General features: G+C 45.4%; 46 protein-coding genes and 1 tRNA gene. 15 read left to right on the forward strand and 32 right to left on the reverse strand.

Annotation, left to right across the window (positions count from 1 at the left end):
• Positions 1-198, forward strand: a 198-nt coding sequence (locus JJU34_RS05710; protein ID WP_228691370.1) for a hypothetical protein, incomplete at its 5' end; no start/stop codon positions are given.
• Here JJU34_RS05710 and JJU34_RS05715 read toward each other — a convergent pair.
• The 3 genes from JJU34_RS05715 to JJU34_RS05725 all read right to left on the reverse strand — a co-directional run bounded on the left by JJU34_RS05715 (position 186) and on the right by JJU34_RS05725 (position 1,514).
• A tRNA-Ala gene (locus tag JJU34_RS05715) sits at positions 186-262 on the reverse strand. The genes JJU34_RS05710 and JJU34_RS05715 overlap by 13 nt on opposite strands.
• Before the next feature lie 332 nt (positions 263-594).
• Positions 595-1,215: a recombination mediator RecR gene (gene recR, locus JJU34_RS05720; RefSeq protein WP_228691371.1), complete on the reverse strand. Its 621-nt coding sequence runs from the start codon at positions 1,213-1,215 to the stop codon at positions 595-597.
• 11 nt (positions 1,216-1,226) lie between these two features.
• Positions 1,227-1,514, reverse strand: a complete 288-nt coding sequence (locus JJU34_RS05725) for an ATP-dependent Clp protease adaptor ClpS (protein ID WP_228691372.1) — start codon at positions 1,512-1,514, stop codon at positions 1,227-1,229.
• Positions 1,515-1,567: 53 nt separating this feature from the next.
• Between JJU34_RS05725 and JJU34_RS05730 the strand changes: the two genes are divergently transcribed.
• Positions 1,568-3,022: a sodium:solute symporter gene (locus JJU34_RS05730; protein WP_228691373.1), complete on the forward strand. Its 1,455-nt coding sequence runs from the start codon at positions 1,568-1,570 to the stop codon at positions 3,020-3,022.
• Here the strand turns inward: JJU34_RS05730 and JJU34_RS05735 are convergent.
• From JJU34_RS05735 to JJU34_RS05745, 3 genes are all read right to left on the reverse strand, one after another.
• Positions 3,019-3,714: a sugar transferase gene (locus JJU34_RS05735; RefSeq protein ID WP_228691374.1), complete on the reverse strand. Its 696-nt coding sequence runs from the start codon at positions 3,712-3,714 to the stop codon at positions 3,019-3,021. The two genes, JJU34_RS05730 and JJU34_RS05735, sit on opposite strands and share 4 nt — an antisense overlap.
• A 243-nt stretch (positions 3,715-3,957) precedes the next feature.
• Positions 3,958-4,296 carry a methylated-DNA--[protein]-cysteine S-methyltransferase gene (locus JJU34_RS05740; RefSeq protein ID WP_228691375.1) on the reverse strand — a complete coding sequence of 113 codons (339 nt, stop codon included), beginning with the start codon at positions 4,294-4,296 and terminating at the stop codon, positions 3,958-3,960.
• Positions 4,286-5,164 (reverse strand): mechanosensitive ion channel domain-containing protein, encoded by an 879-nt coding sequence (locus JJU34_RS05745; RefSeq protein WP_228691376.1) that lies wholly within the window; start codon positions 5,162-5,164, stop codon positions 4,286-4,288. Before JJU34_RS05745 ends, JJU34_RS05740 begins: the two co-directional genes overlap by 11 nt.
• 85 nt (positions 5,165-5,249) lie before the next feature.
• Between JJU34_RS05745 and JJU34_RS05750 the strand changes: the two genes are divergently transcribed.
• The 6 genes from JJU34_RS05750 to thrC all read left to right on the forward strand — a co-directional run bounded on the left by JJU34_RS05750 (position 5,250) and on the right by thrC (position 12,210).
• Positions 5,250-5,927 (forward strand): SDR family NAD(P)-dependent oxidoreductase, encoded by a 678-nt coding sequence (locus JJU34_RS05750; RefSeq protein WP_228691377.1) that lies wholly within the window; start codon positions 5,250-5,252, stop codon positions 5,925-5,927.
• Positions 5,928-5,971: 44 nt separating this feature from the next.
• Positions 5,972-6,658: a head GIN domain-containing protein gene (locus JJU34_RS05755; RefSeq protein WP_228691378.1), complete on the forward strand. Its 687-nt coding sequence runs from the start codon at positions 5,972-5,974 to the stop codon at positions 6,656-6,658.
• The gene (locus tag JJU34_RS05760) at positions 6,648-7,121 is read left to right on the forward strand and encodes a nuclear transport factor 2 family protein (RefSeq protein ID WP_228691379.1); all 474 of its coding nucleotides are present in this window, start codon (positions 6,648-6,650) and stop codon (positions 7,119-7,121) included. Before JJU34_RS05755 ends, JJU34_RS05760 begins: the two co-directional genes overlap by 11 nt.
• Positions 7,122-7,473: 352 nt before the next feature.
• Positions 7,474-9,924: a bifunctional aspartate kinase/homoserine dehydrogenase I gene (gene thrA / locus JJU34_RS05765; protein WP_228691380.1), complete on the forward strand. Its 2,451-nt coding sequence runs from the start codon at positions 7,474-7,476 to the stop codon at positions 9,922-9,924.
• A gap of 8 nt (positions 9,925-9,932) precedes the next feature.
• A complete protein-coding gene (locus tag JJU34_RS05770) occupies positions 9,933-10,877 on the forward strand; it encodes a homoserine kinase (protein WP_228691381.1) in 945 nt (314 codons plus the stop codon).
• 34 nt (positions 10,878-10,911) lie between these two features.
• Complete coding sequence (gene thrC / locus JJU34_RS05775) at positions 10,912-12,210, forward strand: threonine synthase (protein WP_228691382.1); 1,299 nt, start codon at positions 10,912-10,914, stop codon at positions 12,208-12,210.
• Between the two features lie 39 nt (positions 12,211-12,249).
• Here the strand turns inward: thrC and JJU34_RS05780 are convergent, their stop codons facing one another.
• A complete protein-coding gene (locus tag JJU34_RS05780; RefSeq protein ID WP_228691383.1) occupies positions 12,250-12,690 on the reverse strand; it encodes a MarR family transcriptional regulator in 441 nt (146 codons plus the stop codon).
• Positions 12,691-12,699: 9 nt separating this feature from the next.
• Positions 12,700-13,629, reverse strand: coding sequence for a hypothetical protein (locus tag JJU34_RS21765; RefSeq protein ID WP_366512675.1), 930 nt, complete (start codon positions 13,627-13,629; stop codon positions 12,700-12,702).
• Between the two features lie 181 nt (positions 13,630-13,810).
• On the opposite strand from JJU34_RS21765, the gene JJU34_RS05795 reads away from it, so the two are divergent.
• The 5 genes from JJU34_RS05795 (at position 13,811) to JJU34_RS05815 (ending at position 22,128) form a co-directional block, all read left to right on the forward strand.
• The gene (locus JJU34_RS05795) at positions 13,811-14,776 is read left to right on the forward strand and encodes a kelch repeat-containing protein (RefSeq protein WP_228691384.1); all 966 of its coding nucleotides are present in this window, start codon (positions 13,811-13,813) and stop codon (positions 14,774-14,776) included.
• Between the two features lie 15 nt (positions 14,777-14,791).
• Entirely contained in the window at positions 14,792-15,712 is a 921-nt protein-coding gene (locus JJU34_RS05800) for an aminotransferase class IV (protein WP_228691385.1), read from the forward strand.
• Entirely contained in the window at positions 15,709-16,440 is a 732-nt protein-coding gene (locus JJU34_RS05805; RefSeq protein ID WP_228691386.1) for a sulfotransferase family protein, read from the forward strand. The genes JJU34_RS05800 and JJU34_RS05805 overlap by 4 nt, the downstream gene beginning before the upstream one ends.
• A 632-nt stretch (positions 16,441-17,072) precedes the next feature.
• A complete protein-coding gene (locus JJU34_RS05810) occupies positions 17,073-20,249 on the forward strand; it encodes a TonB-dependent receptor (protein ID WP_228691387.1) in 3,177 nt (1,058 codons plus the stop codon).
• A gap of 19 nt (positions 20,250-20,268) precedes the next feature.
• Positions 20,269-22,128, forward strand: coding sequence for a RagB/SusD family nutrient uptake outer membrane protein (locus JJU34_RS05815; protein ID WP_228691388.1), 1,860 nt, complete (start codon positions 20,269-20,271; stop codon positions 22,126-22,128).
• A 979-nt stretch (positions 22,129-23,107) separates the two neighbouring features.
• On the opposite strand, the gene JJU34_RS05820 is transcribed toward JJU34_RS05815, so the two are convergent.
• The 5 genes from JJU34_RS05820 to JJU34_RS05840 all read right to left on the reverse strand — a co-directional run bounded on the left by JJU34_RS05820 (position 23,108) and on the right by JJU34_RS05840 (position 27,331).
• A complete protein-coding gene (locus JJU34_RS05820; protein WP_228691389.1) occupies positions 23,108-23,713 on the reverse strand; it encodes an acetyltransferase in 606 nt (201 codons plus the stop codon).
• A 193-nt stretch (positions 23,714-23,906) separates the two neighbouring features.
• On the reverse strand, positions 23,907-25,193 hold the full coding sequence (locus JJU34_RS05825; protein ID WP_228691390.1) for a nucleotidyltransferase family protein: 1,287 nt from the start codon (positions 25,191-25,193) through the stop codon (positions 23,907-23,909).
• Positions 25,194-25,269: 76 nt separating this feature from the next.
• On the reverse strand, positions 25,270-25,926 hold the full coding sequence (locus JJU34_RS05830) for a sugar transferase (protein WP_228691391.1): 657 nt from the start codon (positions 25,924-25,926) through the stop codon (positions 25,270-25,272).
• Positions 25,923-26,372: a cupin domain-containing protein gene (locus JJU34_RS05835; RefSeq protein WP_228691392.1), complete on the reverse strand. Its 450-nt coding sequence runs from the start codon at positions 26,370-26,372 to the stop codon at positions 25,923-25,925. The genes JJU34_RS05830 and JJU34_RS05835 overlap by 4 nt, the downstream gene beginning before the upstream one ends.
• Positions 26,373-26,383: 11 nt before the next feature.
• Positions 26,384-27,331 (reverse strand): glycosyltransferase family 4 protein, encoded by a 948-nt coding sequence (locus JJU34_RS05840; RefSeq protein WP_228691393.1) that lies wholly within the window; start codon positions 27,329-27,331, stop codon positions 26,384-26,386.
• A 404-nt stretch (positions 27,332-27,735) separates the two neighbouring features.
• On the opposite strand from JJU34_RS05840, the gene JJU34_RS05845 reads away from it, so the two are divergent.
• Positions 27,736-27,873, forward strand: a complete 138-nt coding sequence (locus tag JJU34_RS05845) for a hypothetical protein (protein WP_228691394.1) — start codon at positions 27,736-27,738, stop codon at positions 27,871-27,873.
• Positions 27,874-28,136: 263 nt separating this feature from the next.
• Here the strand turns inward: JJU34_RS05845 and JJU34_RS05850 are convergent, their stop codons facing one another.
• The 19 genes from JJU34_RS05850 to JJU34_RS05940 form a co-directional block, all read right to left on the reverse strand.
• The gene (locus tag JJU34_RS05850) at positions 28,137-29,054 is read right to left on the reverse strand and encodes an NAD-dependent epimerase/dehydratase family protein (RefSeq protein ID WP_228691395.1); all 918 of its coding nucleotides are present in this window, start codon (positions 29,052-29,054) and stop codon (positions 28,137-28,139) included.
• Entirely contained in the window at positions 29,041-30,240 is a 1,200-nt protein-coding gene (locus JJU34_RS05855; RefSeq protein ID WP_228691396.1) for a glycosyltransferase family 4 protein, read from the reverse strand. Before JJU34_RS05855 ends, JJU34_RS05850 begins: the two co-directional genes overlap by 14 nt.
• The gene (locus JJU34_RS05860) at positions 30,240-31,763 is read right to left on the reverse strand and encodes a heparinase II/III family protein (protein ID WP_228691397.1); all 1,524 of its coding nucleotides are present in this window, start codon (positions 31,761-31,763) and stop codon (positions 30,240-30,242) included. The genes JJU34_RS05855 and JJU34_RS05860 overlap by 1 nt, the downstream gene beginning before the upstream one ends.
• A 117-nt stretch (positions 31,764-31,880) precedes the next feature.
• Complete coding sequence (locus JJU34_RS05865; RefSeq protein WP_228691398.1) at positions 31,881-32,402, reverse strand: Gfo/Idh/MocA family oxidoreductase; 522 nt, start codon at positions 32,400-32,402, stop codon at positions 31,881-31,883.
• A 168-nt stretch (positions 32,403-32,570) separates the two neighbouring features.
• Positions 32,571-33,674, reverse strand: coding sequence for a glycosyltransferase family 4 protein (locus JJU34_RS05870; protein WP_228691399.1), 1,104 nt, complete (start codon positions 33,672-33,674; stop codon positions 32,571-32,573).
• Position 33,675: 1 nt separating this feature from the next.
• Positions 33,676-34,659 (reverse strand): hypothetical protein, encoded by a 984-nt coding sequence (locus JJU34_RS05875; RefSeq protein ID WP_228691400.1) that lies wholly within the window; start codon positions 34,657-34,659, stop codon positions 33,676-33,678.
• 16 nt (positions 34,660-34,675) lie between these two features.
• Positions 34,676-35,752: a glycosyltransferase family 4 protein gene (locus JJU34_RS05880; RefSeq protein ID WP_228691401.1), complete on the reverse strand. Its 1,077-nt coding sequence runs from the start codon at positions 35,750-35,752 to the stop codon at positions 34,676-34,678.
• Positions 35,749-36,291: an acyltransferase gene (locus JJU34_RS05885; protein ID WP_228691402.1), complete on the reverse strand. Its 543-nt coding sequence runs from the start codon at positions 36,289-36,291 to the stop codon at positions 35,749-35,751. The genes JJU34_RS05880 and JJU34_RS05885 overlap by 4 nt, the downstream gene beginning before the upstream one ends.
• A gap of 1 nt (position 36,292) precedes the next feature.
• On the reverse strand, positions 36,293-37,510 hold the full coding sequence (locus JJU34_RS05890) for an O-antigen ligase family protein (RefSeq protein ID WP_228691403.1): 1,218 nt from the start codon (positions 37,508-37,510) through the stop codon (positions 36,293-36,295).
• A gap of 1 nt (position 37,511) precedes the next feature.
• Positions 37,512-38,690: a hypothetical protein gene (locus JJU34_RS05895; RefSeq protein ID WP_228691404.1), complete on the reverse strand. Its 1,179-nt coding sequence runs from the start codon at positions 38,688-38,690 to the stop codon at positions 37,512-37,514.
• On the reverse strand, positions 38,651-39,862 hold the full coding sequence (locus tag JJU34_RS05900) for a PQQ-binding-like beta-propeller repeat protein (protein WP_228691405.1): 1,212 nt from the start codon (positions 39,860-39,862) through the stop codon (positions 38,651-38,653). The genes JJU34_RS05895 and JJU34_RS05900 overlap by 40 nt, the downstream gene beginning before the upstream one ends.
• Complete coding sequence (locus JJU34_RS05905; protein WP_228691406.1) at positions 39,862-41,148, reverse strand: polysaccharide biosynthesis C-terminal domain-containing protein; 1,287 nt, start codon at positions 41,146-41,148, stop codon at positions 39,862-39,864. The genes JJU34_RS05900 and JJU34_RS05905 overlap by 1 nt, the downstream gene beginning before the upstream one ends.
• 1 nt (position 41,149) lies before the next feature.
• On the reverse strand, positions 41,150-42,442 hold the full coding sequence (locus JJU34_RS05910; RefSeq protein WP_228691407.1) for a UDP-N-acetylglucosamine 1-carboxyvinyltransferase: 1,293 nt from the start codon (positions 42,440-42,442) through the stop codon (positions 41,150-41,152).
• 232 nt (positions 42,443-42,674) lie between these two features.
• Positions 42,675-43,724 (reverse strand): NAD-dependent epimerase, encoded by a 1,050-nt coding sequence (locus JJU34_RS05915; protein WP_228691408.1) that lies wholly within the window; start codon positions 43,722-43,724, stop codon positions 42,675-42,677.
• A gap of 301 nt (positions 43,725-44,025) precedes the next feature.
• The gene (locus tag JJU34_RS05920; protein WP_228691409.1) at positions 44,026-45,075 is read right to left on the reverse strand and encodes an SDR family oxidoreductase; all 1,050 of its coding nucleotides are present in this window, start codon (positions 45,073-45,075) and stop codon (positions 44,026-44,028) included.
• Positions 45,076-45,964: 889 nt separating this feature from the next.
• Positions 45,965-48,394, reverse strand: a complete 2,430-nt coding sequence (locus tag JJU34_RS05925; protein WP_228691410.1) for a tyrosine-protein kinase family protein — start codon at positions 48,392-48,394, stop codon at positions 45,965-45,967.
• 109 nt (positions 48,395-48,503) lie between these two features.
• Complete coding sequence (locus tag JJU34_RS05930; RefSeq protein WP_228691411.1) at positions 48,504-49,325, reverse strand: polysaccharide biosynthesis/export family protein; 822 nt, start codon at positions 49,323-49,325, stop codon at positions 48,504-48,506.
• Positions 49,326-49,839: 514 nt separating this feature from the next.
• On the reverse strand, positions 49,840-50,862 hold the full coding sequence (locus JJU34_RS05935; protein WP_228691412.1) for a metallophosphoesterase: 1,023 nt from the start codon (positions 50,860-50,862) through the stop codon (positions 49,840-49,842).
• 26 nt (positions 50,863-50,888) lie between these two features.
• The gene (locus tag JJU34_RS05940; protein WP_228691413.1) at positions 50,889-51,938 is read right to left on the reverse strand and encodes a hypothetical protein; all 1,050 of its coding nucleotides are present in this window, start codon (positions 51,936-51,938) and stop codon (positions 50,889-50,891) included.
• A 269-nt stretch (positions 51,939-52,207) separates the two neighbouring features.
• Between JJU34_RS05940 and JJU34_RS05945 the strand changes: the two genes are divergently transcribed.
• Positions 52,208-53,209, forward strand: a complete 1,002-nt coding sequence (locus JJU34_RS05945) for a polysaccharide deacetylase family protein (protein ID WP_228691414.1) — start codon at positions 52,208-52,210, stop codon at positions 53,207-53,209.
• The last annotated feature ends 1,348 nt before the right edge of the window (positions 53,210-54,557 follow it).

Raw genomic sequence — 54,557 nt, forward strand, 5'->3', positions numbered from 1 at the left:
CTGTCGCGACCTTTCAGTCAAAGACTTTTTTATCTGGTGGAGGATAACGGATTCGAACCGATGACCTTCCCGACCCGTGTCGGGACGCTCTATCCAACTGAGCTAATCCGACCTTTATATAGTCTGTTTGCCACGATAAACCCTCCAACAACTGTCGCGACCTTTCAGTCAAAGACTTTTTTAAATGGTGGAGGATAACGGATTCGAACCGATGACCTCTACACTGCCAGTGTAGCGCTCTAGCCAACTGAGCTAATCCCCCATTATTATCTTCGGATTCGAACCGTTGACCTTCCCGACCTGTGTCGGGACGCTCTAGCCAACTGAGCTAATCCCCCATTGTTATCTTCGGATTCGAACCGCTGACCTTCCCGACCTGTGTCGGGACGCTCTAGCCAACTGAGCTAATCCCCCATTATTATCTTCGGATTCGAACCGTTGACCTTCCCGACCTGTGTCGGGACGCTCTAGCCAACTGAGCTAATCCCCCAATTTATTTCTAACTAGATAAGAACTAGTAACCAACTATTTTGCAGGTGGTCGCCCGTCCGCTGATGGGAATGCAAAGATAGATATGGATTTGAATTCGCCAAATTATTCAGACGAATAATTTGTACGGGACAGGATGCTTCTGCCAAGAGTCACTTCGTCGGTGAATTCGAGCTCGCCACCCACCGGTATTCCCCTTGCGATCGTACTGATCTTGGTGCCAGTGGGTTTGAGTTTTCGGCTTAGATAGAAAGAAGTGGTGTCTCCTTCCATGGTTGCAGGAAGTGCCAAAATAATCTCTCTTACCGGATCTCCGCTATGGGGACGTTCCACACGAGCGATTAGGGAGTCTATGTGGATGTTCTCGGGTCCCACTCCCTGTATGGGAGAGATCACCCCACCGAGCACGTGATATAAACCATTGTATTGGGAAGTATTCTCTATCGCAAGTACATCAGGGATGTCTTCTACCACGCAGATAACCGTGTGATCCCTGCGATGTCCTCCGCAGATTGGGCAGATCTCCGTATCGGATAGGTTGTGACAAATCTTGCAATAGTTGGTCTTAGTCCGCAGATCTATGATGGCTTTCGCGAGGGAAGTGGCTACAGAAGCATCTTGTTTCAATAGATGAAGAGACAGCCTTAGGGCCGTCTTTTTGCCAATGCCAGGTAATCTACTGATCTCTGCCACGGCGTCTTCTATGAGCTTGGAGGGAAAATTCACGATGGCCCGAATTAGACAATTGTAGCCTGAATCCCGGCATCTAGGATGGACTCACACATCGGTTTCAGTTTTGCAAAACTGCCTTTTCTTACCGAGCATTTACCCTTGTAATGGATAATAAGGGAACATTGTTCGGCTTGTTCCATTGTGTGACCACACACTTTCATCAGGATGCGGATTACATGCTCAAAGGTATTCACATCGTCATTGAATACGACCAAGTCGTGCTCCTCTTGGTCGACTTGCTCCTCAAGTAGTACGTCTTCTTCGATTTCGATCAAATGTTCTAGTGGTTTCATTTTGCAAAGATAATAAATTGTCACAACTTTAGCGTCCTCAAGCCTGATCGCATATGGATATCACCCTGATTTTAGCCGTCATAGGAGGTTATTTTTTGCTGTTGTTTCTAATTTCCTGGCTCACCACAAGAAAGGTTTCTACAGAGACTTTTTTTACCGGTGATAGACAGTCACCATGGTTTTTGGTTGCTTTCGGCATGATTGGGGCCTCCCTTTCTGGTGTCACCTTTATCTCAGTTCCTGGAGAAGTTGGAAATAGCTTTTTTTACTATTTCCAGATGATTTTGGGGTATACGCTTGGATATGCGGTCATTGCCAAGGTGCTGTTACCGCTCTATTACCGGTTGAATGTAGTTTCCATATATGCCTATCTAGAGGAGCGGTTTGGGTTTTGGTCCTACAAAACGGGTGCTTTTTTCTTTGTCTTGTCCCGAACCTTGGGTTCCTCCATTCGGGTGTTTTTGGTGGCCGGTGTGTTGCAGTTAATCCTGTTTGATGCCTGGGGCGTACCGTTTTGGGTGTCCGTATTGGTGACTGTTTCGCTGATTTGGCTCTATACACATCGTGGGGGAATTAAAACGGTTGTTTGGACCGATACCCTACAGACCCTGTTCATGTTGGCGGCTGTGTTGGTGAGCATTTTTTTGGTCAAGCAAGCGTTGGGGTTGGGTTTTGTTGAAATGGTGGAGGTCGTGTCCTCCCACCCATATTCACGGGTTTTCAACTGGAACTGGCAGGAAGGGACCAATTTTTTCAAGCAGTTCTTTGCAGGAGCGTTTATAGTCATTGTCATGACGGGGTTGGATCAGGATATGATGCAGAAGAACCTAACTTGCAAAAGCCTAAAGGATGCACAAAAAAATATGTTTTGGTTTACTAATATCCTCGTCGTAGTGAACCTGGTTTTTTTGTCCTTGGGAGTGTTACTTTACCTGTATGCAGAGGCAAATGACATAGCCCTGCCGGCAAGGACCGACGATCTCTATCCTTTGCTTGCCAGTACCCATTTTTCTGCATTTGCAGGAATTGTGTTTGTATTGGGCATTACCGCCGCAGCGTATAGCAGTGCCGATTCCACGCTGACGGCACTTACTACCTCCTTTTGTTACGATTTCCTGCAGATCCAAAAGAAATATGAGCCAGCAAAGCAGGTGAGCGTCCGAAAAACAGTGCACTTGGGTTTTACGGGTCTGATGTTCGTGGTTATTTTGGTTGTAGAATGGCTAAACGATCAAAGCGTCATCAATGCGGTATTTTTGATAGCAGGCTACACCTATGGGCCTCTATTGGGACTTTACAGTTTTGGTCTTTTCACCAAGCGGCAGGTGAGAGACCGTTGGGTGCCGTATTGCGCTGTTGCTGCACCTTGTTTGGCGTATTTAATATCTTGGCATTCCGAGTCCCTATTTGGGGGGTATAAATTTGGATTCGAAATCCTCATCCTAAACGGAGCGTTGATGTTTTTGGGCTTATCCCTGTTGAGTATCCGAAAGCGATCGGAACGCTAATACACTTCTGTTTTTTTAATCGCCAAACTGATGGCAGTCCAAGCAATTATTTTCATATCCAGCAATAGGGACCAATTGTCCACATAAAAAATATCGAGCTTGCAACGTGAATAGATGTCGTAGAAGGTCTTTGTTTCACCTCGGAAACCCTTTGCTTGAGCAAGTCCGGTTATCCCGGGGCGTACCGCGTGACGGTACATAAAATTGTTTATTTCGGCCGAAAATCGGTCATTCATAGGTAAAGCGTGCGGACGTGGGCCCACTATAGACATCTCCCCAATTAGTACATTCATAAATTGGGGGAGCTCATCTAGGCTGGTTTTTCGCAAAAATGACCCAATGCGTGTCACTCGAGGGTCATTTCGGGTTGCCTGTTTGAAATCAGCCTCCCTGTTGGGGTGCATGGTGCGAAACTTGAAGCAATAGAAAGGCACATTGTCTTTTCCGTGGCGTAACTGTCGGAACAAAACAGGACCCTTTGAATCTAGTTTGATACTAAGTGCAATTAGGGGAAATAGCCAAGAAAACACAAATAGAAACAAGGTTGCACTGACCAATATGTCAAATGCCCGCTTTAGCTGGTCTTGTTTCGGATTTAAAAACTTAGCAGCCCTTGGTTTTTTCGGACGTCTAGATACAACCGCCCTATTTGGTTTTATCAGGCGGGATTCAGCAATTAAAATTTCAGCCATAATTGGAATGCCTTGAACGTTGACAAAATTTTACGGTTGGCTTGCATGCAATAATATTGCCGATTTAGTTTCACATTATTTCATATAAAAAAAAACGTCTTTCAAATGTATAAAAAGCTTATTTAATCTCCTAGTGGGTGATAGAAATTTCTTATGTATTTATGGATAAAGTCGTAAAAAATTAATAGATAGCTATTGGAAATGCGTTTTTGTTAAATTATTGTTAATAAATATAAGAAATGTTTAGGTCATTAAATTTTTTTCGGGATCCCAAAATAAACGCTCAAAATCAACGACACGGTCATCCCTAACCAAGACGCCCTCACTCTCCAGTAATCGTTGCATCTCCGTCGGGTCCTCAAAATGGTTTTTCCCCGTGAGTATCCCATTTCGATTTACTACCCGATGTGCCGGTACGTTAACAGCGGCATGCGAGGCGTTCATTGCATACCCAACCATTCGTGCGCTGCCCTTGGTGCCTAAAAAGGCCGCAATGGCACCATAGGAGGTTACCCTGCCGAAAGGTACCTGGCGGACGACCTCGTAGACATCATTGAAAAAATTCTGGCGCTTAGAGTTCACTGGACAACTGGATGATTTTTTGATTGAGCATTCGTTTGATTTTCTTTTCAACGGCGCGATCCCCACCTACCAACTGAAGTTGGACCTTGATTTTGACAGCGTCCTTTTGGATGCTCATCGCCTTGAGAATAAAGGAGTTTTTGGAAAAATGTTTATCCTGGGGTTTAAAATGCCCCAACAGTGCGTTTTCCAACACATCCAGATTGAGTCTTTCACTTAGCTTCATTTCAAACTCCAAGGAGATCTTTTTCACGTTTTGGCGCGAGTGATTGATTACGTTCGAGGAAAGGATCAGGCTGTTTGGTATCATCACCAAATCATCGTCTTCGTTGGCAATGATAACGTTTAGCAGGGTGATGTCTTGTATTTTGCCTTTAAATTCCCCCATCTTGATGTGATCACCAAGGGTAAGCTGATCCGAAAACATGATTATGAGCCCGTTGATCATGTTGGTGATATAATCCTTGGAAAGCAACGCAATAGCTGCAGCAACGATTGTAATGCTGGAGAGGAATTCAAGTGGCTGGATATCAAATAGCACCATAATGCTCAATAGCACAATGATCACATTCAATATGCTTACGATGCGGTTGATCCCCAACACAAAATTGCCGTGCAAACCCGTTCGCCGCTTCTTTCTTAGGTAAAAACGTATGAGGATGATTCTTCCCAGCGAAATGATCAGGTTTCCAGCAACCACCACTTCCAATGCGTTGAGAAACCGATAGACTTTCGGAAAATAAGGGGCTACAAGCGGACCCAAATACTCCGATGTCGCCAGCAAAGCAACATACACCAGTATCTTTACAACAAAAATGGTCCTACGTCGGCGTTCAGAGACTTCTATCTGGTCTTTTCTGGAATTCATGAGTAATTCAAAAATAAATCTTTAATTTTATGGATTTGGAAGGCGATCCACAAAATTATCGTTTAGAAACGTAAATAAATAGTTAATGGATAGGAATATCATAGTAACAGGGAGTACAGGTAATTTAGGTCGGGCAGTAATCGCCAAATTCAAGCGGGAAGGGTACCAGGTGATCGCATTGGTCGAACCGGGCAGTGATGCAGATTTGGATGAAGCAGACGATGTGTACCAAGTGGATGTCACGGACGAACAGGCCGTACTTGCATTCGCCAAAGAGTATCATTTGCAGTATGGCGAATTGGACTGCCTGGCGCTGCTCGTTGGCGGTTTTGCTATGGGATCGCTCGAGGAAACCTCCCAGGCAGACCTTTCCCGCATGTTTTCGCTGAATTTTTTTAGCGCATTTAACATGGTCAAGGCTTTTCTGCCCGCTATGAAAAGGGCCAATCAGGGCTGTTTTTTGTTTGTTGGCGCGAAGCCTTCGTTGGAAAAGGCTACGGGGACAGAAGCTTTGGCATACGCTTTGAGTAAGGGTCTTGTGATAGATCTCGCAGAGTATACCGCTCATGCGGTGTCCGGAACGCAGATTCGTTCCCACGTGTTTGTACCAAGTATCATTGACACCCCTCAAAATAGGGAAAGCATGCCGGAAGCGGATTTCACCCAATGGGTTTCTCCTTCCGACATTGCAGAGGCTATGCATTATGCGGTGAATACCGGCGCCCTGCGAAACATGACCTTTAAGCTTTATGGCGGGGTTTAGTCCGTACGTTAATTAGGTTAAAACAATGCTTAACAAAAGTATTTATGAAGAGTAAAATTCAAATTGCGTGCTTATTGGGTTTCTTTTTGACCCATGTGTTGGTTGCGCAAACCAGTAGTGAGACAAGGCCCTTGCCTGCTTTTAACGGGGTAAGGGTATCCAATAGCATTGAGGCGGTCTTCGTAAAAGGAGACAAACACGAAATTGAGATTACAGCATCGGGACTAGAGCTATCCAAAGTGGAAACCTCTGTCACCAACAGGGAACTCGAATTGAAGATTTCCGGCGTATCACCGCGGTCTGCAACTGTGAAAGCCACGGTCACCTACGTGGACCTTGAGAGTGTACAGGCAGCCACCAGCGCCAAGGTCTTTCTAAAGGACCCATTGGTAGTCCGCTCTGCTCAATTGTCAGCGGCTACGAGCAGTTACATTGAGGGGGTGGTACAGGCACAGGATTTGGTGTTGGAAGCTCAGACCAATGCGAAGATATTTGTCAAGGGGACAGCCTCCAAATTGGATTTTTCTGCCGCCACGAATTCGGAAATTGACGCAGAGGAGCTTGAAGTGGAACATGCAGAGGTCAAGATCAACACCAATGCAAAAGGAAGCTTTCAGGTAACGGAATCCCTAAGGGGTACCGCTGCTACTCGCGGCAGGATTACGTACAGCGGAGATCCAAAGATATTGGATGTAAAAACCAACACTGGGGGCGCGATAGATGAGAAATAGCCGAATAATCAAAACGCTTCTGTTGGCTGGGCTGTTTTTGGCCGGCGCCCATCAGGCATTGTTCGCTCAGCAAGTGAATCCGGAGAATGAGGTCCGGGATCTGCTTCAGGTTTTTTTTATTGCCATGAAGAAAAAGGATAGCGCAACCATTCAACAGGCCTTTCACGTGGATGCGGTCATGCAGACGGTGGTTCAGGAAGGTTCAGTTGCGAAATTGGGTACCAACGATGTCAGTGATTTTTTGAAGCGGGTCGGTACCAGTGAGGTGGAGTTGGATGAAAGGCTTTTGGCATATAGCATACAGGTTGACGGTTTATTGGCCCATGCTTGGACTCCCTATGAGTTTTATGTAGATGGCAAATTCAGCCATTGTGGGGTGAATTCCTTCCAGCTCATCCGTACCGCCGAGGGGTGGCAGATCACCCACGTGATTGATACGCGAAGAAAAGAGGGCTGCCGGTAGGTAGCCTTTTTTGTTCTGTAGGTTAGGAGGAGGACTAACCGTGGCTAATTTGGCAAAGCAGTTTAGCGGCGGTTTCTTTTGGTAATTCCGCCGGTAAAAACTTGTGATATATAAAATTTGTCCTTAGAATTGTGCCTCAATTCAAAATGTATGGATTTCGCAGTACACACATTATCAGGTAAACCGGCGTCCGAATCAGTTTGGACGGTTGACTGCGCACATTTTTCTACCGGTTCAACCTGTCGTACATTTACCTTCATTACGGGTTAATCCCGTTCTGTAACCACATATCCCCCCTTTTTGCAAGGTCTATTTTAGGCTTTTCTCATACCTTTTAATTACATGTAAAGCAATGAAAATATTAAAATTTGGCGGTTCATCCATCGGTGATATAGACAGAATTAAAAACGTCCTCAGCATTGTTAGCAAGGAAAAGGAAAAAGGCGACATTGCCGTGGTTTTTTCTGCGTTCGGAGGGGTGACGGAGGACCTGTTGCGCTGTGCTGGGCTGGCCAAAAACAATGACCCAGGCTATCAGCCCTTGTTGTTGGCCATGGAAAAGCGCCATATGCAGCTGGTAAAACAGCTTATTCCCGTGCAACGGCAGTCATCTGTGCTTACCTACGTCAAGGTTCGATTCAATGAGTTGGAGGATCTTTTTCACGGAATCTACCTAATAAAGGAGTTTTCTGCCCGCACGTCCGATTATGTGGTCAGCTTTGGGGAGCGTATTTCTGCCTATATTCTGGCAGAAGCCCTCCGGGAAAAGTCCATGGATACGGTGTTCCTGGATGCAAGGGAGGTAATTCGGACAAACGATCACTTCGGCAATGCAAAGGTAAATTTTCCCACCACCAATCAGCTCATCTGGGATGCTTACACAAAAAATAAGGGAAAACTGCTTTCAATCACCGGATTCGTGGCTTCTACCGACAAGGGTGAAACCACTACGCTGGGGAGAAGCGGGTCAGATTATACGGCGGCGATTTTTGCCGCGGCACTGAAGGCGGATTCCTTGGAAATATGGACCGATGTGTCCGGTGTAATGACCGCAGACCCCAAGCTGGTGTACTCAGCGATTACCATTCCTCAGTTAAGTTATAGCGAGGCGATGGAGCTTTCCCATTTTGGAGCAAAGGTCGTTTTTCCGGCCACGATGCAGCCTGCGATGCGTCGGAGGATTCCCATCTACATCAAAAACACCTTTGATCCGGCAAACTCCGGAACGCTGATCTGCGAAGAAACCGAAAACAATAAGCTGATTAAAGGGATTTCTTCCCTCAGCCACATTTCGTTGCTCAATGTACAGGGCTCCGGTCTGGTCGAAGTGGTGGGAGTGAGTAGCCGCGTTTTTGGCGCATTGGCCCGTTCGGAGGTAAATGTGATCTTGATCTCTCAGGCTTCTTCAGAGCACAGCATCTGTATCGCGATCAAATCATCCGACGCGGAGAAGGCCAAAGCGGTATTGGAGCAGGAATTTCATTATGAGATCATCGCCGGTGAAATGGATACTGTAGCGGTGGTACCTAACATGGCAGTCATTGCGGTGGTTGGGGAAAATATGAAGCATCATCCCGGTGCCAGCGGCAGGCTGTTTCAGGCGCTGGGCCGAAATAACATTAACGTGTCTGCCATAGCACAGGGAAGTTCCGAGTTGAATATTTCAGCTGTGATCAAACAGACAGATTTGCAAAAGGGGTTGAACGCCCTGCACGAAGCGTTTTTCCTCGCAGACAACAAAGTGTTGCACGTCTTTCTGGTAGGTGTGGGTTTGATCGGCAAGGCCTTGATCAAAATGATCAACAACCAACTGTCCAAGCTGCAGTCGGATTATATGCTGGATATCAAAATACACGGTTTGGCCAATTCCCGGTACATGGCTTTTGACGAAGATGGCTTTGACCTCTCCCAAAACCCAGTCCCCTCCGAAAAGGACCTCCCCATGGATTTGAGTGTGTTTCTGAACACCATGAACAGCATGAATTTTTCCAATTCGGTACTCGTGGACTGTACAGCGAGTCAGGAAGTGGCCGACAGTTATCAGCGAGTGCTGGAATCGAAGGTGGCCGTGGTTACGCCCAACAAAAAGGCTAACTCGGGAACCTTGGAGAAATACAAAGAATTGAAAAAGCTTTCGGGTCAACGAAACATCAAGTTTCTGTACGAAACCAATGTGGCTGCGGGTTTACCCGTGATCAATACCCTACAAGACCTTATTCTGAGTGGAGATAGGGTAATCCGGATCGAGGGGGTACTGAGCGGGTCCATGAATTTTATTTTTAGTGAGCTCAGCAAGGGAATTCCATTTAGTGAGGTGGTAGCCAATGCCAAGGCAAAAGGCTACACCGAGCCAGATCCGAGGGATGATTTAAGTGGGATGGATGTGGCGCGAAAAATCCTGATCCTCGGTAGAGAAGCAGAGCAGGAGCTGCACTTTGAAGATGTTACGGTGCAGAGCATGGTACCCGACGACTGCGTCCACACCAAGTCGGTGGAGGAGTTTATGCAAAAGCTACGTGCCCACGATGACCATTTCAAGGAATTGTTGGAAGAAGCAAACCGAAAGGGGGAAAAGTTGCGGTTTATGGCGGTATTGGAAAATGGGAAGGCATCGGTTGGGCTGCGTTCAGTAGATGCGAGCCATCCCTTTTACTCTTTGGTAGGCAGCGATAATATGATCCTATTTACCACCGAGCGTTACCACGAATTTCCGATGATCATACGGGGTCCCGGAGCGGGTGCCGATGTGACGGCCGCGGGAGTTTTTGCAGACATCATTCGATTAGGTAACTATTCCCGATAAAAATGGAAATGAAGAAAGTAACCGCCTTTGCGCCAGCTACGGTAGCCAATGTGTCCTGTGGCTTCGATATCTTGGGTTTTGCCGTAGACAGCCTTGGCGATAAGGTAACGGTAAGCCTCAATGAGCTAAACGAAATCCGGGTTACACGCATTGAAGGGGATAACGGGAAGCTTCCCTATGAGATTGACAAAAATACCTGTGGGGTAGCGGTCAACGCCATGCTTCAAGCAATGGGTTACAAAGGTGGTGTTGACATCGAATTGTACAAAGGACTGCCTTTGGGAAGCGGGATGGGATCCAGTGCGGCTTCGGCTGTGGCGGCCTTGGTTGCCACGAACCGACTGCTGGGCAACCCCTTTGAAAAGTCTGCGTTATTGCCCTTTGCGATTGAGTCAGAGCGGGTAGCCTGCGGGGCCGGTCACGCAGACAACGTCTCCCCAGCATTGCTCGGAGGCTTTGTGCTGATTCGAGACTACCACCCTTTGGATGTTATTCCGCTCAACGTACCCAGAGGATTATACTGCACATTGGTACATCCCCATTTGGTGTTGAACACGGCTGACTCGCGAAGTGTATTGAAGCAGCATGTATCTTTAAAAGATGCCACCACCCAATCGGGTAATATTGCTGGCCTAGTGGCCGGACTTTACCAGGAGGATATGGCGCTTATTAGCCGATCCTTGAATGATGTCATTGCAGAACCCTCCCGATCAATTCTTATCCCTGGATACGATGAAATGAAGGAGGCCATTAAAACTGCAGGAGCATTGGGCTGCGGTATCTCCGGGTCAGGTCCCACGCTGTTTATCCTTTCTCCTACCGAAGAGATCGCCTGGGAAGTCAGCAGAAGATCTCAGGAAGCGTACGACAAGGTCGGCTTGGAGATCGATGTGTACGTTTCAGCCATTAACACCCGTGGCGCCTACGTCATTGAAGAGAAAAAATTAACCTAATACGCAGATCGCCTCTCTGCGAATCTCATGTAGCATGAAGTATTTCAGTACCAACGATAGATCACACACCGTAACCCTTCGAGAAGCGGTCATTCAAGGCTTGGCGCCAGATCAGGGACTCTACATGCCGGAATCCATTCCGGTTATCCCTTCGACTCTTATTACCCGTATGAGGAACATGTCTTTTCGGGAGATTGGCTATGAAGTGATTGGGGCCTTATTTTCTGAGGATTTATCCGAGGAGCAAATGAAGGACTTGGTAGATCATACCCTGCAGTTTGATGCTCCTTTGGTACAGGTCGAGGAGCATGTGTTTAGCTTGGAGCTGTTTCACGGACCCACGTTGGCTTTTAAAGACTTTGGGGCCAGATTCTGCTCCAAGCTGATGAGTTTGTTGCTGGATAAGCAGCAGGTCAAGGTGTTGGTAGCAACCTCGGGTGATACCGGCAGTGCCGTTGCCAATGGGTTTTTTGGTGTCGAAGGTGTGGAGGTGATCATATTGTACCCTTCGGGAAAGGTGAGCGAATTGCAGGAGAAGCAGTTTACCACGTTGGGAGGTAATGTGATAGCCTTGGAGGTAGAGGGCGTGTTTGACGATTGTCAGCGAATGGTGAAGGAGGCCTTCCTCGACCCTGCGCTGAAGGGTAAAATGCTGCTTACCTCTGCAAACTCCATTAACATCGCGAGGTGGATTCCACAATGCCTTTATTATTTTTACGCAGTTTCCAGATTGCCCGAAGGCCACGGCAAAGTTGCCTTTTCGGTACCGAGCGGTAATTTTGGTAATATCGCTGCGGGTATGCTGGCAGAACGGGCCGGCTTGCCCATAGATGCTTTTGTAGCCGCTACCAACATCAATAAAGTGGTGCCGGAATACCTGGAGGGAGAGCCTTTCGCTCCAAAGCAGTCTATCCAAACGATTAGCAACAGCATGGACGTGGGTAATCCCAGTAACTTTTACCGGTTGCTGGCTTTATATGGTGGCGATGAGGCGTTGCTTCGGGATAAAGTGAAGGGGTATTTTTATTCAGATAGCCAAACCAGAGAAGTCATGAAGGCTGTGAAACAATCCACGGGCTACATCATGGATCCCCACGGTGCAGTGGCCTACTTGGGTCTGAAGGACTTCATGTCCTCCCAAAAGGAAGCCTACGAGGGTATATTTCTGGAGACTGCCCATCCGGGCAAATTTCGGGACGTGGTGGAGGCTACGCTAGACGAAACCTTGGATATGCCGCAGCGGCTGATGGATTTTATGAAAGGCGAGAAAAGGGCCATTCCCTTGGAAAATGACTACCAGGCCTTTCGGCAGTTTCTGCTACAGTCTGTCTAGACCCATTTCCGATTAGATTGCTGAGATATCCCTATATGCTCATCCGCGGTTTAGGCGAATGAACGTGTCCAGGATGCTTTTCAACATAGTTAAATCTTCCGGTTTCATATGGCCTTGTTGGACGGATTGGAGAAGCTTTTCAGGGATTGGTAAGGCGGCCTGCTTGGCCAGTTTACCGGAATCCGTCAAGCTGATAATCACCTGTCGTTCGTCTTTTTGAGATCGTGCCCGATGAATGAATCCTTTCTGTTCCAGTCGTTTTAGTAGCGGGGTCAGTGTGCTGCTTTCGAGGAGAAGACATTCTCCGAGTTCTGTAACTTTTTGGCGGTCCTTTTCCCACAGCAATAGCAACACCAAGTATTGCGGATAGGTAACCTCCAACTCCTCAAGCAGGGGCTGGTAGTGTTTGGTGATCAGTCTGGATGCCGCATAAAGCGGAAAGCAGATCTGATTTTCGAGTTTTAGCACGTCGTCATTCATGGGATGAATTTAAAGCAGATCTTTAATAAAAGCTTCAATTTGTTCAGGACTGGTAGTGGGAGCAAAGCGCTTCACGGGATTACCCTGGCGGTCTATCAGGAATTTTGTAAAGTTCCACTTGATATCATCGGTAAATAGACCGCCCAATGACTGCTTGAGATAGACAAATACCGGATGGGTGTTTTTCCCGTTTACTTGCACCTTGCTCATTAGCCGGAAGGTGACTCCAAAATTAACGCTGCAGGTTTCGGATATATTTTTGTCTGTGCCCGGTTCTTGATTGGCGAATTGGTTACTTGGAAAGCCCAATACCACCAATCCACTCGTTTGGTAGGCCTGGTGCAACTTTTCCAACCCGTCGAATTGAGGAGCGAGGCCACATTTGGTCGCTGTATTCACGATCAATACCACTTTGCCCTTGTATTGGTCCATTTTGACGGAAAAACCCTGAATGTCTGTAGCCTCCAGGTCATAGAACCTTGTCCCGTTAAGCTCTTGCGAATTCCTGCTTCGGTCAAACAGAACCTTGAGCGCGCCCGTAGACCAAAGCGCCCAAAGCACAAGGGTCGGCTGAAAAAATAAGCGAATCAAACGTGCCTGATCCGTATTCAGGCCAAAGGCGTCCGTACCGTTTATGTATTGGGCGATGTTACCCGGAAAAATTAGTACAAAAAAGGCGGCTAACGCCAAACCAGCCCAAACCCTATGCCTTTTCCAAAAGATCATAGCCAAGCCAAGAGTTAACTCTGCAATCCCGGAAAGAATTACCACCAAGTCCTTGCTCCATGGTATCCAATGGGGTACCTGTGCTTGAAATTCTTCCCGTTGAAATGTGAAATGGCCGATGGCCGCAAGGATCATGAAGGAGCCAAGTAACACTCGGAGAATTTTCTGAAGTACATTGGTTTCAACGTATGGATTGGATATATATCGTATCATATTATATCGTAAACGATGTAAATTTATTTTGGTTCAAATTATTTATAAACCGGTCCGTATTTTCCGGTTTAGGTTCCTACGGTTTCCGATCGCCGCGCTTTATTGTACTTTTTAATCCGGAGCAGGGGGTAAGTGATCCGAAATGCCTAAATTCGTCCTTCAAACAATTTAAACCTACGCCATGAAATCGATATGCTTCCTTATTGCAACCTGCCTGCTTAGCTATGGTACCCTTCAGGCACAGACCTGGTCCACGTTAAATCCTGTCAATACGTGTACGGAGAGGCATGAATGTGCTGCCGCTGCAATCGGTGACAAACTGTACCTGCTAGGAGGAAGGGGGATGAAACCCGTCGAAGCCTTTGACCCCAACACCAACCGATGGGAGAAGAAGGGGACAGCGCCTTTTGAAATGCACCATTTTCAAGCCGTACCTTATAAAGGCAAAATCTATGTTATAGGTGCATTTACTGGGGGGTATCCCCATGAAACGCCCGTTTCTCATGTTTATATCTACGACCCCTCATCAGATACCTGGAGCCAAGGGGACGAAATCCCTGCCGATCGCAGAAGAGGTGCTGCGGGTGTGGCGGTGTATCAGGACAAATTTTATGTATTGGGGGGTGCCGAGGATGGCCATTGGGCTGACAACCGGGAGTATCTGGATGAATACGACCCGCAAACCGGCAAGTGGACCAAGCTCGCGGATATGCCCCGCGTTAGGGACCATTTCCAAGCGGTGGTTTTAGATGACAGACTGTATGCAGTTGGCGGAAGAAGGTCTTTTGCCAAAGAAGGGCATGGGTTTGAGCTCACTTTTGCGGAAGTGGATGTATATGATTTCCAAACGAAAAAGTGGGAAACTCTCCCTGCGGATTTTAACTTGCCAACTGAACGCGCCGGCAACTCTGCGGTAAATTATGGCAATGGATTTATCGTGGTAGGAGGGGAGAGTGACCATCAGGTTGCTGCCCACGACGAAGTAGAATATTTTGAGCCAGGCAAAGGGTGGAAGTTATTGAACCGCTTAGAGAGAGGCAGGCATGGGATGCAGGTGGTTCCCCTAGGCGGCAAGTTTTATGTAGCCGCCGGTTGTGGCAATCGGGGAGGCAATCCGGAATTGAATAGCATTGAAGTACTTAATTAGTTATTAGAGAGTAACATGGTAAAAGGAACGCACAACGCGATAGAAGACGAGCGGAATAGAGACATACGGATTTTTATCAATGGAGAGTTACTTCCAAGGCAGGACGCCAAAATTTCCGTGTTTGATAGCGGGTACTTGGTAGGAGATGGTGTTTGGGAGGCGTTTCGGTATCACGAAGGTCAGATGCTATTTTTGGACAAACATCTGGACAGGCTTTGGCAGTCTGCCAAGGTAGTGGGTATGCATTTGCCCTTCAGCCGGGAAGCGTTGCGGGCAGACATACAGCGGACCTTGGATGCAAATGCCATGCGGGACCACGTGCATGTGCGGGTTATGGTAACCCGGGGTATTAAGAAGACGCCGTCGCAGGATCCCCGGTTTACGATTTCCGGACCCAATGTCGTCATAGTGGCCGAACACAAGCAGGCTTCCCTTGAAAATAAAAACCGGGGGATAACGCTCTGGACCAGTACCATTCGACGTGGTTCTCCCGATTACCTCGATCCCCGTCTCAATTGCCACAGTAAACTGCACGAGGTGCAGGCATTGATACAGGCCCTAGAGGCTGGGGCGGACGAAGCCCTCATGCTGGATGTAAACGGATTTGTAGCTACCTGTAATTCTACCAATTTCTTTATGGTCAAGGGCAGAGAAGTATGGACTTCCACTGGGCAGTATTGTATGAATGGCATCACTCGCGGGCACGTCATTGAACTTTGTGAGCGGTATGGTGTGGTATGCAGGCAAAAGGATTTTTCACTCTTTGATGTGTATGGTGCGGATGAGGCGTTCGTTACAGGGACCTTTGGAGGGCTTACCCCAGTTACGGCCATTGACGGCAAATCGATTGGAGAAGGGTCTTTTGGTCCGTTGACCAAGCAGTTGAGCGAGTGGTACGAGGGGATGATACAGGAGGAAATCAAGCGACAATCATGAGTCACATACAGGTTACGAAGCGGATATTTGTCTGGTCTGGACCCAGAAATATCTCCACCGCGCTCATGTATGCGTTTGCGCAGCGTACGGATACCCGTGTTTTTGACGAGCCCTTGTATGGGTATTATCTGGCACACAGCCCCGCAAAGGAATACCATCCGGGTACGGACGATATCCTGCGAACCATGGAGCATGACGGTGGCCGGGTGATCCGGGCCATGTTGGACAATCAGGAGAAGCCGGTGCTTTTTTTCAAAAATATGTGTCACCACCTGTTGGATCTGGACCGAACGTTTATGAGGGAAGGGTTCAATGTGATCCTTACCCGTGAACCAAAGGAAATGCTGTCTTCCTTTCGTGAAGTGATTGAAAAGCCGGCCATGCACGATGTAGGCTATCAGGCACAGGTAGAGTTGCTGGATTATTTTCGAAAAGAATCGCTTCCTTTTGTGGTGGTGGATTCCAAAGACCTTTTGATGAATCCGGCGGACTATTTGGACCGTCTCTGTCAGCGAATTGGGATTCCTTTTGAGGCGGGTATGCTTTCATGGGAAGCAGGGCCACGAAAGGAGGACGGTATTTGGGCTCCCTATTGGTATGCAAACGTACACCGTTCCACTGGGTTTGCCCCCTATAGACCCAAGGATATTCCTTTTCCACCTAGCCTAGAACCTCTTTTGGCAGCTTGTCAGCCACTTTACGAAGAGTTGATGCGCTATAAATTGTAAGCCTTGGCCGCGGCAGTTGGCAGCTGGTTCTTTATGGATTGATTCGAATTCCTAACACCCACGAGCTTGGGTGTTTTTTTATGGAGGTTTCTGAAAATTCGGGAATAGCCCGAAGCGTTCGACGAAACTGGATCATTGCAAGGCTTCGGGGGTTGGTTACATGCAGCAATGCCCTGAAAAAAATAAAGAACAGGCAGCCATGAGCCGACTATTCTTTCCTTTAGTAAACCTTACATGTCAAATATACAGTAAAATTCAGAAAATTCAATCCCAAGAAAGCAATCCTAACAGGGGGCAGGAAGTGCCGGCTGCTCAGTGCCCCTCGCTCTCCAGAGCTTTTCGATTCACAAAAGGCCGCTTATCATTTACTTTTGCCGACTAAAAACACACAATTTACCAAAAGCGTGTTTTTTTGAGAATCCGCAAAAATAGAGCTGTAATTTTGAAAATAATTTTACGTTGATCCGAAACTGTTAATAATTTTCTACAAAAACAGCGATTTCCCTAATATAGTATTGAAATATTAAAAAATACGTTCAAAACTAATCGTTGCAAAAAATAAATAATCCCTTCATATTTAACGTGTAGTTTTAACAATCATTAATTACTGTATTCTTAAATCCCAAAAACGTATGACAAACTATTTACCCAAAATCAAATTGCTGTGGGTAGTGGTGATGCTGTTTGTAGCATCCACGCTGACCACGCAAGCCCAGACCAGGGAAGTGACGGGTACGGTCATTTCCGGGGAGGATAACCTTCCTCTTCCGGGTGTATCTGTACTCGTAAAAGGTACCACCCGTGGTGGTGTCACGGACATCGATGGAGAGTTCCGTGTATCTCTCCAGCCTGGAGACAACATATTGGTTTTCTCCTTCGTAGGCTTCACCCCATTTGAAGCAGAGGTGGGAAGCCGGTCCAACATGCAGGTGACATTGATGCCTGACATGCAATCCCTCAGCGAAGTAATCGTGGTGGGTTACGGTGAGCAAAAGAAAGAAACCATTACGGGTTCCGTGGCTACGGTGAAAGGTGCCGAACTGGTAAAATCTCCTGCCATGAACCTTACCAACTCCATCGCCGGTCGTATGGCGGGTGTGATCGCGGTAAACCGTTCCGGTGAGCCAGGTTACGATGGATCAGGTATCCGTATCCGGGGTTCCAATACCCTGGGTAACAACGACGCGTTGATCGTAATCGACGGTATCCCTGCCCGTGCTGGTGGTATCGAACGTTTGAACCCCAATGACATCGAGACCATCTCCGTATTGAAAGATGCCTCTGCCGCTATCTACGGTGCTCGGGCCGCTAACGGAGTTATCTTGGTAACTACCAAGCGAGGTAAATCAGGCAAGCCAGAGCTGACCTATCAGTTCAACCAAGGTTTTGCACAGCCAACGGTAATTCCTAGAATGGCAGATGCCGCACAATACGGTGAAATGTTGAATGACCTGAACGTGTATGAACTCCCTGTAAGCGAGTGGAGAGGTGCTACCGATGCGTTCCGTGCTACTGGAACCTATACCCGGCCAAACGGACAAGTTCGAACCGCACCTTTCAGCCCCAATGCGTTGGAGATGCACCGAGCAGGAACAGATCCTTGGAACTACCCCAACACCGACTGGTTTGATGCAACACTGAAGCCTTGGTCTCCACAGACTAGGCACAACCTACAGTTGAACGGTGGTGGTGAAAATATCCGCTACTTGGCTTCATTGGGATACCAAAATCAGGATGCATACTACCGCAATTCTGCCACAGGGTACAAGCAGTACGACATGAGGTTGAACTTGGATGCCAAAGTAAACGAATACATCGACTTGCAGATGGGTGTATTGGCTCGTCAGGAATACCGCTTCTTCCCTACCAGAGGTGCAGGAGCGATCTTCCGTATGCAAATGAGGGGTAAGCCGCATGAGCCTGCGTTCTGGCCTGACGGCAGACCGGGACCAGATATCGAAAACGGTGAAAACCCCGTGGTAATCACCACCAACGCTACCGGTTATGACCGAGATACCCGCGACTATTTCCAAACCAACGGTGCGATCAATATCAAGATCCCAGGAGTGGAAGGTCTGAAGTTTCAGGGTACTGCGTCTGTGGATAAGCTGAGCAGATTCCAGAAGCGATGGGAAACTCCTTGGATTCTATACCAAAGAGGTAGCGGTTTTGAGGCAGACGGCGTCACGCCTGTATTGGTTCCAAGTGAAAGAGGACCTGCAGAGCCAAGACTTCGTCAGTCTAACAATAACCAACTGAACATCATGTTAGGAGGTATTTTCACCTATGACAAAAAGATTGACGACCACGGGTTGAATTTCTTGGCCGGTGTGAACAAAGAGACCGTGGATGGAGATGATTTCTGGGCCTACAGAAGATTCTTTATCTCTCCGGCTATCGATCAGATGTTTGCCGGTGGTGATGCCGAAAAAGACAACGGTGGCGGCGGTTTTGAAAGAGCCCGTCTCAACTACTTCGGTAGGATGGCTTATAATTACAAGGAAAAATTCCTTTTCGAATTCCTATGGAGATTTGATGGATCGTACATCTTCCCTGAGGAGACCCGCTTCGGTTTCTTCCCTGGTGTAATGGGTGGATGGGTAGTATCTGAAGAAGACTTCTGGAAAAACAATGTACCCGTCATGGACTTCTTCAAAGTCAGAGGTTCTTGGGGGCAAATGGGTAACGACCAGATATTCTTTGGAGGAGCACTGCAAGAGTATCAGTTCCTTTCCACCTACGGTTTCCGAAGCCACATCTTGGAAAACAACGAAGCGAAAACGTTATTTGAAACCAGGGTTCCCAACAACCAAATTACTTGGGAAGTGGCCAACAACTCCAACATTGGGGTGGAAGGTTCCTTGCTAGACGGAAAAATCTTCTTCGAATTGGATTACTTCTACAACAAGCGAACCAACATCCTATGGCAACGTAACGCGTCTGTTCCACAGACCAGTGGTCTTGCTTCGCTGTTGCCTGCGGAAAACATTGGAGAAGTTGAAAACAAAGGATTTGACTTTAACGTGGGTTACCGCGGTCAAAAGGGAGATCTTCAGTATAGCATCAGTGCAAACGGTGGCTACGCTTATAACCGTATCCTTTTCTGGGATGAGCCTCCAGGAGCACCTGACTGGCAACGTTCTACGGGTCTTCCCATGAATACGCCTGCGCCAGTGTACCTATACGACGGCGTGTTTGCTACCGAAGAAGAGATTGCCGCCAATACCTTGGACTACTCGGCGATCACCAACCAACTGCGTCCTGGTGACATGAAGTTTGTCGATTTTGACGGAGACGGACGAATCACGCCAAATGACCGTGTTCGTATGGACCGAAACAACATCCCCCGTTTCCAAGGTGGTGTGAACATGAATGCGCAGTGGAGAAACTTTGACCTTTCGGTGTTATTCCAAGGTGCAGCAGGTGCCATCGCATTGGTTAGCTTGGGTGAATCCGGAAACATCGGTAACTACCTGTTGGAATTCTACGAAAACAGATGGACCATCGACAATCCAAGTACCGAGTATCCCCGTATCGCCAACCGAAGTGATCAGTATTTCTCTTCTGGCAACGATTTCTGGTGGAGAAGCTCTGATTATATCCGTCTGAAAAACTTGGAGGTAGGGTATACCGTTCCTTCTCAGTTTGGAAACCGATTCGGTATCAGCAACCTACGTTTTTATGTAAACGGATTGAATCTGTTGACCTGGGATAAGCTGAAGGTATACGATCCTGAATCTGACAACGCTACAGGACAGTATTATCCTCAGGCAAGGATCATCAACGGTGGTTTATCAGTAACATTCTAAGTCCCAAAAAAGTAATCATATGAATTTTAAGATAAAACATATTTGGGTCGGGTTGATCTCAGCAACGTTGATTGCCACTTCGTGTAACGACGAATTTCTCAATACCCAACCCCTAGGACAAGTATCGGAAGCAGCCGTTTGGCGGGATGCCGGTTTGGCCGAAGCATTTGTAACGGATATTTATGCCGGATTGGGACAGGGAGGTTTTTCAGAGCAAGCCTTGGCTTCTTTGACGGACGAAGCGATCTTTACCCACCCCGGACGAAATATCAACGTGGTAACGGAGGCCCGTTCCAACCCCGAGACACCGGGATGGATCGATGCAACCAGAGGTTGGGTGAACATGTACAACGGTTTACGGGCCGCTAACATCGCCATCCAGAACCTTAGCAACCCACAATTCGAAAACGTGGGAGGTATCGTTGATCGACTGTTGGGCGAGGCGACCTTTATGCGGGCCTATTTCCATCAACAACTGTTGAGAAATTACGGAGGGGTTCCCATTGCAGACCGTGCGTATACGCTGGAGGAAGAGACCTACGAGCTTCCAAGAAACACCTTTTCCGAGGTAGTGGAGTTTATCGTTCAGGATCTGGACCGTGCAGCACAGTTATTGGATGGCCATAACCTCGCGAGAGGTCGTGCCAACAGAATTGCAGCCTTGGCCCTTAAGTCAAGGGTGTTGATCTATGCCGCCAGTGATTTGCACGATATGGCTGTTGCATCCGGTAAGTCGAGCGTGATTTCTGGTTATCAGAACAAAGAACTGATCGGTTATACTTCGGGAAGCCGTGCTGAGCGCTTGCAACGTGCCAAGGCTGCTGCCAAGGCGGTGTTGGATATAGCAGATGGTAACATGCTAAATCTGACCGAGCCACTTGCGCACGATGAGGCTGTACAAGTGTATATCAATAACTCCCTGTCCAGAGGCGGTGGAGAGGCCGAAATGATCTTTGGTCGCTACTTCTTGGCACAGAAGCCTGAGGCTGGTGGACGTCAAGGTTTGTTTAACGGACCCAATGGCTACAACAACTGGGCGGGTAACACTCCCGTTCAGCTTTTGATCGACGACTACGCGATGATGGATGGTACCCCGTTTGACTGGGATAATCCTGCACACGATGCAGCACCTTATCAAGGAAGAGAGCCACGATTCTATGCTACTTTCCTGTATGATGGAGCACAGTGGAAGCCACGTTCTCCAGCTAACCAAGCTTTGGATCCACTGGGTCAGATTCAAACCGGTACCTATCAGCGTACCAACGCCCAGGGTCAGGTGGTAAGTCACTTTGGACTGGACACGCGAAATAGCCCGATTGAAGACTGGAACGGATCCTATACCGGTTACTATATCCGGAAGTTTGTAGAGCCAGATCCGAACTTTGTAGATCAGAACACTTGGCAGGAAATTCCTTGGCCGAACATCCGTTTTACCGAAGTGATCTTCAACTATGCGGAGGCCTGTATCTTCTTGGGTGAGGACGCTGAAGCTAGAAATTGGCTCAATAAGATCCGTTTCCGTGCTGGTTTGCCCGCGTTGACCGAATCGGGAGACGACCTGAAGATGGCGTTTATCAACGAGAAGCGTAAGGAAATGGTGCACGAAGAGCAGCGTTACTACGATGCCCGTAGGTGGATGATTGCTCCGCAGACGCTCGGTCGCCAGGCAAACGGTATCAGCATTACCGGTGTCTTTAAACCTGGTCAGTCGTTGAGTGTGTATCGATACGATCCAGATGTATATACCTATTCGTATGAAGTGATCGATATCGATCCCGGAAAAGAAAACCGGCTTTGGTTGGATAAAATGTATTGGATGCCAATCCAATTCCAGGAAATGCAGCGAAATGCCAACTTGGTGCAGAACCCTGGGTATTAATGTAATTTAGGAACTGAAAATAGATTAAAGGCTGTCTCCGGTATGGAGGCAGCCTTTTTTTTTAAGTTGCGGACCTTTGGGGTTTAGAAAACCCCGAAGGTCTTTCGCACTACGATCGGCAATGGGTGTTAGCGGCGATATGTGCACACAATTGACTACGCTTCGGGAATAGCTGAGCAACCTACTGCCTGCGCGACAAAGAATTTACCCAAGGGAAAATTGGTTGGCAGGACGGATACGATTTCAGGGCTATCGCCCCTCATTTTTTTATAGGTCCGCTTTTCTACTAAGATTCCAGGGCTCTGCCTCTGACCTAGGCATCTACCTGACTGGTTGAAGGTTGCTACCCTACAGGCAGGTCCAAATAGGCCTTTCGACCTTTCGGACAGCCTCTAATTGATGTGCGATCGCCTTAGGGGTCTTTTTTTAGATAGGAGAAATGAGATGTGAAAAAGTAGACAGCTGTCTTTTTTCGAATCGATTGACCGTCTTTTTTGTCGAATCGTCAGACCGTCGAATTGTCGAACTGTTGAAACCGTGGAATCGGAGGAATACCAAAGGGATAGCATGACCCCATCGGGGTCAAATGCCAGTAGCCCCGGGTGCCAACCCGGGGTAAGTGATGATGAAGTTAATACCGTTTTGGCCGCCTAAAATGGCTGCGCCACCATCCCTTTCCCGCCAAAACCCCACTCCGTGTGGGCTATCGTTAGATCGTCGAATTGATTGACCGTGGAATCGGTGGGTTTTCGGAGCGAAACTGCGTTTGTTTTCAAATTAATACAGCCTTCACGGAACAGGTTTTCATCAATCTGCTCACTAAACTGCAATCTATAACCGCCCGATTTAACGGTTCGACGATTACACAGTTCGACAACAGACGAATCGAATGCTTTTCGAAGCGAAGCAAAACTCGGTTCGTCATTGCTAGGCTTGGAGAGAGATTTAAGACATAAGACGTTAGATATAAGATATTAGATCAGCCTACCCGAACCTTGGTAGACTGCAGGCGGTTTCCAATCCAGGTACTGTGGTCCGGAACATCTTGATGTACAATGGATCCGGCACCGATGGAACACCAAGATCCTACCTTGACTCCCGGAAGTATGATGGCATTGGCCCCGATCAACGTCCCCTCGCCTATGTGAATGCCGCCACATAAGGTTGCCTGTGGTGCTATATGGACATAGTCTTCTATCAAGCAATCGTGGTCAATCGATGCGCCCGTGTTCACGATCACTTGATTTTTTAGCTCACATCCGACTTTTACGATGGCCCCTTCCATCACGACACAGCCTACTCCCAAGTCGGCCCGCTTGGAAAAAATCGCCGACTCGTGGATGATATTGGCAAACTTAACCCGGTGAACCAATCGATCGTTGATTGTTTTTCTACTGTGGTTGTCGCCAATGGCAATAAACAAATCACTTGTGAATACAAAGGTAGCTGGTAGGCTTCCCAAAACAGGATATCCCAACAATTCGGTCTTCTGCGGGTCATCGTCAAAAACACCATGAATCTGCTCGTACGAATCGATCATGTCTATGATAACCCTACCGTGTCCAGAAGCTCCGTAGATATACATGCAATTGGTTAAATTTGATTCTTTTCTACAAGGAAAGGGAATTTTTAGAGAAAAAAAAGTGAAATACAAGAAAAAACCAGTGCCTGTTTCTGACACTGGTTTATTTTTTTGACCGGATCGATCGCCCTAAAAGCAATTCTACTAAGAAAAAAGGAGTTTAAAGAGGTCTTTATGTTGTTGGTGAACAGTTCATCTAGTTGGATTTTTGTTTGATTTCCTGCAACAGTGCCCGTTCTTCTGACCGCATATCCCGGCGCAAGGGGTCCGTTGGCAAAAAGAAATGGCGGATAGGGCGTATGATCCAAATCAACCGGTAGGCCAGCATTGACTTTGGTCGGAAAATCCGATAATCAATGAAATTGGGGTGAAAGAAATGTGCGAGATTCCGGTAGTAGAAAACCATTTTCCGTCTTTTTTCGGGGTAAAAAAGAGCACGCTTCCGAATTAAACTGGTGTGGAAGTGGAAGTAGGAGAAGAAGTTTTTACCCAATTCGTCGGGTCGCTTGGACCGTTCCATCAGGGTATTTTCCAGCAATTTCCCCAATGTCTTATCGGTTGGATAATCCGTGGGAAGTTCAAAGGTTGTTGCGAACAATTGGTTGGAGGCATGTACGGCCACAGGTAGGCTGAAGGTTTCCGTGATTTCCCGGATGACTGGCTGATTCGAATAATCCTCCTTGGTCAGGTTGAGTGACTTCAACCCCATCGCTATATCCAGGGCGGTTTTTAGGTATCCATGCCCATCGTGTAGGCTATGGTGCAAGTATAGGTACTTGAATTGCTGGTAGTTGTCCTGTACCGGCACCGTTTTGTCATAGACCTGTAACTGATCCGAAGCCTGGAAAGAAAACTCGTTGTCAAATTTGCCCACACCAAAGTAATCGTAGATGATGCGCCAGTGTAACTCCAAATGTACCGGAAGGTCCTGCCGGTCCAGCTTTTGGAGGTTATAGCCTCTATGCGCTCGGGTAAAGCGTTCCCATCCCAAGAACTGCTGATAGTCTTCTTCCTCTGGAAGGTAACCATCTTTTTTTAGAGCCTCATTGATGGCCGGGAGGTCACTTGGTCGGATGATGAGGTCAATGTCTCCGGATTCCCTCAATCCGATTTCCCCGTAAAAGCGTTTGGAAAAGGCCACTCCTTTATAGGGAAACACGGTAATTCCTTCCGCCAGCAACAAGCCGATCAAACGGGTGGTTTCCCGGGCTTTGTCCATGCTCTGCATGGTCAGTTTTTGAAGTTCTTTCTTAAGCATTTCAGCCCAGGGCGCTGGAGGGGAGACCTTTAATAATACCCTATAGGCAGTGGGCCGGATTCGGTGGGCTCTGCACAGCCGTATCACCTCTTTCCAATCCACCTGTGAGTTGCCTACGTAGTCCATAAACGATTCCATGCTAGCGGTTTCCAGATATACCCTGCAGGCCATCAAGACGATAGCGGTGGGTCTTCCATAGATCGCTTCAATGTGTTGAATGTGCATGTGTTGTTGTCAAGTCGTTTGATCGTAAAACGTATACTCTCAAACGGGTAATGGAAAATATGGAGAAAGGGGCTAGCTATGCCAACTTTTCTGTGCCCTTTGGGCTGCCCGAAAACATCGGCATGGTAGGGGCATCCCCATGGTGCGTGTTTTTGAAAGAAAACACCGCAAATAGCGTGAGGAAAAGAATGCGTACATCCTGCTTGAAGGAAAGTGCTTCCACGTATTGGGCATCCAATTCCAGTCTTTTTTCCCAGGTCGTTTGGTTTCGTCCATTAATCTGGGCAAGCCCGGTGATTCCCGGCTTCACGCGCATACGAAGCGCTTGGCGGTCGGTATATAGCGTGATATAATCGACATACAGCGGCCTAGGACCTACCAAGCTCATTTCGCCACGGATTACGTTGATCAGCTGGGGGAGCTCGTCGATGGAGGAGGCACGTAAAAAGCGGCCTAGGAGGGTAATGCGTTCCTTGTCGGGCAGCGGACATCCCTGCCTATCCCTTACGTCCCGCATGGTTTTGAATTTATAGAGTGTAAAGGGATGCCCGTGACGGCCCGCACGCACTTGGCGAAAAAGAATTTCTCCCCGCTGACCGGACCCTAGCAGCACGGCGGTTAGGAGTAGGACAGGGGCAAACAGGATCAGTAACACAGTGGCTCCCGATCGGTCCGTCAGATCCTTGATCGATGGATACAGGCTACGATATGTCCTTTGCGCCCTTCGCTTCATGTGGCCATGTTTCCGGACAGGGTGGGTTCGCCATACCAATACGTTGGAGGGAATTTGTAGCTGTCTTCGATGGATTCTTCCAACGATTTATTTGAGTGGACCAAAACGGTATTTGTTCCCTCCGGGCCAAGGAAGGCTGTTGCATAGCCTCCCGGCACGTAAAGGGTGTCACCGTTGTTTACAAGGACGTATTCGGATATTGGCAGCATGGTAGAGGGGTTTTCCCAGGAATCGGGCTTCACCACGCATATCGTTACACACCCATTGACAACAGTAAATAACTTTTCTTCCTCCCGATGCCCGTTCCATCCCCTGAATCCTTTGGGCTCGATCAGAAAGAAACGCTTGACGTCAAAACCTAGCTGCGACAGGCCGTTGTTAAATTTGAGGCTTCCACGTTCATCCACGTGGGTGCCACCGGGAAAAATAGCCGGTGAGTTTTCCATTTTAGGCGGAGTTAGAGGGTCTGCAATTTTTTGTACACAAGGAATTTGCTTCCAATATAGGTAAAAATCAGTCCAATGGTAAAGGCAATCAGCGGAAATAGCATGGAACTTGCCGAATACTGCATTTGGTACAACACAACGAAATTGATAAGTAATTGGACGCTGAAATACAGAAAGGAGACGGGGAGGTGTCCCCAACCCATTTCGTTGGCCAGGTATTGGTACAGGTGGGTACGGTGAGGTTGGAAGATGTTTTCCCGTTTCAGCAGCCGGTGTAGGATAGTGAGTACACCGTCCAGTCCGTATACCGCAAATAGTAGTAAGTAAAAGATCTGTTCGGTGCGGACCAGCAGATGAACCATGAGGTATCCCAGGATCAACGCCATGCTGATAGACCCCACGTCACCGGCAAAAGTTTTCGCCTTTACGCGGATATTGAAGAATCCAAATACCAATACCGATAGGGCAACCATTTCCATCAGCCCGCGAAACTCGATCAGTTCGGGGATAAAGTAAAATCCGGAGAGTACCGCCAACGCATAAAGCGCCGTGATGCCGTTGATGCCATCCATGAAGTTGAAGATGTTTACCCAGCCTAGGAAAACAAACAAGGCCAAGGGAATCCACCATAGTGCCAACGGCCATACACCGGATTCGTGGAGGACCAGTAAGGAGGCCAGTACATGTACGGCAAAGCGTGGTAACTGACTTAGTGGGCGTATATCGTCTACAAAGCTAACAGATGCCACCATGAGAACGGCGAGGGTTACTTCCCAAGAGGCTAGTCCCATCAAAAACGCCCACAGTACCGCTACGGCAAACACGATGCCTCCACCCCGTATGGTAATGCGGGTGTGCGAGGAGCGTTCGTTGGGCTTGTCGATGATGTTGAACCGGTCAGCGATCTTGAAGTAGAGGAGGATACTGGCGAAAAGTAGCAGCGTCGCTAGGATGTACATGAGGGGATGGGGGGTGTTTTTTTGGTGGTTGATGAATTGTTGAATCGTTGGGACTGTCGAATCGTCGAACTGTGGAATCGTGGAATTGGAGGATTGTCGAACTGTTAGATCGGAGAATCGTCGAACCGATGGCGTTTCGAGGCTAGGCTAAATTTGATTACAGACGAACCGGCATCATGCGTGCTCTAGCCTTGTCGGGTTTTGGCGAGAATGTGTAGGCACGATTGGCTTTGTGGCTGGCCAAAACGGGGCGATGATTTTGATTTCCATTCCCCGGGTTTGCACCCGGGGCTATAAATATTCGACCCCCTTCGGGGTCGTTTTTGGAGATTATGAGAAATTAAATGTGAGATAGTAGACATTCGCCATTCCCTAAATGGGGTTGGCAAAACGCCATCGAACCGATGCCGCAACCCCGAAGGGGTGCCATGTTTATAGGAAAACAAAACAACAACACGCTAGTTTTGGCCGCAGTAAATGCCTGTGGTGCCATCCCCGTCTCGCCAAAACCCGAGCCAGATTGGGCTACCGTTGATGTGTAGAATCGTCGTTATGGTCGAATCGTTTGACCGTCGAATCGTCGAATCGGTGGCTTTTTGGAGCGAAACTGCGTTTGCTTTTGATTTAATACCTTCTTCGCCGGACAAGTGTAGTGCACATTGCCCACTAAACTGCAATCTATACTCCACCGATCAAACGGTTCGACGATTCCACAGTTCGACAACCTCCGAATCGATGGATTTTCAAAGTCAGAAGGTTCCACGATTCAACAGTTCGACGATTCGACAGTTCAAAAATTTTTTATTTAACGGACCATCTCTCCAACCCTATCTAACACCCGTGTAGGATTCCAGCCTAGGAAGGTTCGGGCTTTTTGGTCATCGAAGGTTAGGGTAGAGGTGATTTTTTGGATCTTGTCGCTGTTGACGGGAAAGCGGCTGCCCAGCAAATCGCCCACCCATCCCAAGCCTTTGGCGGCTATCATGGGTACTTTGAAGGGGGACTTCTTCCCCAATACGCCGGCTATGGCCTGCTCGAGCTCACCGAAACTCGGGTGGTAGCCGTCGGTGAGATTGTATATACCGCCGGCTTTCGCAAGTTGGGGTACGATGCCCGCAATATCCTCTGCCCAGACGATACTTTTTCGGGAAGTTGCCGTGCCAATACTTGCGTATCTTCCCGTGTTGATTCCGTTGATCATCGCCCCCAGATTGCCGGGAGGTTGAGGGCCTGCCACCAACGGAAGGCGCAAAATACTTAAGGTTACGTTGTTCTTGGCCGCCCAATCCCGTAGCCATTCCTCAGCCAGGATCTTGCTTTTTGCGTAGGGCGTGCTGCCTTGTAGCGGGGTGTCCTCATGGATCATCTCACCGGAGTCCTTTCCATACACGGCAACGGTGCTGATAAAAATAAAAGCTTCCGGTTTTCCCGGAAGCTGATCAATGGCAGCACAGAGGTTTTTTGTGCCTTCTAAGTTAACTCGATAAAATTCACTTTCCTCTTCAGGTGTTCTGGGCACTACGTGTGCTTTGCCGGCGGCATGTACGACGGTATTAAAATAATGCTTTTCTTCAAAAACAAAAGGCGATGAAATATCCGCGTTTATCTCCTGCCGCTGTCTATCCAAGCCTATTAGGTGGAATCCATTGTTTTCTAGCTTTTTCGACAAAATACTACCCAAAAAGCCACCTGCCCCGGTCAGTAGAATACTACTTGGATTCATGTACTTGCTTTAATATTGTTAACATCTTCCCCGCTAGATAATCCTTATCGAAAAAGGTTTTTGCCACACTTAGGCTTCTTTTCCCCATTTCCTCCGTGGTTGCTACGCCATCTTTCATCTTAATGAGAAATTTTGCTAATTGTTGGGGATCATTTGGATCGAGTGTATAGCCGACCTGATGCTCGTCAAGGAAGTCTTTCATCCAGCCTTGGGTATTTTGGATGATCGGTACCCCGGCGGCCAGAGATTCAAAGAATTTGTTTGGAGAAGAGGTGTCCAAGACGGGTGTTCCTTTTAACGGAACCAATGACACAAATGCATGTTGTACATAGGCGACTAAATCACTTTTGGGCATTAAACCTAAGCGGATAAAGTTGCTGATTTCTTCCTTTTGGGCTAGGTCTTCCAGTTCCTCCCTTTGCTGACCCTCGCCGATAAGAAGAATAATAATATCCTCTCTCCCCAACTTTTTTAGTTCTTTAGCGGCTTCATAAAGCCAATAAGAATTATTGACCATTCCTATATTTCCCGTATAGATGGCGTAGCTTTTTGGGGTAACCCGGTTTGAAATCAGATTTAGTGGAGTAGAGAAAAGAGCAATATTGGCAGCATTGGTGACATCGTCTACATATGAGATACCGAAACGCCTTTTGATGTTGTTTGTCATTCCCGGGGACAGGGTTACAATATAGGAAGATGCCCTATAACAGACTTTCTCAAACCAATAGGCGGCCCTTACCATCAGGGGGTTATTGATGATGCCCAACTCGATAGCACCCTCCGGCCAAAGATCTCTGGTTTCGAACACCAGCTTTCGTCCTCTGATATATCTGGCAAGTAAGCCGGGAAGTCCAACAGTAATTGGACCGGAAGATGCAATGACCAAATCGGCAGGAAGGGTCAAAGCATAAAAAGAAGACAGCAGGCTATATTGAATAAAAGACCAAATCCTTTTGAAGAAGGACTGTTTATTATCAATGGTGACATTGATGATTTTTACATGGATACCTTCAAATTGTTGATCCTCGATAAGCTTGGAGGCACTGATATCTGACTTACTATACACACTGGTGACAACGGTCACCTCATGTCCTTCCTTTACCCATTCCTTGGCGAATTCGTATACTCGGGTTCCCCAGGAGCCTTTAGGGGTGGAAAAATACTGGTAAAAATAGACTATCTTCATTATCGCTTAAAATTGATAGTTGTGTGAAGTTTTGTAGTAAAATACACGCGAAGGACTGTCGCGGAGAGGGTCTGATTAAAGCCTATGGAGAACTGGTAGGATTCGGAGGTCAGATTATAAGCTCCTTCAAAATGAATTACCGTATCGTCGTTCAGAACAATTTGATCCGCTTCGGTATTCACGATTACATCAGGATGAAAGTGGAACGAGGCGATCGCTTCTTTGGCTTTTTTGCCTGATAAGGTATCTATTATCGTAAGTCTTTCGTTCTCAAACTGGAACTTTCTTCGATGGGTAATTCCAAAAGGTGACTTGTAACCATCATGTGAAGCGGCCAAAACATCGTCTCCGACTTCGTGGATATTTACGGTGGCCCTTCTTCCTACCCTGAAGGCCCCATAGACTTCAGACTGATTTTGTCCGTTGACTTCCACCGAATTGTGTGAACGTGTAGAACGTTCCAATTGCCGCTGTGGGCAATCATTGTAAGTAGATGTGCCGGCCTCAACTAATAAAGGTCTACCGTTAGCATAAAGAATAAAGGAAAGCGCATCTGCATGACCGTGCCCTGGCTGGTAAGAAGGCCCGATTGCAGCCGCATCCACAGCACATTCATACATTCCAAGCCTAAATAGAAGATAGCCGGATACACCCAATTGGTGGTTGTTTTCTGGTAGGATATTTAATTTCCTCGCATAGTCGATAAGGCCGAGAGAATTAAATGCAATGCCGTCGGCACTATCGTTAAAATGAGGAATGTCTCCGTTACTGAAGGTCATTGCTTGTAGCCATGCTAGCATTTTCTTGGCTTTCTCAAGCAACAAGGGATTTAGTTTTGACTCGATGGGGAGATAATCCAACGCCTCCAAAACCCTAAACAAGATGATCTGATGGTACATGGGGCTTAGCTCAAAATGCGCTCCATCGCTTAAGATCTGTTCCTCCAATTCTACAGCCAATAGCTTTTCCGCCTGCCCGATCCATTGCCTATTTTGGAAATAGTAACCCGCCATTAATATAGCAAAACCGTTTTCTAATAGGTGATTGCCCAAAAGATGGTATTCCAGGTTTCTTGATAGATAGTTGATCTCTCCATAGATCCATCCCTGCAGCCTAACACTTGGTTTTGTTTGTTGGTGAAGAAAGCGGATCACGTTCATCACACGCAATGACACCGGGTACGGTTCCAAGCGCAGTGTGCCTTTTTTGAGCTCTTCATATAGATCATACAAAAGCATCAGTTTGGCGTCGTCGCTTATGTCCTGTTGCCGAAGAAAATCTACATATTGGAGGTTATAATTCCATAATTTTCCGTAGTTCTCTTCACCCCAGTTCACCCGGCCGGTGTATGACTTTTCCTGATTTAGAAAAGAAAATGTATAGTGATTCTCGCTAATTTTTAATACAGGATTAGTTTTAGGAACAGGGGAAAAAGCAAGCCGTCGGGCTTGAGGCAAGTCAGCCTGTAAATAGTGCATAAATGGACCAACTCGGCGAAAGCGGTTTTTTAATTGATAAGCCACCTGAATGGGTTTCAGATGGCTTATGGTATGAATGACCTTATTGATAGATCTAAGTTTGGGAATCACTTTTGCTTTTTGATAATAGGATGATGATTTCTTTGGTGAACGTATAAAACCCTAATCTACATCAACCCAAACGCCTTGTTTTAGGCTTTTGATGGCCGCAAAGCTCGCTTTGGTGGTGTTGACCAACTCGTCCATGGGGATTATTGGCTGTACTACTTGCTTAACCGCCTGGACTAGTAGTTTAAATTGCTCCGCATGACCTTTATCCTGAGAGGAGGAGTTACTACTAAAACCCTTAAAGCCATATCCTTCTAGCTTTCGCCAGTTGTCCATTACCAAAGTTCTTTCCTGGCTATACACTTCCACTCGCTCCTTAGCATATGCCTTGCTTCCATTGCCAAAGTAGTTGATCACCGCATTGGTGCCGTTTTCGTATCTTAACAAGATAGATGCGTTGTCAGTATTTTCTTCAGGGTTAATGCCCATGGCATTGATGCAAACGGCTTTCACCTTAGAACCTGACAAATACGTGAATAAATCTATAAAGTGGCAGGCCTCACCAATGATCCTTCCGCCGCCCACTTCCATAGCATGTACCCATACAGTTGGCGGGATGTCCCCACCCCCCCGCATTCATGGTGGATAAGATGTACATAGGGGAGTTGTCTGATACGGTCTGGGGTCATGTATTTAAACTACCTTTCTGAGCGGAATATTGCATTAAGCTTGATGAATATGCGTAATTTATGTGAACTATCAAAGAATGAAACCATCATAAGTATGGGGGAAAAATATATTTTGTTAATTTTTTGAAATTATTGTTTGGATTTTATTAAAAGCGTTTGCTAGACTATTGTTAACAAGTTTCTCAGCATAAATTTGTTCACTCTTCTTCACGTGCGATGAATAATCATTTGCTATTTCCAATACTTTTTCAGATAGCCCACTTAGACAATCATTTGAGTAATAATTTATGTTACTACCACCAACAGCCCGAACAGTTGGTATATCAAATGCTAGAATTGGGACTTTTGCGAAAATAAAATCCATGATTGAATTTGGGTACCCCTCCACTTTAGATGGGAAAATCGCCAGGTGATGTGAATTTATGGTCTTAATCAAGTCCTTTTGTTCCAGCCAACCTTTAAAAGAAAGGGTTTCTTCTAATTTGTATATTTTAATGGTTTCTATTAACTCTTTTATATAACTGCCGGATCCATATATGTGAATAGAAAAATTCAACTTTCCTTGAATGGCTAAAGCAAGTTCAATTAAGTCAAGGATGCCTTTAGCTTTTTCTATTCTTGAAACAAAAATGATTTTAAATGATTCATTATTCAAGATACTAAATGAAGGAAAGTCGATTGATTTAGATTTGTTAATCTTATCCTCATCCACCCAGTTTTCTATAACAGTTAACTTACAAGGCTTTACATTTTTGGAAATGAAGAAATCCCTCCAAAAAACGCTTTGGCAGACAATGTAGTCTGATGCTGCAAATGAAGTATTTATGAAAAATCTGTATACGGAGCTTTTGTAACTGTTAATTATGTGACCAGAACGTGGAAACAAAACAATTTTCTTACCAAGAATTCTTGCCAAGATTATAGAAGAAAATTTATCAATATAGGAATCACCGGCGCTAAGAAATATAAAAATAATCCGAGCTCCTGGATTAAATAAAACTTTAAATGTAAAATTAAATTGTCGTATGAATAATCTTGGTAACCTTTTCAATACTCTAGTTTCTGAAATGTCTTTCAAAGTAGTATCCAGTTCGATTACTTCAAATTGTTTTTCAATAAGTTGATCTCTCAAGGTCGTGGACGAAAAGTATACCCCACCATAGTAGCCATTTTTAGCTTTTCTAAACGAACCAATAAATAATATTTTTCTACCTTCCATCTCACTCAGAGGTAAGTTTTAAGTGCGCTAATAGATCAATTGCTTTACGCTCTGTTAAGTCTTTAATTAGTTCATCCGGGAAATGTTCGTGCATGAAACTCCTATAATAAAACGGATCAATCTTAGTGTTCCTTTTTGTGTATATTTTTAACAATGGAATATCGATTCTAATACTTGAAATGAGTTTTCCAATTGATACTGCAAGAACCTCAAGTCTACCTAAATCAACATATTTTTTACTTTTTGATTGAAATGAAGAATTAATTATGAAATTCTCGACATGGCTCTTCTTTTGTCTATTCTTTAAAAATGGAATGTTAATCGTTGATTTTGCTGGATCCTTAATATAATCCTCAAATTTCAGATGAAAGGATCTGTTGATTGCAGTACTAGCAGATCTGTATATAAAAAGAAATCTTAAAGTTTGTAAAATTATTGCAAAGTATCTAAAAACACCTCTAGAACGTTTCGAAGCATATCTTCCTTCCATATACAGATAGCTTTTTATACTATCTTCTAAATTCCGAGAAATACAGATAAACTCAAATCCTTTTTCTCCATATTTGTTTTTCAAGATTTCCAAGAATTCCCTAAATTCTTTTGGGTGTAAAAAAAACAGATCATCTAGCTTAGTTACCCAGTACTCGTTGCCCTCTTTTAGAGTATGGCTATCCATTAGGTCTAAAAAGAATTCAAAGTAATTTTTTGGTCTGTTTGTTATAAAATAATTAATATCACCATTTGCTGATTTGAAATAATCGCTAAATTGAACATGAGAGATGAAGTTTAGTAGATTTTTAAACTTCGAAAAATTTCCCCAGTGGAACTTGTGGTGGAGGATCTTACTTTCACAGTTGCCGTAGTGGTAGTTACTTAATGCCCCTGAGATCCCTTCTAGCATTGTAAGGTTATTACATAAATTTGTCGTCCCGGTTCTAGCAGCTCCGATTACAAAAATGGGAGTAGGAGATTTCTTGATATTCATAATTTTTTTTAAAAAATTAATTTTTGAACAGATTTAGATACTCTTTAACCATTATTTCCTTATTTAAATGTAATTCTGCTATTTCTCTGCTCTTTAAACCCATTCGCTTTAGGATCGCTCTATCAGTGTTTAGAAATTCTTTTATGGCGTTTGCAATTGATTTAGGATCATGAGCTTCGCATATGAATCCGTTCTCCTTCGTTACGAAGTACTTAGCATCGGATACGTCGGTCGAAATTACTGGTTTTCCAAGTGCCATACCTTCACAAAGACTATTTGATAATCCCTCATAGAAACTGAATAGTCCGATAGCGTCAGCCTCTAACATCTTTTCCTTAATCGATTCAGTGCTTTCAAAAAAATGAAAAATGTTTTCTAGATTACTTTTTCTTATATTTTCTTTTGCTTTTTCAAAAGAGGTGTTTTGTTGCCTACCATACCAATGAATTTCGAGTTTTTGCAGATCGCTAAATTCTAGAAGACTTACAGCTGATATAAGTCCGTTTAAATTTTTATGGGCTTTATGGCGTGCTGCGATTAGCAACCTATATTTTGGGTTTAATGTTTCTTTCGTTTTTTCGGGAATCCAATACGATAAGTTATAACCATTATATATTACTTTGCATTTCCTTTCCCTTAAGAATGGGTTTACTTTCCTTACCATACCTATATTTGCCTTTGAGTTTGCTACTACATAATCGGCTAAACCATATAAATACTTTAAAGCTATCAACATTAATGATTTATTTATTTGTGGCTTTGCATTTCTGTCAGCAACTATAAGTTTCCATTTCCGGGTTGGAAGACCTGATAAAATAGCAATTAAATTTGAAGTGTCCAAAAATGACAGTACTACGTCTGGGTTTTCACGTCTAATTCGTTCTCGTATCTTTAGAATCCGGACTAATGGGTTGCGATACACTTCCTTTATGACCTTGATTTTGTGTTTAAAAATAACATCTTGGTAGAAAATAATGTCGTGATATATTAATATCGATATTTCATGTTCGTGATTTAAAGAACTCGCTAATTCAATCATCTGCCGTTGAGCTCCACCACTCCCTAGACTATCGATAACACATAAAATTTTCATTTTTTTGGATTTAATTCCCCTTTAATTATACCCTTTTCGTCGATATTTTCTAGTATTATTTTTTTCTTGTCTTTTTTTCCTTTTGTATTTATGTTCTTTTCTTTGGTTTTATTAAAATATTCTTCTGTTTTACATATATATCGAATTGGCGCGCCAGCGGCTACTGTATTTGATGGTATAGATTTCGTAACTACGCTTGAAGCACCAATAACGCAGTTATCACCGATTGTTACCCCAGGCAATATAGTAGTTTCGTTACCGATATAAACGTTGTTCCCGATCACGATTTTTCCAAAAATGTCAAAATTCTCGTTGTCTTTTCGAAATATCCAAACACCGCCATCGTGATTTACAAATGTTACACCACGAGTTATGCTACAATTATTTCCAATTTTTATTAAATATGGTTCAGACCCAAATTTGTCCGTTGCGATTCTGCAATTAAACCCTATATCCACTCCTAATCTTCTGGCATAAAATACGGGATTTATTAGAAATATTAGTTTTCTAATTACCTTCTTAATTAATTTTATAATCATCTTATTTTATTGTTATAAGGTATTTTGATGCTAATATGTAACATAAAGATGTGTTAAATATTCTATTGTCTAGTAAATTATTGGTAGCAAACGAATACATAATAATATAAAGCGCTGACGAAAAGAGTAAGTATGAATAATCATATTTCTTCACTAAATAAAGTTTAATACTATAGAAAATAAGAATCCCAATTAAGTAAATATAGAAAAAGAGTGGGATTATTCCACTTTCACCCCATACAACTAAGAAGGTGTTATGACTTGCCTTATTTATTTCCGGCAAGCTTTTGAAATTTCCAAGCCCAATTCCAGTAATAATATGTTTTTCTATGTAATTCCAGCCGTGTGCAATTATTGTTGATCTACCAGTCGTTGTCTCGTCGTCTATTCTGCCATTTATTAAATCATACAGACCTTCAATTCGTTTTTCTTGCCCCCTTGTTAAATTAGATCCTAAACTATTAAATTGGTAGGATAGGACGATAGTTGAAACTAGAACAAATATAAATACAGTTTTTTTATTTTGGTTGAAATTGATTGTTATGTATATCAGCGTTATTATTAGCATTGCTAGGATTGCACTTTTAGAGAAAGTTAAAATTGAAGCGTACATTACTAATAGAGCTAATAATATGTATATATAACGTTTTAATCCTGTTGTTTTTTTGTTTGTCAATAGAAAAAACAAGAAAATCAAAGTTTGTACGCACAAATTTCCCGCATCATTTGGATTTCCAAAGAAACCTGATTGACGGTAACCATATGATTCTGGATTGAATATATATCCAATTTCTAGTGCTCCTACAATTAATATAGCCAAAGCACTGATTGTTAATACTATAGTGTGGGCAGTTATTAAGTTATATAAGTCTATTTTTTTATATATATTTATATAATATATAGCGCCTGCAACACCAGCTATGTATATGATGGATATAGTTACATCTCTCATTTCTCCGATTGCCTTATCATTTTGGTAACCTAAGAATACTAAGCTTAGTGTTCCGATTAGTAAGTAAAGAAAAAGAAAGATTATCCATTCTTTAGATATCGCTATCGATCTGGCGATTAAGTTTAATCTTATTAGTTTATTGTATATAAATGCCAATAATAAAAGTATCAATGGTGATATTAATGCTGTAGCCCCTGTTAGAGCGTTTAATATCCCATTAAAGTTTAGTATTACTATTACTGATATTATAAGGAGGTATATTCGCATGTTAAATACTTCGATATAATTTTTTAACCAATAAGAGAAATCCTTTGGATACTTTTTGTCGATCCACAGTGTACGGTATTGTATCGTAAATTTCCCTGTATTTTTGGAGTTTTGTTTTGACGTTAAAATACTTATCGAAGAAATGTCTTGTATTTGTCGTTTCCAGATTTTTGACCAAATCTATTATATTTGATAGTTCCTCTGTTTCATTTATTTCTTCAATAATTGTTCGTTCAGAGAAATTGTAATGTAAAAAGGTTTCTATATTGTTTTCCGTTATTATTATTGGTATACTTTGTGTTTTTGTAAATCCTAAAGTCGGTTTTCCATATTGCATTGATTCCATTGCTGTTCTTCCGGTTCCGATCACGATATCAAACTGATTTATCAGTTGTGATGCATTCGTCACATATTCCTTATCAGTTAGTAATATTGTATTTGCTTTTATATTTTTTATCGTTTCATATGTCTCTGGGGTTTCTATTGATCCAACTATATATAGTTTTGTTTTTATACCGGAGCTGTTTAATCTGTTTGTTAAGTTTATTGATGCTCTTATTACTTCTAAGTATTTCGTTGAAATTCTATTTATTCGGAGGATATTTAATGTGTTTCTTGAGAGATCTAATTTTACTGGGGAGTTTTTTGTATCTACTTCATCTTTTATTCGGTTTGGTATTAGGTACAAAGGTGCTTTTCTTTTCTCTTTTTTTATAATATCCTCGTAATTTTCTTTGCTGAACAATATTGTTGGTACATCGAAATAGAATTCCAGATTTGGACCTCCACATTTCGTATATAAGAGTTTCCATTTTTGCTTTATATTTATTAGTTTAATAACTTGTAAAGAGGTTAAGTCATAACAATGGATTATGTCTGGTTTTTTTTCTTTTAGGATGATGAATAGTTTACTAATAAAAGTAAGGGTTATATTCGTTTTTATAAAATTAAAGTTTTCGCTTTCTTTTAAAACTTCCGAATGTGCTTTTCCGAAATTAATTATAAAGGAATCATTGGAAATTATACCCGCTTGCTTAAATGAATCATAGTGTGTTTTTAAACTTCTGTAATGACCACCTAGACCCTGTTCTAACTGCGTAAATATTATAAAACCTACTTTTGTCGGTTTTTTTTCAATATTCAGTTGTCTATTTCTATTTCCAACACTTTCGACTCCCATGTTGCTGTTAAAATTTTTGATTTTTCTGTGATCAATGGAATCCCCAAGGCTTTTCCGTATGTAATTGTTACAGGACTTGTTTGCTTGTTTAATTGTATTAGATTTAATCGTCCTGTATTGAATGACAATTTAGAATTTATAATGATATTTCCAGATTCATCTATAGAAGAGTTTGTCCATAATCCTAGATGTTTACTACCTATTTTCCATTCCTGCAATATTTTCCCCGTTATTTTAGAGATTTTTTTAAGTTCTCCGTTTAAGCATGGGATAACTATAAAATCTTCCTTCGGAATTGTTGCTGAGCCTCTTATACCAGTATTTAAATGTTTTTTCCATAAAAGATTTCCTTCTAGGTCAAATTTGTATATAATTGATTTTTTGTTTCCTATGCTCGTTGAACAATATATCTCCTTTTTCTCAGGATCGATTGCGGGAGTTGCCCATGAATTAAAAAATCTTTTAAGAGGCCTCTCCCAAATTTTTTCTCCTTTTTTGTTTATTGCCATCAATTTATTAGTTTGGGACAGTGCTATAATCACCTCTTGGTCTTTATGAGTTGTAATGGCTACGCTACTTAATGCTTGGTGAAAATGTTTACTTGTTTTTCTTTTCCAAATTAACTTTCCTGTCTTATATTCCAGGGAAACGATTCCTAATCCATATAGATTGACTATTATATTGTTGTTTTCTAGGTAGTTTGGTGAACACCAAGCTGTTATCCTTTTAGTGTTTAAAGATTTTGCGTGATAGTCATATATAAGGTAACTTGTTAAAAATGAAAAAATTCTGCTTATTCGATTTGTTTTCATTAGTTCGCGATATCCTTCAAAGACCCATATTAATTCTCCCGTTAAAGAGAGACAGATTACATCGAGGTTATTGCAACAAAAGTAAAGGTTGTTGTCGAGTAATAGAGGACTCGAGTATACTTTATTTGCTGTTTGAAATTGCCAGCGTATTTTTCCATTATTATTGAGTGAATATATGCATCCGTTGTGACATCCAAAATAGATGTTTCCCTCCTTATCAATTACCGGAGTAGATTCTGGGCCACTGTTTGGGAATTGTGGTAGCTTTTTTTCCCAGGTTACCTTTAGATTATTTCCTTCTGGTAGAGTATATATCTGTCGACCAGTTCTCTCTCGATCGAAAAGAAAAATTTTACTCATTAGTTTTTCCTTAATAACTTTATTATTGGTGCTATATCTGTTGATTGATAAGCTAGTAATTGCTTGATTGGTATTTTTGTTTCTAAGCTGTATAATACAAGGAATAAGATTCCACCAATTGAATAGCTTATAGTAGACGATATAGCTGCTCCATATGCTCCATATTTAGGAATCAAATATATATTTAGAAAAAGATTTACAAATAAAGAAGGGATCATTGCATATAATGCGATCCATGGCTTTCCCTTGCCAGCTAGGTCTACATACATCACTTTATATACGGTGAGAATTAGAACTCCAGGGATAAGGATTCGTAATACTGGTGTACTTTCGTTGAAAGCTTCTCCAAACATTCCGATAATTAAAAATTCTGAGAATATTATTAGAAAGATTGAAGCTAGTCCTATCGCAGCAAAAGAAACTCTGAGTAATTGTGCAACTTTGTAAGAAAATTGATCATTATCCTTTGAAACTGCACTTCTCGCGAATACCAAAGTACTAAATAGCATTGGTATTTGCCACAAATATTGGGTGATACCTGCGCCTTTCGAGTATATTCCAAGTTCGTATGGCGTGCTTAATTTGTCTAAAAGAATAGTATCTAATTTATAATTTAGATTAATTACTAATAATGATAGGGCATATATGGAACCAAGTGAGAGCATTGATTTGATAATTTTCCAATCAAAGCTAACTGAGAATGCTTCTAGAAACTTGTTTTTTAGTAGAATAATTACAAACATAAAAATTGGACCACCAACCAATGCCATTAAAGCACCTGATATACCTAAATTTAACGCAATTAGAAGAATCGTGCTTGCAATAAAGACTAGAAGCCCAGGAATCCAGTTTATTTTATTGAAAGTCGATATATCGTTTTTTCCCAGAAATATACCAGAATTGTACGTATTAAAAAGGGTAAATGGTATTGGAAATAAAGCCATTAATACCCATGTTAGATTTTCTCCTGATGAGCTTAAATATCTAATTAGAAGAAAGCAAATTGTTAGTGATACTACAGTTGTTAAAAACCATATTTGAGTAATGGCCGTTTTTATTTTTTCCTCGCTGTAAATTTCCTTCCCCAAAAAATAGGTCGTAGACTGTCTAATCCCAAGAGATCCTATACTCATAAATAAGGAAGGATATACTGCGAGTGCTGCTATAGTGCCATTGCCCTCTGGCCCAAGGTACCTGGCAGTGACTATTGATGTTCCAATACCCGAGAGTATTACTATTACCTTTGAAGCGCCAACTGCAAATAAGTCTTTTATGAAAGAGGCCACGTTATTCTTGTATTAGGTTCAATTTTATACCTAGAGCAGCTAGTTTTTCCTGTAGTTTGTTGTAGCCTCTTAATGCCATTTCAGCGTTGTTTACTGTGGAGTCGCCCTGTCCCAACAAGGCAGCCATCAATAGAGCCATGCTTCCTCTTAAGTCGGTAGATGTAGCTGTGCTGGCGTTGGGGCTTATGTTGTGTTTTCCTCTAGTGGTGATAGCACCTTTTTCCCAAGATAATTGTCCAGGATAAAATCGGTTCAACTCTTCGCAGTATTTAATTCTTTCGGGATAACGGTAATCAAAGATTCGGCTTATTCCATCTGCGTGAAGGCCTAACAGTACGTAAAATGGCTGCATATCTGAGATAATACCTGGGTGGGTTCCAGTAGCTAGTTCAAAAGGTTGGATTATTCCGTTTTGAAGGCAGTCGGGGGTAATATGTATACTTCGGGTATTTCGGTAATAATCGATTCCTGCTTCATGCAAATGTATCAAGGGTATTTCCATCGCTGTAAAAGGTACATCTTCGATAGTGATATCTCCACCACTTAAAATTCCGTACACGAGCCAGGTCAGCGCTTCGATTCGATCGGGCATAACTTGAAAAAGGGAGCCTTGAAGGAAGGACTTTCCGGTTACTTCGATAAAGCTGTTACCTACCACCTTGATTTTCGATCCCAGTGTACGAAGAAAATCGATCAAGTTCTGTACTTCAGGGGAAATGTAAGCGTTTTTGATGTAAGTCGTTCCGGCGATCGTAGAAGCACAGATCAGTGCGCTTTCCGTACCTCCGATGGTGGTGATGGGGAAATCAATCTCTCCGGCTTTGAATCCATTTGGAGCCGTTACCTGAATGTAGTTTTCCTTTTCTTCTACCTTTGCGCCCAGGTTTTCCCAAACCATGATATGTAAATCGTATCCCCTGTTGCCTATTTTACAGCCGCCGGGATAGGGGATTCGAGCTATCCCGTTTCGTTTGATAAGTCCGGGCACCAATAGATAGGTGGTTCGGATGGGGTAATTATAATCGTCCAGCTCTACGTCGATTAAATTGCCAGATTCGATTTCAACAATTTCCTTTTCTCTGTCGACGTTAACCAAGCCACCGCATTTTCGGATAAAATCGAATTTATAGTTGGCGTCTACCAGTTCAGTTGGGAAGTTTTCCAGTACTACTTTTTCGTCGGCAACGAGGGAAGCAGCTAACAACCGGGTAGCTGAATTTTTCGCACCACTTACGGTTACTTTTCCTTTGGGGACTTGACCTCCGGAAATCTTTGCTGTTATATTCGATTTCATATTTAGTAAAAATTATAGAAATGTTGCTGTTTTGTCTAGAAATGAGAAATACCTACCCGAATGGCAGCTATAGCGGTTTCTTGTGTTATTTATTTAATCTAAAGAATTCACGCTAATTTTTTATTCTGTAGCAACCCATGTAAGTAGCCTTTTGAATGGGTAATTCAAAAGAGGGGATGTTAGTCAATGAATCTCAGATCTTGGGCATAATTACCCATTCCTTTTTAATGTGCTAAGACCTGACATCATTTTTTTGTAGTATTGTTAGGTTCAGCCGGTAGTATTCATTATACCAGTCTATAAACTGGTTGATTCCTCTCTGGATTCCGATGGCGGGTTTGTAATGGAAATCCTTTTCCAATCCGGCAGTGTCCGCCCAGGTTCTTTCCACATCCCCTGGCTGCATCGGTAGCATTTCTTTGTTCGCCTTTTTTTTAAGGGATGCTTCAATCGCTTCGATAAAGTCCAGCAGTTTGACCGGATTTCCGTTTCCAATATTGTAAATGGAGCAATTTTGGGGAGCCTCCTTTTCCAAAATTGCCACTACTCCGTTAACAATATCGTCTATGTAGGTGAAATCCCTGGAAAGATTGCCGTTGTTAAAAACCTTGATTGGTTGGTCGTTTAGTATGGCGTCTGTAAACAAGAACATGGCCATATCCGGCCTGCCCCAAGGGCCATAGACCGTAAAGAAGCGTAAGCCTATCGTCTGAATGCCATACAGATGGCTATAGGTATGGGCCATCAGTTCGTTACTTTTTTTGGTAGCCGCATACAGGCTAATCGGGTTGTCCACCCTATCGTCTGTTGAGAAGGGTACCTTATCATTCAAGCCATATACACTGGAGCTACTGGCATACACCAACTTTTTGATCCCGGCATGGCGTACGCATTCCAGCAGGTTGGCAAAGCCCGTGATATTGCTGTCGATATATGCCATGGGGTTTTCCAAGCTATACCTTACCCCCGCCTGTGCTGCGAGGTTACAGACCTTGTCAAATGTATGGGTGTGAAAAAGCTCCGGCAAAGCCTCTCGGTCTTCCAGATTTAGCTTGATAAATTGAAAGCGATCGCCGTATTTTTCCCCGACAACGATCTGGTTGTAGGGTAGTTGGTCATCAGCCCTAATGCCCAATTCGGCAAGACGGCCGTATTTCAGGTTAACATCGTAGTAATCATTGATATTGTCCAAGCCAAGGACTTCGTAGCCCAACGCGAGCAGTTGCTTGCAAAGGTGGAAGCCTATAAAGCCAGCGGCGCCGGTGACGAGTATTTTGGTCATGTCTTTTGTGATTTGTTAGGGTGTCGAATCGTTGAACTGTCGAATCGTGGGACTGTCGAACTGTCGAATCGTCGAATCGTGGGATCGGGGGAAAATCGAATCTCATTTCTCATATCTACCACCTCATATCTCATCAGGGAGATTGCTTCGGCTTGTGTCTTATGTCTAACGTCTTATGTCTTAAATCTATCCCCAAGCCTCGCAATGACGGAGCGAGTTTGGTTTCGCTTCGAAAAGCCACCGATTCGACAATTCGACGATCAAACGATTTAACAACAACGACGATCAAACGATTCGACGATCAGACCGACAAAGTCTCCCAGTACCACGCGCAGGCTTCTTCTAATCCCGTACGCAGGGAATATTGGGGCGCGTAGCCAAGAACCATTCGGCCCTTGTCGATGGATGCCAGGGAATGGGGCACATCCCCTGCCCGGGCAGGGCCGTATTGGAATTCGACATGCTTGATTTTGGGATCGTACGCGGAAAGGCCTTCCTTCAATACCTCAGCCAGTTCGTTTAGGGACGCCCTTTCCCCAAAGGCCACATTGAATACCTCGGAAAGGCTGCCACCCTCCTTGGCTTCGGGTGTGCCCGGCGTAGCTTCCCGGTAGTCTTTCAAGCGGCCTATTATATCTGCTGTAGGCACCGCCGCGGCCCGTTCATTGGCCTGTATCACATTTTCGATATAGGTAAAGTCCCTTGAATACGATCCGTCGCCGTTGATTTTGGGGCTTTCGTGCCGGATCAGGGAGGCCACAAATTTGGGAATCACGGCAGCATAGGCACCGTTGGGATCTTGTCGTCTGCCGAATACATTGAAGTAGCGCAGGCCAATGGTCTCTATGCCGTAGATATCGGAAAAGTTCTTGGCAAATAGCTCGTCTACGTACTTGGTGATGGCGTAGGGGGAGAGAGAGTTTCCGATTACGTGCTCTACCTTCGGCAGGGCAGGGTGGTCTCCGTAGGTAGAGGAGCTCGCTGCATACACAAAGCGCTTTACGCCGGCCTCCTTGGCCGCGAACAGCATTTTGACAAATCCGCCAATATTGACGTCCACGCTAGTAGCAGGATCCTGAATGGATCGGGGTACGGAACCCAAGGCTGCCTGATGCAGCACATAGTCGCATCCCGCTACGGCCTTGGCGCAGTCGGTTTCGTTTCGTATATCTCCTTCGATCAGAGTAAAGCGGCTATTTTTAAAAGCCCCTACCAGGTTTTCCCGCTTGCCGGTAGCAAAATTGTCCAGAACTACGACCTCGTTATCCTGTTCCAGCAGCCGATCTACTAGGTTGGAGCCGATAAAGCCGGCGCCGCCTGTAACTAGTATTTTCGAGTTTTCAAGTTTCATTTGTTAAAAGTATATATTCGCTACCTCTCAGTAGACAGGTGCGTGAAATAAAGTAGAAATAAGGTTGAAATAGGATTGATATAAGCTGTGTAGTTTTGGCTTGGTGGGCCGTCGGTTGGGTTTTATCTTCAATCGTTTTCGTCATTGCGAGTGACGCAGGAGCGAATCAATCTCATTGGTGATGTCGAATCGTGGGACTGTCGAACCGTGGAACTGTCGAACTGTGGAATCGTCGAATGCTGGGATCAGAGGAAAACCGAATCTAAGGTTTCAAATCTAGCATCTCAAATCTCTAGTCTTATATCTTACGTCTCAGCAGGGGATTGCTTCGGCTTGATGTCGGTTTCGGAGTCTGAATTTCGCTTGTCGTGAGTCTTCTAGATACTCTCCGGATTTTGCCCTTCTCCAAGCCTCGCAATGACGGCGAGGTTTTAAGTCTTAAATCTTACGTCTCCAGAAGGGATTGCCGCGGCTTGATTTCGGTTAGGACGTCTTAATGTCGCTTTTGCTGGGTCTGCTAATTAGTCTTCGGATTCTGCTTTTCTTCAAGCCTCGCAATGACGGTGCCTCTCGTCATTGCGAGGAGTGGGCGACGAAGCAATCTCTCTAGTACTGTTGAATCGTCGAACCGCGGGACTGTCGAACAGTTGAATCGTCGAATTGGCGAACTGTTGAACTGAGGAGTTTACCGTCTCGATCTTAAACCAGTCTTTAATCTTATGTCTTAAGTCTTACGTCTCCCCAAGGAGATTGCTTCGGCTTGTGTCTTATGTCTAACGTCTTATGTCTTAAATCTATCCCCAAGCCTCGCAATGACGGAGCGAGTTTGGTTTCGCTTCGAAAAGCCACCGATTCGGCGATTCGACGATCAAACGATTCGACAACAAAATCATTTCTTCCTCCTCAAGGCCCTTTTCCACCAAGGCAATACGACCTCTTCGTGGTAGCCATAGGAGTTGCCGTAGCCGTACCCGTACCCATACCCGTAACCGTAGCCATAGCCCAGGTCTTTGTGTACGTCGTTAAAGAGGGCGTAGATTTTCGTGACGCCGCCTTTGTCCACCAGGTTGTTGAGGATTTGTACGTTTTCGCGGTGCGAATAGTCCTGCCTGAATACGTAGAAGCTGACATCCGCATACGCAAAGAGTTGCTTGGTTTCGGAAACCAGACCCACTGGAGGACAGTCCATCACCACCACGTCGTAGGCCTCCTTCAATTCGGCCATGGTTTTGGTAAATTTTTCCAGCAGCAATAGTTCGGAGGGGTTGGGCGGAATGGGACCGGAAAGGATAATATCCATATTTTCGTATCCGGAGGGCTTGACCACATCCTTCCAAGTGGCTTGGGAACTTAGCACCGTGCTGACCCCCCGGTCGTTGGAAAGGTCAAATTCCTCGGCGATTTTGGGCTTGCGTAAGTCCAAACCGATCAGTAGGGTACGTTTGCCCATCAGGGCATAGGCCGCCGCCAGGTTGATGGACGCAAAGGTCTTGCCCTCGCCCGAGATGCTGGAGGTAAACAGGGCGGTGATCTTTTCTTGATTGGGCACCAGGTAGCTGATATCGGCCCGCAGGCCCCGGAAGGACTCGGTTACGGTGGATCGGGGGCTGGTAAATACCGGTACGTTTTGTCCGGTGGTGTTTCGGCCGATGGTTCCGATCAAGGGAACCCGAGCTTCTTTTTCCAGGTATTTGGGGTCCTCTAGCTTGATATTCAACATATCCCGTACGCTGATAAAGCCGATGGGGATGATCAAGCCCAAAATCAGCCCAATCAGCATATTCAATGCCTTGCGAGGGGCTATTGGAAACTGTCCGGCTTGGGCGGTGTCCAGTATTTTGTTTTTGGGCATATTGGAGGCCTTGGTGATTTCGGCTTCCGCCCGTTTTTGCAGCAGGTAGACGTAGATATTTTCGTTGATGCTAAATTGACGTTGTATGCCCAGCAGGCGGCGTTCGGTGACGGGGAGGGTGTTGATCTCTCGCTCTACCAGGCGTATGCGGCTGTCCAGTTCGGTGATCAGGGTTTGGTTGTTGCGGATGGCGGAGTTGACATTCTCCTGCAGGGCCCGCTTGACACTCTCGATCTTGCTGTTGATTTCCCGGACTGCCGGAGTTTGATCGGAGAGGTTGGCCGAAAGGCTGATCTTTTGGGCTTGAAGCTCGGAAAGGTTTAAGACGAGTGCATTTAACAGGGGGTCTGCCACGCCCATCACGGAGGGCGCCACGATGTTATTCAGGTCGTCCCGGTTAAGGTAGGTCTGTAGCGTTTGGTAGTAACTCAGCTGCAGTTCGGCGGTTCCTTTTTCTTTTTCCACTTCCTGTAGGCGGGAAAATATCTGATTGCCTTCCTGGGAAAGGTTAAAGATGCGGTTTTCCGAACGGTATTGCTCCAGGCGGTTTTCAAAATAGTTTAGGGAGTCTGTGATGCCCCGAAGCTGATTGTCGATAAATACTACCGTATTTTCCGAGGCCTTGTTTTTTTCCCGTAGTTCCCGCTCCAGGTAAGCCTCCATTAACGTATTGAGGTATTCTTCTCCTAGGCGACGAATTGGGGTCTCTACACTCAATGTCAGGATAGAAGCCATCTTGTTAAGGGAACCGACCTGTAGCCTGTTGCGGTATGCCAAAGCCAGTGAGGGCGTGTCCTGTAAGTCAAAGAAAACGGTTTCACCCGGGAGGGCGCTGGTATTTTGTACGGTGAAGTGGTAGGAATTCCCCCTGATGGGCTCTCCAAAGCGGTATTCGCCCTCGATGGCAGGAAGGTTTTCCACCCGGCTTTTGTACCGGGTATCCTGTGGATTGTACAGGGAAAAGGTTTCGTCCGCATATTTTAGGGAAAAGCGGTCCGTTCCCACTACCTGAATCTCAAATTTCCCGCCTACTAGTTGGGGTTTGCTCCAATCCACCTCTACGAAGATGGGGTTGTTGCCGTAAATTTGGGAGGTTTTGAACATCCCCTTTAGGTAGTACCGCACATTTAGATCCAGCTTTTTGACCGTTTCTTCGGCCAGGGCATAGGACTTGAGAATACCGATTTCGTTGTCCACGTTGGCCCGTGGGCGAAATATCGCAGCGGCCCGAAAGAGGTCCTCTCCCGTTCCGGAGGGGTCGTCCGTGACCAGGACCGTGCTTTCTACCCGGTAAATGGGCGTGGCCCAACGGTTGGCCATATAGGCTAGAGCCAAACCTAAAATTACGGAAAAGGTGATGATGGGCCAGTGGCTGAGGTACTTAAAAAGCGTAGAGCGTAAGTCAATTTGATCCTCCTCCATGGACTGATTGCCGGGACTAGGGGATGTATTGGGGGCTTGTTTCATTCTATAAAGGGTGATTCAGTGGTCAGACTCCCGCTAGGGACTCCCTACGAATGGTCTGATATCCGCTGTAAGTTTGATGTTATCTGTATTTTTCCTAAATGCGATTTCCTTACCGGGTTACGAGGTTTAGAATTAATGCGAATGCCGAGATCGATGAAACCAGCAGGGCCAGGGTTTGGGAGGCATTCTCTCCCGCACCTACTTCCCGTACCTTCATGGGTTCGGCGTAGAGCTGATCGTTGGGCTGTATAAAATAGAAGGGGGAGTGCACGATGTGCCGGTCGTTCAGGTTGACTCGGTGCAGGCGGGTGCCGTCCGGGTACTGCCGGATAATCAGGAGTTCGTCCCGCTTGGCCACATTGGTCAGGTCACCGGATTGCGCGATGGCCTCAAAGATGGTCATGCGGTCCTGCAATACCACGTGCTTGCCAGGGCGTCTAAACTCTCCCAAGGATGAAAACCGGATACCTCCTAGCTTGACGGTCACATACAGCTCAGACTTGACGTACTCCCGCAGTCGGGATTCGATTTCCAAGCGGGCTTCGTCCAGCGTCATTTGCATCACGGAAACCTCTCCCAACAGCGGAAGACGTACACTACCGTTTCGGTCTACCGTAAAGCCGGTCATATAATAAATGTCTCCGCCGGTTTGGGCAATCTGTCCAATCATGGCCCGATTACCTCCTCCTCCCGTCTGATCTTTAAATCCAAAGCCTTCTTTGATCATGTCCTCGGCTGTTTTGACATTGATGTCCAAAATGTCGTTAAACTGCAACCGGTACTCGGGCAGCTCGTAGGTGATCAGTTCCCCGTCGGCGATGGGCTCGTTGCCTTCCAGGTTTTGCAAATAGATAATGCGCTTGTTGGATACGCAGGACGCACCCAGGGCCAGCGTTAGGGCCACTACGAATAGCTTTTTAAACCATGCCATGAAAATCGTTGGATTTTATTGAGCGCACAAACAAAATGAATACGCCCTTAAGGTACAAGAAATTTTATTGTTATTTTCCGCAAAAAAACCAAATCAGCTCAAGTCTTACCGAAAAATAAGAAAAAATGGTTTTATAAACTTCAAAAAACAACTTTTGAAATACATTTTTAATAGGTTGTAACTAATTTTTGGTTTTGCCGTCTTGTGATGTATCTAGTTTATGTTCAAGTGGTTAGGTAGGTTTTTTGGTCTATTTTGATATGGATTAGACACAGTTTCACCACGTGAGTCCCAAGACGAACTTGCGCACGAAGCTATTAAAAAATCCTCAAAAGCGGGAACACATTTCGTGATTTTATGGATCTGGTAAACCAAATTTAATTTTCCGGTCATCCATAATCAGTGAGACCTGCCAGGTTTTTTTTCGTTGGATTTAGGACATTTTGCGAATAGGGATCCTGTATGGGGAGTGCAAACCTGGCAGGTCTGATCGGATATGCTGTCCTTTGCCTGGTTAAGTTTTAAGCGGAAGGAAATTCAGCTCCATAAACGCTCCGGTGGCATTGGGTGCCGTGACCAATTGGGGGATGCCCTGTATCATGTCTACAGACTGCCTATGTACATGCCCTGCGAATACCCCCAGCAGGTTGGGGGCCTGAAACACTTCCCGGTAAAAATCCATGGTCACCTGCGTGTGTCCGGCCTTGGGCCAGCGCTGCCGGCCTTCCAGTTCGTGGTTGCGGTCTGCTTCCCAGCCCCAGTCGGGATGTCCGCACCCGTAGCCCACGGAGCGGCCCGGTGCGTAGAGGGGTATATGAACGAACAGGATGAGGGGTTTTCCGACCTGTACCTGTGCGCGGAAGAACTCCAATTGCGCTGCCGTGATTTCGTAGGTGGAGTTGTCCAAGGAGAGCACGTTGACGCCTTTGATTTCCCGTACGGCCATCAGGGGATCGGCTCCCTGAAACAGGGGCTTGAGGCGTTTTTCGGACCATTCCGACCGGAGCGCGTCCAAACTTCCCTCCATGCCTTCGTAGTGCCAATCGTGGTTGCCGGTGGTGTAGAGGTATTCCAGTCCGCTGCCCTGCAGACGCTCCATCACCCATTCCACGGCTGCCTCTGAGGGGAAGCTAAAGATATCCCCGGAGAGTCCTACCAGGTCCGCTCCCCATTCCTTGGCATGCGCCAGGGTTTCTTCAAAGGCTGCCTCCGGGTGGGTGGTCTCGCCGCTTTGCCAGTGGGTGGTCTGATTATAGGCTTTGGCCATGCGGGCACTGTAGCGGGTATAAGGGAGTCCCCGCGCATCGTCCCGAAACAAGTGGGTATCGGTGACGTGCAGGATTTTGGCTTCCTCTTTTAGGCCCTCCACGTAGAAGGTTGCCTGATGTCCGTTGATACTGACAGTGCGTTGTAAGGCAGGTGTAGCCGCAGAGATGCCCACTTTCCGGGCTGAATAGGGATAGGCAGCTGCCGTGGTACCCAGTCCGATGCCCAGGGTACCTGCTGCCATGCGTGAAATGAAACCTCGTCGTTGCATAGGGTGGTCGTTGATGCTTCGTGTGGTTAATTGCCCAGGTTGATCACTACCTTCCCGAGGGAGACCACCACCTTCAGCAGGCGGTCGTGGATGTTTTTGCGGGCATCGGGAAAGGCATTGCGGTTGTAGCAATCGATAAAGTCGCTTAGATGCAGAAACAGCTTGCTTCCCCCGTCGGTCAGTTCCACGCTGATTTTCAGTCCAGAGCTAAATTCTAATTGCACGAGTTCGGCAGGTCCCAGTTCGGTCTGTCCCTTTCTGCCGGTCAGCTTGTTTTGGAACACATCCTTTTTAAAGTCCGAGATCGAGACCAGCTCTTCGTTGATGCTGTCAGAGGGTGGCTTCGTGCGAAAGCGGTCAAAGATTTTTTTGTTCTGCCCTTCGGAGGAAATATTGAAGGTTTTTTCGCCAAACAGCTTATAGGTCAGCTGTAGGTCTACGTGGTGCATGTAGATACCGGACTCTCTGCGGGTCAGGCGTTCTACCAGTTCCCGGATCAGGGTAATGATCTTGCCGGCATTCTCGGTCGGATCGGCGCTGAGCAGGACATGGTTTCGGTCGTCGCAGGCAAGAATAGGCAGTCCACTGACCTGTTCCTTTTCGAATGCCTCTCGAAGCGCCTCGTAGCCCACGTGGCTTTCCCGGTACACGCCTTCGTTTCGGGTAATGATTTTGTCGATTTGTTGGGAGAGAATGGTGCCCTTGATGACCATTCTGCCCGCCTCGCTTTCGGAGGGGTTGTGGCTGAGGAAGTGGTCCACCAACATGGCTGCCTGCTGATGGGCATTGAGTACCAAAAATTTGCCTTCCTGGTTTAGGTAGCCGATAATCACGCGCTTCAGCGACTTGTCAAATCCCAATGCAAAGTCGATTTCCTGTTCACGGGCATCATTGGCAAGGGGAAGCAAAAACTTAAAGTTTAAGTTTTCGTCATCGATTTTCTCCGTGTCGTAATATACTGGGTCAGCAGCGATATCCCCCAGCAGGTGTTCCAATTTCTGGCCTTTGGCGGTTGCGGGAAGGTATAAAATGCCTTTGATTTTTCGGGCTTCCGGGGAAGCTTCTGTATGTTCCATTACCTAAAATTGTGTTATTTGAAGAGCAGATCTGAATCTGCTTGGATTTGACGTGCCTGTACGCAAGTATTGTGTATCGGAGCTTAAAATTATACGCTTATGCGGTAGAAAGCAAATGCCATGCCCCCGTGCATGCTCCTTGGCCCGGCATTCCTACGGCTAGCGGATGGTGCGAAAGGGTCAGGAAAGCATGGAATCCGGTTTTTTGGTAGTCCTTTTTTTCAATTTTCCGTATTATGGGAGAAAAATTAAAAAATAACCTCTTACCCATGCGTACAAAAACCATCGGAATCCTTGCAGTTTTAGGTGCCTTTCTGGCCCTTCCATCCCTTGCCCAAACCTATGCAGAGCGGCTGGGTTACCCCAAGGGGGCCAAAGTGATCATCTTTCACGTGGACGACACTGGAATGTCCTATGAAGCCAATGAAGGAACCATTTTATCCATGGAGCAGGGATTGTCCACGTCTTGCTCTATCATGATGCCCTGTTCCTGGGTACCCGATTACTTTGACTACTTAAAGGATTACCCGCAGGTAGATTCAGGTGTGCATCTGACATTGACTTCCGAATGGAAGGGCTACCGCTGGGGCCCTGTGGCGGGCAAGCCCACTACCCCTACTCTCGTTGATCCGCAGGGTTATCTGTGGCCTTCTGTTCGGGATGTGGTGCAGCACGGAGATCCGGAGGAACTGTATAGGGAGATCAAAGCACAGGTCGATAAGTTTATTTCGATGGGCTTTCAGCCTACCCACTTGGATTCCCACATGGGAACTCTCTTTGCCAGTGAGGCCTTTCTGAAAAAGTACCTGCAATTGGGCGTGGAATATCAGATTCCGGTGATGTTTCCCGGAGGGCATGCCACTTGGATACAGCAGGAGAGCAACGCCAGCAACCTGAATGTAGAACAGCTTCAGGCTATTGGCAAGATGTTATGGGAGGCCGGGTTGCCGGTCTTGGATGACCTGCATACAGACAGCTACAGTTGGAAGATAGACCCATCCATCGAAGGAGATGACAACAAGATTCAGGCGTACAAGACAGCCAAGTTTATAGAGACCATACAAACGCTACAGCCGGGGGTGACGCAGATCATTACCCATGCGACCAATTCCACGCCCCATTTTGAGCGAATCTCCCCCAGCGGATCCCTGCGTAAGGGCGACATGCTGGCCATGATGGACCCCAAGTTAAAGGAGTTTATCGAATCCGAAGGGGTGATTTTGACGACTTGGCGGGAGTTGATGGAAAGAAGAAAGAAGGTGGGATATTGAAATGATATATGCTTTGCGAAATTTAAATGATATATGCTGCGCGAAATACACTTCGTGATATATGCCTTCGGTGATATTCAAATGATATATACTTCGTGATATAGGTGGATATATGCCTTCGGCGATATATTAGCTTGAAATTGCGAAAGTGTGCTCGCTTCGGATCGTTAGTTTTGGTAGCGAGGTCGGGTCGTTAGTTCCGCATTGGTCTAACGTCTTATATCTAACGTCTTATGTCTTGAAATATGCCTTCGGTGATATATTTGGTAGCTGTTGACCTTTGAGGTTTTCTAAAACCTCGAAGGTCTTTGGGCGACTTCAGGCATTTTGGGGTTTTGGCGGGAAAGGGATGTCTCCGCAACCGTATTTGGCGGCCAAAACGGAATTAAACTTGTTATCTCTTTCCCCGGGTTAACACCCGGGGCTACTGGTATTTGACTCCGATGGGGTCATGCTACTCCTTTGGCATTGAGAACGAATCCCTCCGATTCGACAATTCGACGGTCAAACGATTCGATAAAAAGACGGTCTGATATCAACGGTAGCCCACTAAGGCTCGGGTTTTGGCGAAACGGGGATGGCACCATGGGCATTTATTGCGGCCAAAACTAGCGTGTTGTGGTTGTTTTGTTTTCCTATAAACATGGCACCCCTTCGGGGTTGCGGCACCGGTTCGATGGCGTTTTGCCAACCCTATTTAGGGAATGGCGAATGGCTACTATCTCACATCTAATTTCTCATAATCTCCAAAAACGACCCCGAAGGCGGTCGAATATTTATAGCCCCGGGTGCAAACCCGGGGAATGGAAATCAAAATCATCCCCCCGTTTTGGCCAGCCACAAAGCCAATCATGCCTACACCCTATCGCCAAAACCCCACAAGGCCTGTGTAGGCATTCTTGCAGCTAGTTGTTTGTCAAATTTAGCCTAGCCTTGAAACGCCTCCGATTCGACGATTCGACGGTCAAACGATTCGACAAAAAGACGGTCCGATATCAACGGTAGCCCACTCAGGGTCAGGTTTTGGCGAGATGGGGATAGCACCATGGCCATTTATTGCGGCCAAAACTAGCGTGTTGTTGTTTTGTTTTTCTATAAACATGGCACCCCTTCGGGGTTGCGGCACTGGTTCGAGTCATTTTGCCAACCCCATTTAGGGAATGGTGAATGTCTACTATCTCACATTTAATTTCTCATAATCTCCAAAAACGACCCCGAAGGCGGTCGAATATTTATAGCCCCGGGTGCAAACCCGGGGAATAGAGACCAAAAATCATCCCAGTTTTGGCCAGCGGTAGAGCCAATCGTGCCTACACATTCTCGCCAAAACCCGACAAGGCTAGAGCAC

The sequence above is a fragment of the Lunatimonas sp. genome (assembly GCF_020832325.1).
Lineage (GTDB): Bacteria > Bacteroidota > Bacteroidia > Cytophagales > Cyclobacteriaceae > Lunatimonas.

Bases quoted from the DNA above. Each gene is read 5' to 3' on its own strand.
- JJU34_RS05725 (WP_228691372.1), bottom strand. From the start codon at position 1,514: ATGAAACCACTAGAACATTTGATCGAAATCGAAGAAGACGTACTACTT.
- JJU34_RS05730 (WP_228691373.1), top strand. From the start codon at position 1,568: ATGGATATCACCCTGATTTTAGCCGTCATAGGAGGTTATTTTTTGCTG.
- JJU34_RS05735 (WP_228691374.1), bottom strand. From the start codon at position 3,714: ATGGCTGAAATTTTAATTGCTGAATCCCGCCTGATAAAACCAAATAGG.
- JJU34_RS05745 (WP_228691376.1), bottom strand. From the start codon at position 5,164: ATGAATTCCAGAAAAGACCAGATAGAAGTCTCTGAACGCCGACGTAGG.
- JJU34_RS05750 (WP_228691377.1), top strand. From the start codon at position 5,250: ATGGATAGGAATATCATAGTAACAGGGAGTACAGGTAATTTAGGTCGG.
- JJU34_RS05755 (WP_228691378.1), top strand. From the start codon at position 5,972: ATGAAGAGTAAAATTCAAATTGCGTGCTTATTGGGTTTCTTTTTGACC.
- JJU34_RS05760 (WP_228691379.1), top strand. From the start codon at position 6,648: ATGAGAAATAGCCGAATAATCAAAACGCTTCTGTTGGCTGGGCTGTTT.
- thrA (WP_228691380.1), top strand. From the start codon at position 7,474: ATGAAAATATTAAAATTTGGCGGTTCATCCATCGGTGATATAGACAGA.
- JJU34_RS05770 (WP_228691381.1), top strand. From the start codon at position 9,933: ATGAAGAAAGTAACCGCCTTTGCGCCAGCTACGGTAGCCAATGTGTCC.
- thrC (WP_228691382.1), top strand. From the start codon at position 10,912: ATGAAGTATTTCAGTACCAACGATAGATCACACACCGTAACCCTTCGA.
- JJU34_RS05780 (WP_228691383.1), bottom strand. From the start codon at position 12,690: ATGAATGACGACGTGCTAAAACTCGAAAATCAGATCTGCTTTCCGCTT.
- JJU34_RS21765 (WP_366512675.1), bottom strand. From the start codon at position 13,629: ATGATACGATATATATCCAATCCATACGTTGAAACCAATGTACTTCAG.
- JJU34_RS05795 (WP_228691384.1), top strand. From the start codon at position 13,811: ATGAAATCGATATGCTTCCTTATTGCAACCTGCCTGCTTAGCTATGGT.
- JJU34_RS05800 (WP_228691385.1), top strand. From the start codon at position 14,792: ATGGTAAAAGGAACGCACAACGCGATAGAAGACGAGCGGAATAGAGAC.
- JJU34_RS05805 (WP_228691386.1), top strand. From the start codon at position 15,709: ATGAGTCACATACAGGTTACGAAGCGGATATTTGTCTGGTCTGGACCC.
- JJU34_RS05810 (WP_228691387.1), top strand. From the start codon at position 17,073: ATGACAAACTATTTACCCAAAATCAAATTGCTGTGGGTAGTGGTGATG.
- JJU34_RS05815 (WP_228691388.1), top strand. From the start codon at position 20,269: ATGAATTTTAAGATAAAACATATTTGGGTCGGGTTGATCTCAGCAACG.
- JJU34_RS05820 (WP_228691389.1), bottom strand. From the start codon at position 23,713: ATGTATATCTACGGAGCTTCTGGACACGGTAGGGTTATCATAGACATG.
- JJU34_RS05825 (WP_228691390.1), bottom strand. From the start codon at position 25,193: ATGCACATTCAACACATTGAAGCGATCTATGGAAGACCCACCGCTATC.
- JJU34_RS05830 (WP_228691391.1), bottom strand. From the start codon at position 25,926: ATGAAGCGAAGGGCGCAAAGGACATATCGTAGCCTGTATCCATCGATC.
- JJU34_RS05835 (WP_228691392.1), bottom strand. From the start codon at position 26,372: ATGGAAAACTCACCGGCTATTTTTCCCGGTGGCACCCACGTGGATGAA.
- JJU34_RS05840 (WP_228691393.1), bottom strand. From the start codon at position 27,331: ATGTACATCCTAGCGACGCTGCTACTTTTCGCCAGTATCCTCCTCTAC.
- JJU34_RS05845 (WP_228691394.1), top strand. From the start codon at position 27,736: ATGCCGCAACCCCGAAGGGGTGCCATGTTTATAGGAAAACAAAACAAC.
- JJU34_RS05850 (WP_228691395.1), bottom strand. From the start codon at position 29,054: ATGAATCCAAGTAGTATTCTACTGACCGGGGCAGGTGGCTTTTTGGGT.
- JJU34_RS05855 (WP_228691396.1), bottom strand. From the start codon at position 30,240: ATGAAGATAGTCTATTTTTACCAGTATTTTTCCACCCCTAAAGGCTCC.
- JJU34_RS05865 (WP_228691398.1), bottom strand. From the start codon at position 32,402: ATGCGGGGGGGTGGGGACATCCCGCCAACTGTATGGGTACATGCTATG.
- JJU34_RS05870 (WP_228691399.1), bottom strand. From the start codon at position 33,674: ATGGAAGGTAGAAAAATATTATTTATTGGTTCGTTTAGAAAAGCTAAA.
- JJU34_RS05875 (WP_228691400.1), bottom strand. From the start codon at position 34,659: ATGAATATCAAGAAATCTCCTACTCCCATTTTTGTAATCGGAGCTGCT.
- JJU34_RS05880 (WP_228691401.1), bottom strand. From the start codon at position 35,752: ATGAAAATTTTATGTGTTATCGATAGTCTAGGGAGTGGTGGAGCTCAA.
- JJU34_RS05885 (WP_228691402.1), bottom strand. From the start codon at position 36,291: ATGATTATAAAATTAATTAAGAAGGTAATTAGAAAACTAATATTTCTA.
- JJU34_RS05890 (WP_228691403.1), bottom strand. From the start codon at position 37,510: ATGCGAATATACCTCCTTATAATATCAGTAATAGTAATACTAAACTTT.
- JJU34_RS05895 (WP_228691404.1), bottom strand. From the start codon at position 38,690: ATGGGAGTCGAAAGTGTTGGAAATAGAAATAGACAACTGAATATTGAA.
- JJU34_RS05900 (WP_228691405.1), bottom strand. From the start codon at position 39,862: ATGAGTAAAATTTTTCTTTTCGATCGAGAGAGAACTGGTCGACAGATA.
- JJU34_RS05910 (WP_228691407.1), bottom strand. From the start codon at position 42,442: ATGAAATCGAATATAACAGCAAAGATTTCCGGAGGTCAAGTCCCCAAA.
- JJU34_RS05915 (WP_228691408.1), bottom strand. From the start codon at position 43,724: ATGACCAAAATACTCGTCACCGGCGCCGCTGGCTTTATAGGCTTCCAC.
- JJU34_RS05920 (WP_228691409.1), bottom strand. From the start codon at position 45,075: ATGAAACTTGAAAACTCGAAAATACTAGTTACAGGCGGCGCCGGCTTT.
- JJU34_RS05925 (WP_228691410.1), bottom strand. From the start codon at position 48,394: ATGAAACAAGCCCCCAATACATCCCCTAGTCCCGGCAATCAGTCCATG.
- JJU34_RS05930 (WP_228691411.1), bottom strand. From the start codon at position 49,325: ATGGCATGGTTTAAAAAGCTATTCGTAGTGGCCCTAACGCTGGCCCTG.
- JJU34_RS05935 (WP_228691412.1), bottom strand. From the start codon at position 50,862: ATGCAACGACGAGGTTTCATTTCACGCATGGCAGCAGGTACCCTGGGC.
- JJU34_RS05940 (WP_228691413.1), bottom strand. From the start codon at position 51,938: ATGGAACATACAGAAGCTTCCCCGGAAGCCCGAAAAATCAAAGGCATT.
- JJU34_RS05945 (WP_228691414.1), top strand. From the start codon at position 52,208: ATGCGTACAAAAACCATCGGAATCCTTGCAGTTTTAGGTGCCTTTCTG.